We start from the raw sequence: 55,932 nt of genomic DNA on the forward strand, positions 1-55,932 counted from the left end.
CTGCCCAGCATCAGAACCCAGGACACGGCAGACTAGAAACCACGAACCGGTGGCCTCGATTTAGAACGTCGGATCGGCCTCATTTTCGAGCGTTGTCGACACCATCCCACTCTCGTCGGCCGACGGGGGGACCCGACGGTGTCGAGCCTTGGGCCGGAACGGTATCGGGACTCCCGAGCGGCACAGGTCTCGGGCCGCATACCGACGCGCTCCATCAGCCGGCATGAGGCGGTGTTGTCCGCGAAGGCGTTGGCCAACACCCGGCGTACGCCAAGATCCTCGAACGCCAGGCGCAGGAGCGCGCAGACCGCCTCGGTCGCGTACCCATGGCCCGTGCGCGCCGGATCGAGAACCTAGCCGATCTCCGCCTGCTGCCCGCGCGCCCGATCGGGAACGTCCTCCTCCTGCACCCGGGCATCGTCGACCCGGAGCATGTAGTCCCGATGAACGGGCCGTGCAGCTCCACGATGATCGTGCCGCGAGGCGGATCGGCCCGGGGAAGGTGGCTCGGTGCTGGTCCTCGTCGGTCGGCAGGTCGGTCAGCCACTGACCAGACGCCCTCCAGCCGGCGGGACGCGGAGGTCGGCTGCGCGTCCTGAGCCGTGCCACCGAGAAGGGTGAGCCGCCCCGTGCGCAACGATGCGCTAGGGCCGGTGTAGGGCTCGACGGCCGGGGATCGCCGGCCAGCTGGACAGGCAAGTATCTACTTGCCTATCTTGGGGTGGTGGGAGATGTGTACCGGGCGCTGGCAGATGCCACGCGACGTCAGATCCTCGATGAGCTGTTCGACCGCGATGGCCTGACGCTGTTCGACATCTGCGCACGCCTGGCCATGAAGCACGGAAACTCATCAACGCGACAGGCGATCTCCCAGCACCTCGCGGTCCTCGAGGACGTGGACCTCATCCGGTCGCATCGCGAGGGTCGAACGAAGATCCATCACCTGAACACCCGGCCGCTACTCGAGATCTCGCAGCGGTGGCCGACAACCCGATAGGAGCGGCATCGTGCACGCACGCCTGCATGTCACCAGTGTCCTGGTCGACGACCAGGACAAGGCCCTCGCCTTCTACACCGACCGGCTCGGCTTCGTCCCGAAGACCGACGTGCCCCTCGGACGGCATCGCTGGCTTACGGTTGCCGAGCCCGACGCCCCTCACGGTGTCGAGCTGCTTCTTGAGCCGGACGAGCACCCGGCCGCGAAGTCCTTCAAGGATGCGCTGGTCACCGACGGCATCCCCTACACCTCCTTCGCGGTGGACGACGTCGGAGCCGCACACCGCGAGCTCGAACAGCACGGCGTCCGATTCATTCAACCCCCGACCGCGATGGGCGACATGGTCACGGCGATCCTGGATGACACCTGCGGCAACCTGATCCAACTCATCAGCCCCGCATGAGCTCGGATGACCGCCCCAACTCCTTCGACGCCGCAGGACGTAAGTCAGGGCGATGGTCCGAACCTGACCCCCATGGCGGAACCATGACCGGGGAGTATCTCGACGGCGAACGGGTCGGGCGCTGGTGCCACTTCGCCGGCGATGGTCGTCTCCGCTCGGAAGGCGGATACGACCGCGGCGAGCTGCACGGAGTCTGGACCTGGTACCGAGCCAGCGGGGTGCTCCTCCAGAAGGGCGCCTTCGACCAGGGCTCCAAGGACGGCGCCTGGGAACGATGGGACGCAAAGGGCCACCACCTGGACACCACCTGGTGGAAGCAGGGACGCAAACACAAGCCGAACGGCTGAATGCCATCCCGCACCGGTCGCGCGGGCCTTGAAGTGACGGCCAGGCACGATGAGGTCGCGTTCGGGCGCGAGTGTCGTGGTCGTGACAGCACCCGGGGTCGCGGGTGCGCGCCAGACGTGCAGCCCGAGAGACCGAGCCCGAGTGCCAGAACGGCCACGGCGGCCAACCGGCCCGGCTCGCGTCCGCCGACCCGGAAGCTGGCGTCGTGGCCACCACCGACCCTGACTGATGTGCGCTGGCCAAGCATCACGGTCGCCTTTGAAACGGAGCCTCAATGGCGGGTGCTGATCCGTCCAGTGTCGCACCGGGCCAGGCCGCTGGTCGGTCGATCGGCGACATCCCCCTCTCGTCGGTGCGCCCGTCCGTTCGGCTATGGCGAACGGGGAGGGGCGTGCCCGCGGGCACTGACTCGGACGGAGCCGGCCCGTGCGGAGCCGGGAACAGACTTGGCCTTGCCGGCGCGCGGCAACTGCCGATGGCCCGGGCGTCACCACACGCGGATGCGGGAGGTGCCTGACGACAAGGTGGCGATCGGGCCGGCCGGGTAGGACGCGTTCGGGTCCTTGCGCGCCCCGAGGAGATCTCGGTCGATCGTCACCGGCGAGCCGTCACGCTCCTCGAAGTCCGCGTCGACGAACCGGACCCTGGGCAGGTCCGCACCGGTGACGACGCCGACCTGGAGCCCGTCGAACGACTCGGGGAGGACGGCGTCGAGGGAGACGGTGTCGCCCTCCTCGACGACGGTGAAGGATGCCGAGTCGAGTCGCAGCGGAGTGTCCTCAGCGGCATACGGGGTGGCTGCTCCGGCGTACGCGTTGTGGTGGATGTAGACGGGCTGTGGCACGTCGGGGAAGCGGTTGTGGTCGCCCGGGGGCTGGGCGTCGACGAGCGCGAGGTAGTCCGCGAAGGTGGACGGGTGGCCTTCGTAGCCGGCGGTCCCCACCCAGGCGCCGTCGAAGGTGTGGGCGTCCGTGTTGTAGGCCGCGTCGATCTCACCGCCGGCGAACACGTTGCCGATCCAGCGGTCGTCGGCGCCGTAGATCACGGCGTAGCCGGCGACGTGAGTGCTGTGGGGACGGTGGTAGGGGGTGGCGCGGTCCATCACCCGGATCAGGCCGAGGGTGCCGCACACGAGGTTGCCGACGTAGGCGCCGCCCTGGCTGAAGGACTCGATCGAGACCGGGGAGGCGAGCACGTTGTGGTCCACGACGTAGGGTCCGTGGCTCACCTCGACGAAGAGGTCGCGCGAGTTGCCGTAGAGGACGTTGCGCGCGACCCGAGTCCCCTGGGTCTGCCAGTCGAGCCAGATCCCGAGCGAGCAGGAGTGGATGCGGTTGTGCGTGATCTCCACGTCGATGGCCGCGTGCAGCTTGATGCCGGCGATCTCGTGCCCGTAGAACTCCCGCTTCAGGGCGATGCGGTGGATGTGGTTGTCCTCGATCGTGGAGAAGACACAGCCGAGATGGCCTGCGATGGCGCACTGCCCGCAGTCGTAGATCGTGTTGCGGCGGATGACGTGGGAGCCGATGTGCTCCTTGTCCCAGCCGATCTCTCTGGCGGAGAAGACGGACTCGAGCTGGTACTGGTAGCCGGGCTTGTCGCCGCGGTTCGTGTAGTTGTTGTCGCCCGTCGAGGCCTCCTTGCCGATGGAGATGGCGACGCACTTGGCGTCGTGGATGACGTTGTCCTCGATGACCCAGCCCTTGGCCCAGTTCGGCCCGATGAGTCCCGGCTGGTCCGCCGTCGGCGGGGCCCACGGTGTCGCCGCCTGGCACAGCTCGAAGCCTCGGACGGTGATGTAGTCGACGTGGTGCTCGGTGGGGTAGAACACGGACCGTCGGACGTTGATCTCGACGAGTCGCTCGTTCGGGTCGGCGTCGTGGAAGTTCGCCCAGATGATGGTCGCGTCGGGGTCGACCTGTGCGTGCCACACGTACCGCGTCTGGTCGGCGTCGGGGACGGGGACCGTCTTTCTCGTCCAGTCGTCGGTGACCTCGTCGCGGCGGGCTGGGTGTGACACCTCATCGGGGCTGCCCACCTCGTAGAAGCTGCGGCCGTCGAGGTACACGTCACCGAGGTGCTTGCGCTGACCGGCCTCGATGGGGCGGACCACCCAGTCGCCGACGACTTCCTCCGCGAAGGGGTTGAAGGAGCCGAACAGCTCGTTGGGCACGCGCACCGTCCAGACCCCACCGCCCACCTGCTGCCAGTCGGTCACCCGCTCGGAGCCCTTGAGGACGACGTGCTCGCCCGGCGCCGCCTCGTAGGTGATGCGACGCGCGTCGCTCAGCCCCCCCCGAGGTGGCGCGACCCACTCGCGGTACTCGCCCTCGTGGACGACGACCCGGTCGCCGGGCCGCGCCAGCTCTGCGGCGCGTCCGATCGTGCGGAAGGGACGGGACTCAGACCCGTCCGCCTGGTCGGAGCCGGCGGGGGCGACATGCAGCACGCTGGTCACGGCGGTGTGTCCTCTATCTCGAGCGGTGGCAGGAGGCGCCCGTCCGGTGGTCCTGCGCCATTCATGGCACGAACAGAGCGTGCGACCGACACTACGCAAGTTGCACTCGGGCATGAGGATTTCGCGGTTCTCCATGGCGACCGCTTGCCCCTCGGAAGGACAGGTCGCCGGGCCTCACCCACCTGGCCGAACGAGGTCGGCCACGACCGTGAGCCGCAGGCACGACCGTCGTCAGCTGTGACCCGTGGATCCCGTCCGTCGTCCTGTCATTCGAAGAACGACTCCACCGGTTGGTGTCGCCGTTCGTGGACCCACATCGATCTCACAGCGCATGCGGGACCTGCTGACAGTTTCGTGACTCCACACTGTGCCACCGGCCGCTGTGGCCGGCCTGATCACGGTGAGGGTGCCACATGTCGGTCCAAGGCGATGCAGGTCAGAGTGGCGGCTCGACGTCCGGGTCGTCATCGGGCGCGCCGGACCCGTGGACCTCCACGTTGTGGGCCCGTCCCGAGACGGTTGGTGGCTACGCCCCATCGACAGCCGTGATGCCCCCCGGGCCTCCGCCACCGCCGCCCCCGCTGCAGCGGCAGCCCCGCCGAGGGCTGCTCGTGATCGCGGTCGTTCTCTTGGTGGCTCTGCTGGCCGGCGGCGCAGCGCTGGCCGGCACGCTGCGGTCCGGGGGTGACACCTCGGCGGCACCGCCGACGCCGTCCGCGACCGTCGTCCTGCCCCCTGCGCCCACGCCTTCGAGCTCACCGTCACAGCCCACCCCGAGCGCTCCGCAGAGGTCCGCGCCGGCCTCGCCCCCCGGGGTCGTGCCGGGGTCGCCGCCGAACGCGGCTCAGCAGCCCGAGACGCTGACACCGCAGCAGGAGGCGGCCGCTGCAGCGGTGTCCAAAGGCCTCGTCGACGTCAACACGAGCATCGGGTCCGACGGCTCGCAGGGCGCCGGTACGGGAATCGTGCTTTCCGCCGACGGTCTGGTGCTCACCAACCATCACGTCGTGGCCGGCGCCACAGCCATCAGGGCGACCGACGCAGGTAATGGGCAGACGTACGACGCGACCGTGCTCGGCTACGACAGCACGCACGACGTTGCGGTCTTGCGTCTGAAGGGTGCGTCGGGGCTGACGGTTGCGCCGCTGGGCTCGTCATCGACCGTGCACGTGGGCGATGCCGTCGTCGCCGTCGGAAACGCCGGTGGGGCCGGTGGGACGCCCAGCTCGGTCGCCGGAACCGTCAGTGCGGTCGGTCAGCCGATCACCGTGCGGGACGAGACGGACGGCTCGGACCACACGCTCACGGACCTGATCCAGTTCGAGGCAGCAATCCAACCGGGGGACTCCGGCGGCGCGTTGGTCGACGCCGCGAGCAAGGTCGTCGGTGTCGTCACCGCGGGATCCGCCGCCGCTGCATCGACGGACGTCAGCGCGGCGACCGACGGCTTTGCCATCCCGATCGACCAGGCGCGCTCCATAGCCCAGCAGATCATCGAGGGGAAGGGGTCGGAGACCGTCCACATCGGTGCAACCGGGTACCTGGGCATACAGGTCACTCCCGGCGGTCGGAACGGCTCGTCACGGCCAGGTGTGCCGGTGGGGGCTGTCGTGCCCGGGTCTCCTGCAGCACAGGCAGGCATCCGACGAGGAGACGTCATCACCGCCGTGGGCGGCCGAACGGTGACATCCACCGGCGAACTGCACGCCGCCGTGTCCGCGCACCGCCCTGGCGACACCGTGTCGGTCTCATGGACAGACGCAGCCGGCCAGAACCACACCGCCTCGATCGGCTTGGGCACCGGCCCGGTCGGATGACCCACCCCACGCACGAGAGGACACCCCAGTGACCCAGTCTTTCCAGTCCCCGGAACCGACACCCGCAACCATCCCCGCCGCCGACCATGCGGCCGTGCTCGCCGACGCGCTCTTCCAGGTCAAGAAGGTCATCGTGGGCCAGGACCGCCTCATCGAGCGGGTCATGGTGTGCCTCCTCGCCGACGGCCACTGCCTCATCGAGGGCTTCCCCGGTCTGGCCAAGACGCTGACGGTGTCGACCATGGCGCAGGCGGTGGGCGGCGACTTCACCCGGCTCCAGTTCACTCCGGACCTGGTGCCCGCCGACCTCGTCGGGACCCGGACCTGGCGGCCGTCGCAGGAGGACTTCGCGATCGAGTGGGGCCCGCTCTTCGCGAACGTCGTGCTCGCGGACGAGATCAACCGTGCACCCGCCAAGGTGCAGTCCGCCCTGCTCGAGGCGATGGCCGAGCGGCACGTGACGATCGCCGGCCAGACCCGGCCCCTCCCGAGGCCCTTCCTCGTCCTCGCCACGCAGAACCCGATCGAGTCCGAGGGCGTGTACGCCCTGCCGGAGGCCCAGCGCGACCGTTTCCTCATGCACGTCATGGTCACTCACCCGACCTACGAGGAGGAGGTCGCGATCGCGCACCGAATGTCCGGTCCGCCGCCCCGAGCCGAGCAGGTGCTGAGGAGCGGACAGCTCGTCGAGCTTCAGGGCATCGTCCGTGACGTCTTCGTGCACCACGCCGTGCAGGACTACGCCGTCCGCCTCGTCATGACGACCCGCGAGCCCGCCCGCTGGGGCCAGGAGGACCTGTCGCGGCTCATCGCCCTCGGTGCGAGTCCCCGCGGCACGCTGGGCCTGCTGATCTCGGCTCGGGCCCTCGCCCTGCTCCGTGGCCGCCGGTACGTGGTCCCACAGGACGTGTACGACATCGCGCCGGATGTCCTGCGTCACCGGATCACGCTCACCTACGACGCGCTCGCGGAGGGTGTGCACCCCGAGGCCGTGGTCGAGAGACTGCTGCGTTGCGTGCCCGCGCCGAGCATCTCCCCGCAGCAGGCGGTCTACCCGAACTTCGACGTGACGCTCCCGATGGAGGCGACCGGATGAGCGCCCCACTGCTGTCGATGGCCGCACCCGACGCGGCGGCCAGGGCGCAGGTCCTGCGGCGCCTCGAGCTGGCCATCACGCGCCGGCTCGACGGCCGCGACACCGGCGACCACGCGAGCTTCGCCTATGGCCCGGGCAGCGAGAGGGCCGGGGCGCGACTGTATGCACCCGGGGACGATGCGAGGCTCGTGGACTGGAACCTGACGGCACGCTCGGGGCAGGTGTGGGTGCGGCAGACAGAGGCCGACCGCGAGCTCGAGACGTGGGTCGTCGCGGACCGATCGGCCAGCCTCGACTTCGGGACAGCAGCATGCGAGAAGCGCGACGTCGCCCTCGGCGCGGCCGCGGCATTCGGGATGCTGACCTTGCGTGGCGGCAACAGGTTCGGCGTCCTGGTCGCCGGCGCCGACCGTCTGGGCCACATCCCCGCGCGACGCGGGCGGAGCGCGTTCCTGGCGGCGCTCGCTGCCGTCCACGACTCCGCACGTCGGGAGAGCGCGCCCGGCGGCGGCGCCACCCTGGCCGCGGCACTGCGGCGGCTGCCCCTCGTGCAGCCGCGTCGCTGCCAGGTCGTGGTCATCTCGGACTTCCTCGACGACGACGGCTGGGCGAGCGCGCTGCGCCGCGTGGTCCGTCACCACGACGTGGTGGCCGTCCACGTGACCGATCCGCGCGAGCTGGCTCTCCCGGCGGTCGGCGTGCTGGCGGTGGTGGACACGGAGAGCGGTCGGCAGCGCTACATCCAGTCGTCCTCACCTGGGCTTCGCGCCAGGTACGCAGCGGCTGCGGCCGAGCGCCATCGTGACATCAGGTCCCGGATCGACGGCTCGGGCGCGGCATATCTGCACCTGTCCACCGACCGGGACTGGCTGACCGACACGGTCCGGTTCGCCGCAGAGCTGCACCGGGCCAAGCGCGCCCGCCCGTCCGACGAGGTGCTCGCACGGTTCGGCTCGGCGGCGACCCCATGACCTTCCTGTCCGCCTGGCGGTTGCTGCTCCTGGCCGTGCCCGTCGCTCTGCTCGTCGCGTACGTGCTCGTCCAGCGACGCCGCCACGTCCAGGTGTTGCGGTTCACCAGCGTGGACCTGCTCGACTCGGTTGCACCACGCCGACAGGGATGGAAACGGCACCTCCCAGCGGCGGCCATGCTCCTCACCCTCGTGGTGCTCACCCTTGCGTTCGCCCAGCCGGCCATGGCGATGCGCACGCCCAAGGACCGCGCGACGATCATGCTCACCCTCGACACCTCGGCGTCCATGACCTCGACCGATGTCGCACCGAGCCGGCTGGATGCGGCGCAGGCCCAGGCGACCACGTTCGTCCAGGACCTACCGCCAGGGATCCAGGTCGGCCTGGTCAGCTTCGACAGCACCGCTCGGCTGCTCGTGCCGCCCACCACCGACCGAGCACAGCTCATCGCGTCGATCGAGTCGTTGTCCGTGGGCAGTGGCACCGCCACGGCGCCCGGGCTGCGCGAGTCGCTCGCTGCAATCGCGGCCGTGCCCAGCGGCACCAACGGGAAGCCGGCGCCGGCGGCGATCGTGTTGATGAGCGACGGCTCACCGACGATCGGCGACGGTCAGCTGTCTCCATCGGAGGCCGCCGACGCGGCGGCGCAGGACGCACAGGCGCGGGGGGTGCCGGTCGACACGATCGCCTTCGGTACGTCGTCCGGCGTGGTGAGCGTACAAGGCCAGGACGTGCCCGTCCCGTACGACCCCCAGTCCATGGCTCGCATCGCGCAGGAGAGCGGCGGGCGGTCCTTCTCAGCGCAGAACTCTGACGAGCTCGGCTCGATCTACGCCCAGATCGGCCGGGACATCGCCTACACCGTGCAGACCCGGGACCTGACCGCAGCTTTCGCAGGCATCGCCCTCCTGGCCGCAGCCCTCGCGGCCGCCGGGGCGCTTCGGTGGACCCAACGTCTGGTCTGAGCTGTCCCACGGGCCCTGTCGATGCCGCGCATGGCCGGCGTGTTCGGACCTCGACAAGCCTCCCCTCAACGGCCAGGCAGATCCAGTCCGAATGCCGTGGCCATCGAGGGAGCGGCCGCGGCCTCGCCGAGCGGCTGTGCCGCCTCTGAACAGCGGAGACGGTGGTCGGAGACCACTGCGGTTCATCTTGTCTTGACGTCGAGATGTCGTGCGACAACTCGTGCGACAACTCGTGCGACAACTCGTGCGATAACTCCGGCGATAACTCCGGCCGACAGCGGCGTGTCGCGGTCATGACGGTCACTCGGCGGCGGCAACAGACGAGGGAGTGCGGCCACCAAAGAACGACGAAACCGCAGGTCAGAGGCTTCTGACCTGCGGTTTCGGGTGGTGGCCAGGGGCGGGGTCGAACCGCCGACCTTCCGATTTTCAGTCGGACGCTCGTACCAACTGAGCTACCTGGCCGCGACAACGAGTGGAACTATAGCCGACCCCTCGGGGCATCAGGCAAACCGCCCGCGGCCGGCGCATCGCGCACGTGTGCGGGATCGTCGGGGGGATGGAGAGGACGGCCGGCGGGGGCTGTGGGCCGGGACTCCGTGCACCGCACGTGCCAACGAACGAGGCGACAGTGAAAGCTTCAAGCACCCTGGGTCGTGAGAAGATGCCGCGACTCATCCATCGACCCGCAGGGGAGAGACCATGACCGACCACGGATCCGCCTTGAGCGGGGACTGGGACTTCGACCCGGCCCACACCCGTATCGGCTTCTCGGCCCGGCACGCGATGGTGACGACGGTGCGCGGCTCCTTCAACGACGTGACCGGCCGCCTCTACGCCGACCTCGACGACATGGCCAAGTCCTACGCCGAGGTCGTCCTCAAGGCCTCGAGCGTCGACACCCGCAACCAGCAGCGGGACGACCACCTGCGCAGCGCCGACTTCTTCGACGTCGAGAAGTGGCCCGACATCCGCTTCGAGAGCACGCAGATCGAGGAGGTCGAGGAGAACGCCTACATGGTCTCCGGCAACCTGACGATCCGCGACGTCACCAAGTCCGTCACGATCCCGATCGAGCTCATCGGCGTGCAGACCGACGCCATGGGTGCCCTGCGGGCCGGCTTCGAGGGCTCGCGCCGGATCAACCGTCGCGACTTCGGCCTCGAGTGGAACATGCCGCTCGACGCCGGCGGCGTCCTCGTCTCCGAGAAGATCTCGCTCGAGTTCGAGATCTCCGCCGTCAAGCGCGGCACCGACCAGCAGGGCTGATCAGGCCCCCGGACCCTTCGTGCGCACGTCCGCGACGTGCGACATCGCCTCGCGCAGCTCGCCGAGCCAGTCGCTCTCGTGCTGCGCGACGAGCTTGACGCACCAAGCCAGCGCCTCGGCGCGGGACCTGGCGACGCCGGCGTCGACGAGCGTGTCGAGGACGCGTCGCTCCGGCTGACGCAGCCGGGTCATCGCCGGCGCGGCGACGTGGGTGAACAGCTCCGTGCGGTCGCCGACGCGGACGGCCCACGACACCTTGCGCTCGAAGCGGTGCTCGGCCTCTCGGGCGATCTCGATACGACGACCGCGGGTGTCCTCGCGGAACGCCTTGGCGCGCCCGGCGCGGGCCTCGTCACGCTCGGCATCGCTCGACCCGTCGGGCAGGTCGACGTCGGTGACGGTGAGGACGACGGTGATCTCCTCGCGGTCGACGGTGATCTCGGGCGGCGTGCTGCGCCACTCCTCGGGCAGGCGGCCGACGAACCAGCCGCGCACCCGCTCCAGTGCTTCATTAGTAATCATGTAATCAGGATTACTCGATTACCAACGATCGTCAACGCCTTACGCCTGGGGCAGAGCGCGAGGACGTATGCCGCTGGGCGGCGTGCGGACGGCATACGGCCTCGGTGGAGGGGCGTGGCCTGGCCCGAAGGGGCCGTAGTGGCGGAGTGGCGCGAGCCGGCTCAGCGCCGGCGGACCCGGATCGAGTAGGCGCCGGTCCCGCTCGGCCGGTAGTGGCGCACCTGGGCCACGTAGCGGCCGGGGGTCAGCCCGGCACGCACGCGCGCGTTGACCCCGTAGCCGCTGTCGTCGTCCTCGCCGACGAGGTCGGTGTCGCTGGTCGGTCCGAAGAGCGAGAGGTAGACGTCGGTCGATCCGCGGGTCGTCACCTCGTAGAGGCCGTCGCTCGCGACGTCGAAGGCGTAGAGGTCCTCCTCGCCTGCGGCGCCGATCGAGCCCTCGACCTTCGGGCCGTCGACCGTCAGCGTCGCGGCGTCGGTGACGACGGGAGCACCCTTGGGATACATGGCTGCTCCCGCGACGAAGGCCTTGTCGAGAGACGACAGGACGTCGTTCGCGTGCGTCGCGACACCGTTGAGGGTCCACGTCGCCGGGAACGCGTAGAGCATGATCGAGTCGGGGTCGAACTGCGTCCCCTTGATCTGGTCGAGGGCGTACTTCATGAAGACGTTGTGGCGCACCTTCGCCTCGTCCCAGCGGTTCGGCGGGCCCGCGAGGGCCGCGATGACGACCGGCTCGTTCCACCGGATGCCGCCCTGCGGGTTCGAGTGCTCGTGGGCGAGCCCGATGGCGTGGCCGAACTCGTGTCCAGCCGTGCCACCGTCGAGGAAGCCGAGGTTCATCGTCGCCTCGTTGCTCGGGATGCCCTTGTTGTCGGTGCCGACGTAGGACCACGCGCCGTCATTCGGGTCGAAGGACACCCGGAGGTCGGCGTTCGGGTGGTCACCGAAGTCGAAGGAGATGTTGCACGCGGCCTGCCACCACGCGGCCTGCTCGCGCGCCTTCGCCTGCTGCGCGGGCGTGCCCTCGAGGAAGCGGACGGTGAGCGTCGTGCCGTTCATCCACGCCTTGCCGATGGGCGAGATCGCGCGGTCCGCGCCGTCCGGGCCGCGCTCGCGCCGGTGAGGGCGCATCAGGTCCTTGGGAAGGATCCGGTCGAAGCACACGTGCGGTGCATCCGTCATGGCGTTCCCCCAATCGGTCCGGGGCGCAGTCGCGTCCACCGTCCATCGTCCTCCCGCGCGCGCTCGCGCACAGCCGAACGGGCGTATGCCGTGTGGTTGCCCTCGTGGGCCGCTGCGGGCCGGTTGACTCCTGCACGAGCGACAGCCCAGGATGGATGATTTGGGGCACCCCGAAGCAGAGGAGAGCGCCGTGGGCACGGTGGTCATGTACGGCTCGGTGTCGGTGGACGGCTTCGTCGCGGACGAGAACGACCAGCCCGGACCGCTGTTCGACTGGTTGTCCGACGGTGACGTCCCGTTGGACGAGAGTGGCGAGCTGCAGGTGTCGCCGAGCGGGTGGCACCGGATCGGGCCCCCGGCTGCGCCTGCGCGTCGCTGCCCCGTGCCCGACGCGCCACCCGACATCCAGCTGGCGACGACCTCTCAACCCTGAAGAGCCGGTTCGGCGGCGGGCTCGGGACGCTCGGCTGCTGCGGTGGTCGCGGCATCGGTGCGGGCGAGCCGGCTCGGCCACCACATCCGTGCCCCGATGTCGAGGTTGAGGGCGGTGACGAGGACCGAGCGGACGATCAGCGTGTCGAGCAGGACGCCGAGTGCCACGGCGAAGCCGATCTCGGCGAACGCGACGATCGGCATCGTCGCGAGCACCGCGAAGGTGCCGGCCAGCACGAGCCCCGCCGACGTGATGACCCCGCCCGTCGCAGCGAGCCCCACGAGCGACCCGCGCCACGTCCCGACCTTCTTCGCCTCCTCGTGGACACGGGTCATGAGGAAGATGTTGTAGTCGATGCCGAGGGCGACGAGGAAGACGAAGACGAAGAGTGGGAACGAGGAGTCGGCGCCGGCGAACCCCAGCACGTGCCGGAAGACCAACGCGGACAGGCCGATTGCCGCTCCGAAGGAGAGCAGGACCGTCCCGATGAGGACGATCGGTGCGGTGAGGGCGCGTAGCAGGAGCACGAGGATGAGCAGGACGACGCCGAGGATGACGGGGATGATCCGCTCGTTGTCGTCGGAGCTGGCCCGGAGCGTGTCGACGCGGGTCGCCGTGTCGCCACCCGCGATGGCGTTCGCACCCGGCACGGCCGCGATGGCCGTCCTGATCCGGTCGAGCGTCGCGGTCGCCGCGTCGGAGTCCGGGGCCGAGGCGAGGGTGGCCTGGATGAGCGACCGGCCGTCCCGAGTCACCGGGTCGGCGACCGTGTCGACGCCGTCGACCGCCTCGAGCGACGACCGCACCCGGGCGGCGGCGGCCTCGTTCGCGAGGACGAGGACCGGGGACCCCCCGCCGGCAGGGAAGTGCTTCGCGACGATCTGCTCGCCGATCACCGACGGCGGCGTCGTGTAGTAGGAGTCCTTGTTCTGCAGCCCGACCGCGTTGAGCTGGAGCACCCCGAGCGACGCGATCGCGAGCAGGAGCGACGTCACCACCCAGGTGCGTCGCGGTGCCCGGGCGATCCGGGCGCCGATGCGGGCCCAGACCCCGTCGCGGGTGCCGTCGACGGAGCCCGGGGTCGGGCGGACGGGCCAGAAGACCCAGCGGCCCAGGACGACGAGCAGGGCCGGCAGCAGCGTCAGCATGACGAGCAGGGCGACGGCGATGCCGATCGCGGCGACGGGGCCCAGTCCCTTCGTCGAGCTCATCGACGCGAAGAGGAGGCAGAGCATGCCGGCGACGACCGTGGCACCCGAGGCGAGGATCGCCGGGCCGGCGCGGTGCAGGGCAACCGCCATGGCCTCGTGCCGGTCGGCGTGACGGCGCAGCTCCTCGCGGTAGCGCGCCACGAGGAGCAGCGCGTAGTCGGTACCGGCGCCGAAGACGATGACCGTGAGGATGCCGGAGCTCTGTGCGTTGACCGTGAGGGTGTCGCCATCGGCGAGGAAGTAGATGACGCCCTGCGCGACGAACAGGGCGGTGCCCGCCGAGACGACGGGAAGGAGCCAGAGGATCGGGCTTCGGTAGGTGATGAGCAGGATGAGGATCACGACGGCCATCGCGCTGTAGAGCAGCTTGCCGTCGATGCCGGAGAACGCCTCCGACGAGTCCGCGCCGTAGCCGACCGGCCCGGTGACGTGCATCGAGAGACCAGCGGGCCCGTTGGCGGCGATGTCGCGCATCTGCGTCGCCGTGGTGCTGAGGGAGTCCCAGCCGGCTTCCCCGGCGTCGACCGGGACGATGACCTGGAGCGCCTGGCCGTCGGCGGACGGGATCGGGCCGACCGAGTCGCGCTTGACCGGCTCGAGGGCGTTGAAGCGCGCGACCTGCGCGGTCACGGCGGCGAGGTCGGCCGGCGTGACGCCGCTCGGCCGCTCGTAGACGATGACGGCGGGGAACTCGTTGGTGCTCTGGAACGCCGAGATCTGGTCGACGACCTGGGTCGACTGGGCGTCCGCGGGAAGCCAGGACGCGGCCTCGTTGTTGAGGACCGACTGCAGCTTCGACGACGGGCCGGCGAGGAAGGCGACCACGACGATCCAGAAGCCGACGACGAGCCACTTCGTCACCCGGGAGGACGGGATTCGCGCAAGCCGCCCGACATCGCCGATCCTGTTGTCATTCATGGCATTTGCCCCCTACCGGAGTCTGCCGCGCAGTCGCGGCCCCATCAACGCTAGGGCCGCCGACGGCCGCGCGAACAGGGGTTGGGGCCAGGTTGGTGGTCCACTTCAGGGTCAGGTGGGGGAGGACCCTGACCTCGGGGCCCCGTCAGGGCCGGGTGCTGACCGCTGCTCGCCCCGGAACCGCCTACCATGGGTTCCCGTGCAGTTCCTCAACGGTCTCCAGCCCCAGCTCGACCTCACCTACGACGACGTCTTCATGGTGCCCAGCCGCTCGTCGGTCACGAGCCGCCTCGACGTCGACCTGTCGTCGGTCGACGGCTCGGGCACGACGATCCCGCTCGTCGTCGCCAACATGACCGCCATCGCCGGTCGGCGCATGGCCGAGACCGTCGCCCGACGTGGCGGCATCGCCGTCATCCCGCAGGACATCCCCGTCGAGGTGGTCCGCGACGTCGTCGGCTGGGTCAAGCAGCGCCACCTCGTCCACGACACGGCGATCACCCTCGAGCGGCACATGACCGCCGGGGAGGCGCTCGTCCTCATCGGCAAGCGGGCCCACGGTGCCGCAGTCGTCGTCGACGGTCCGAAGCCCGTGGGCATCGTCACCGAGAAGGACCTGACCGGCGTCGACCGCTACACACAGGTGCACGACGTCATGCACGAGGACATGGTCGTGCTGCCCGACTCCATCGACCCGCAGGAGGCCTTCGAGCGGCTCTCGGCTGCGCGGCGCAAGGTCGCCCCCGTCGTCTCCGAGCACGGCGAGCTCGTCGGCATCCTGACCCGGGGTGGTGCGATCCGAGCCGGTCTCTACCAGCCGGCCGTCGACGCCAGGCAGCGCCTGCGCGTGGCCGCCGCGGTCGGCATCAACGGAGACGTCGCGGCCAAGGCCGCCGAGGTGCTCGACACCGGCGCCGACGTCCTCGTCATCGACACCGCCCACGGGCACCAGGACAAGATGATCGACGCGTTGCGTGCGGTGCGCGCGCTCGACCCGCAAGTGCCGGTCGTCGCCGGCAACGTCGTGTCTGCTGCCGGCACGCGTGAGCTGATCGAGGCCGGTGCCGACGTCGTCAAGGTCGGGGTGGGCCCGGGGGCGATGTGCACGACCCGGATGATGACTGCGGTCGGTCGGCCACAGTTCTCGGCCGTGCTCGAATGTGCCGCGGCCGCAAGGGAGCTCGGCAAGCACGTCTGGGCTGACGGTGGAGTGCGGCACCCGCGCGACGTCGCCCTCGCGCTCGCGGCAGGCGCGTCCAACGTCATGATCGGTTCGTGGTTCGCAGGCACGCTCGAGTCGCCCGGGGACCTCTACACCGACAACGACGGGCGCCAGTACAAGGAGTCGTTCGGCATGGCGAGCAGCCGGGCCGTGCGCAACCGCACCGCGACCGACACGGACTACGACCGCGCCCGCAAGTCCCTCTTCGAGGAGGGCATCAGCACGGCCCGGATGTACATCGACCCCGCACGCCCCTCCGTCGAGGACGTCATCGACGAGATCGTCGCCGGGCTGCGCAGCAGCTGCACGTATGCCGGTGCGCGCACGCTCGAGGAGTTCCACGAGCGGGCCGTCGTCGGGCTCCAGAGCACGGCCGGGTTCGCCGAGGGGCGCCCGCTCCACACCTCCTGGTGACGACGGCGCCCGACGGCGCCCGACGGCGCCCGACGGCGCCCGACGGCGCCCGACGGCGCCCCGTGTCAGCGGCGGACGTTCGGCGCGGGACCTGCCGCATGAGCCGCCGTCCAGTGCGGTGATCACCCCACCGAAGCGCGGATCTTCACGCGGTCACCGCTCGGGAGGCGACGGCATACACGATCAGTGGCGCTTGCGGCCGACCTCGACGATGCGCCAGCCGCGCTCACGGGCGAGCTCTCGCAGCTCACGATCGGGGTTGACCGCGACGGCCTCGCCGACGCGCTCCATCATCGGCAGGTCGCTGACCGAGTCGCTGTAGGCAACGGACCGCGCGAGGTCGTAGCCGCGCTCGGCGGCCAGCTTCTCGATCTCGATGACCTTGCCTGCGCCGTAACAGAACTCGCCGGTGAGGTGCCCGGTGTAGCGACCCTCCTCGTCGAGCTCGCTGCGCGTGGCGACGGCGCCCTCGAGCCCGAGCGCGGCCGCGATGCGACTGACGAGCTCGATGGGGGAGGCCGACACGACGATGCGGTCGTGGCCGGTGGCGCGCGCCTCGGCGAGCAGGCCCATCGAGGCCGGGATGGCCTTGCGCACGATGCCCGGCGTGATGGCGTCGGTGAGGTGGATGATGTCGGACTGCGGGATGCCGGCCACCGCCCGGAGGATGCGCTCGCGCAGGGCCTCGGAGCCCTCGTCGGTGGATCCCCTGCGGTGGAAGGAGATCGCGTTGACGGTGTCCTTGACGAGGTCCTTCCAGGGCACGTGACCGCCACGGAAGGCCGCGATCGCCAGCGGGTAGTTGGCGGAGCCTCTGATCAGGGTGCGGTCGAGGTCGAAGAAGGCGGCCGTCGGCACCGGTCGTGCAGACGACATGGCCGCCTCAGCCGACACCGGCCACCATCGGCAGGGCGGAAGGCCGCGGCGGGACCGGGGCGTTGACGGCGCGGGCGGCGTTCTTGGGCAGCGGTCGCGGCCGGTTCGGCAGGGCGAGGCGGAAGACCTTGGCCCACGCCTGGTAGACCTGCTTGGGCAGCGGGCCGGTCGTGTAGGGCAGGCCGTAGCGCTCGCAGATCTCGCGCACCTCGACGGCGACCTCGTGGTAGCGGTTGCTCGGCAGGTCGGGGAAGCAGTGGTGCTCGATCTGGTGGCTGAGGTTGCCGGTCATGAGGTGCATGAGCTTGCTGCCCGAGATGTTGGCCGAGCCGAGCATCTGTCGGATGTACCAGTCGCCGCGGGTCTCGCCCTCGATCTCCTCCTCGGTGAACGTGTCGACGCCGTCGGGGAAGTGGCCGCAGAAGATGACCGAGTGCGCCCAGACGTTGCGGATGGCGTTGGCCGTGAAGGTGCCGATGAGCGCCTGCTTGCCCGACCCGAAGGGGACGGCGGCGAGCGGGGTCGCCGCGTAGTCCTTCGTGAACTGGCGAACGACCTTGCGGCCCATGGCCTTGAGGTCCTTCTTGAGGTCATCCTTGGACTTCTCGCCGTCCTTGACGGCCTCGAGCTCGAGGTCGTAGATCGCGATGCCCCACTCGAAGAAGGGCGCGAGGATCATGTTGTAGAGCGGGTTGCCGAGGTTGCCCGGGTGCCAGGGCTGGCCCTCGTCCATGCGCAGGATGGAGTAGCCGACGTCCTTGTCCTTGCCCAGCACGTTGGTCCACGTGTGGTGCAGGTCGTTGTGCGTGTGCTTCCAGGCCGCCGCCGGGGTGACGAAGTCCCACTCCCACGTCGTGGAGTGGATGTCGGGGTCGCGCATCCAGTCCCACTGGCCGTGCAGGACGTTGTGGCCGATCTCCATGTTCTCGAGGATCTTCGCGACGCTCAGCATCGCGGTGCCGGCGACGAACGCCGTCCGCTTCTTCGAGAAGAGCAGCGTCGCGCGCCCGGCGACCTCCAGGGTGCGCTGGACGCGGATGACGCGGCGGATGTAGGCCGCGTCGGCAGCACCGCGCGACGCGATGACGCGGTCGCGCAGGGCGTCGAGCTCCGTGCCGAGCTGCTCGACGTCGGCATCGCTGAGGTGCGCGGCGGCGCTCGGCCGCTTGGCCGGGCCGCCGGACGCTGCGAGGACCGGCTTCCGGTTCCGGGTCGTCGGGGCAGTGCCCTCGGCGACACCGGTGGCGGCGGCCTCGAGAGGCGTCGTCGTCGGTCGGTTCGTGGTGGCTGTCATGGTGGTTCCCTTCTCAGATGTCCAGGTGGACGGGTCCGGCGGCCGCGTTGACACAGGTCTGGATGAGCTCGCCCTCGTCGCCGTGGACCTCGCCGGTGCGCAGGTCGCGGACCTTGCCCGCGACGAGCGGGACGAGGCAGCTGCGGCAGATGCCCATGCGGCATCCGCTCGGCATGACGACGCCGCAGTCCTCGCCGGCTTCGAGGAGGGGGACGTCGCCGCCCGCCTCCACCTCCTTGTCGGACTTCTCGAACGTCAGCAGTCCGCCCTCGCCGCCGGAGCCCTCGAGCAGGACGGGCGCGAAGCGCTCGATCGTGAGACCTGCGTGCGTCGCGTCGTCGCCGTCGCGCTCCCACAGCTCGGTGGCCGCGTCGAGGAAGTCGGTGGGTCCGCAGGCGTATGCCGCCCGCTCGCGCCAGTCGGGACAGAGCGTCTCGAGGTCGGTGACGTCCGACAGGTCGAGCCGGCGGCCGCCCTCCTCGCGCGTGAACCAGTGACGGACCGTGAGGCCGGGGAACTGGTCGGCGAGCTCGAGCAGCTCGTCGTGGAAGAGCGCGTCGTCGCGGGTGCGCGCCGAGTGGACGAGGACGACGTCGGCGTCGGGTCGGCGGGGCACGAGCGTGCGGATCATCGACATGACGGGCGTCAGGCCGCTGCCGGCCGTCAGCATGAGGAGCGGGCGGGGGTGCTCGGGGAGCACGAAGTCGCCCTGCGGGGTGTCGAGGAAGAGGATGTCGCCGACCTTGGTGCTGCGGGCCAGGGCCGTCGAGACGAAGCCGATCGCGGTGACGGTGATGGCGGGGTCGTGGCCGACGGCGGCCGACAGCGAGTAGCTGCGCCACTGGCGCACGCCGTCGATCTCGACGCCGATGCGGGCCCACTGGCCGGCGGCGTGGGGGTTCCAGCCGCGGCCGGGCCGGAAGTGGATGGTCGTCGAGTCGGGGGTCTCACGGACCACCTTCGTGACGACCCCGCGCAGCTGCCGGGCCGAGGCCAGCGGGTTGACCAGATTGATGATGTCCTCGGGGGCGAGAGGGGTCGTCAAGAGCGACGCCACACGCCGGAGAGCTCTGATCTGGGCCATGGTCCCATCGTCCTCGTCCCAGGGCCTCCGGATCTTGGGGTGGCGCGTACTCTTTGCGAGAGGAAACTGTTGCGTGACGACAAAAGGCAGGAGGTCCAAGTGGCGCACGCCACGTCCGATCCGCCGTGGTTGTCTCTGCCCGCCGAAGTGACGACCGTGCTGCGTCCCGTCGTGACCGACATCGTCGAGGCGATCATCGAGGGCATCCCGCGCGACGTCCCCGTCTACGCCATGCCCATGGAGGGCCGCTTCGGGCAGGGCGTCCGCCGCGGAGTCACGGTCGCGCTCAACCGTTTCCTCGACCTGCCGGGCACCCGCCTGCCGGCGCTGTCCGAGGACGGCAAGTGGGTCTACGAGAACCTCGGTCGGGGGGAGGTGCGCTCCGGGCGGAGCCTCGAGTCCCTCCTCGCCGCCTACCGCTACGGCGCGCGGGTCACCTTCCGGGCGATCTCGCGCACCGTCGACGTGTCGCAGCTGGCGCCCGACGTGCTCCTCTCGCTCGGGGAGTCGCTCTTCGCCTACATCGACGAGCTGTCCGCGGCCAGCGCGCAGGGCTACGCCCAGGAGCAGTCCGAACGCGCCGGCGAGCAGCTGCGGCTGCGCGGCGAGCTGCTCGAGATGATCCTGCGCGGCGACTCGAGCGACGGCGGCGTGGCGCGTCTCGCGGCGGCCGTCGGCTGGACCCTGCCCGAGGTCGTCGTCGTCGCCCTCGTGCCCTTCCCGCACGTCGACGGGCTGCGCGGCGCGCTCGGTCCCGACGGCCTCGTCGCCGAGCGGGGCACGGACGTCCTCATCGTCTTCCCGTTCGTCAGCCGCAAGGCGCGTCGTCGCGACCTCGAGCGCGCCCTGCGTGGGCGGCGGGCCATCGTCGGGCCGGCGCGCCCGTGGCAGCAGGCAGGTGAGTCGCTGCACCTCGCCACGTCGGCGGGAGCCCACGGCGTCGCGCCCGGGCCGGACGGGCCGGACGGGCCGGACGGGCCGGACGCCGCCCCCGTGTGGGTCGAGGACCACCTCGCCGAGCTCGTCGTCCTCGCCGAGCCGCTGGCCACCGACGACCTCGCCCGCACCCGCCTCGCGCCTCTCGACGGCCTGCGCCCGGCCGTGCGCGAGCGCCTCACCGAGACCCTCCTGTCCTGGCTGCGCCACCAGGGCCAGCGGGCCCCGATCGCGGCCGAGCTCTTCGTCCACCAGCAGACCGTCGGCTACCGCGTGGCTCAGCTCAAGGAGCTCTTCGGCGAGGCGCTCGACGACCCCGAGGTCCGCTTCGAGCTCGAGCTCGTGCTGCGCGCCGGCCACCGCTGAGGTCACCGGCGCCCTGGGCCGGCCGGACGGCATACGCCCGCGGGCCGGTCCTGCGCGACAGCGCGCGGCTCGGTCGCCGGGGCGCAGCGGTGCCGCGCGCTCGCGGGCCGCGCGGTCAGAGCGTTCGGATCGGGGAACCTTCGAGGTATGCGGTGACGTCCTCGACGACGCCGGCCCAGAACGTCGCATAGACGTCACGCGTCACGTAGCCGAGGTGCGGCGTCAGGAGCGTGCGCGGCGCGGTGCGCAGCGGGTGGTCGACGGGGAGAGGCTCCTCGTCGTAGACGTCGAGGCCGACGCCCCCGAGGTGACCGCGCCGGAGGGCCGCGAGCAGGGCTCTCTCGTCGACGATCGGGCCACGGGAGGTGTTGACGAGCAGCGCGTCGGGGCGCATGAGCGCCAGTTCGCGCTCGCCGACGAGTCCGCGGGTCTCCTCGGCGAGGACGAGGTGGATCGAGACCACGTCGGACCCGGACAGGACGTCGTCGAGCGAGGCCGCCCGGACGCCCGTCTGCGCGGCCCGTTCCGGCGTGAGGCTGCGGCTCCACGCGACGACCTCCATCCCGAAGGCCCGTCCCACCGCGGCGACCTGCGTGCCGATGCGCCCGAGCCCGAGCAGGCCGAGCGTGTGGCCTGCGAGGTCCCGACCGATGGTCGTCTGCCAGCCGCCGTCGCGCACGGCCGTGGACTCGGGGACGAGCTGTCGCGCCAGCCCGAGGATGAGGGCCCAGGTGAGCTCGGCCGGTGCCGTCGCCAGGCTCTCGGTGCCGCAGACGGTGATGCCGGCCGCGGTGGCAGCCGCGACGTCGATGCTCGGGTTGCGGCGACCGGTCGTCACGACGAGCCGCAGCCGGGGGAGGGAGGCGAGGACCGCGGCCGGCAGCGGCGTGCGCTCGCGCATGACGACGACAGCGTCGTAGGGCGCGAGCCGGTCGACGAGCGCTCCTGCCTCGCTGACGTGGTCACGGAACACCTCGACCGAGCACGGGGAGGCCGGGTGGTCGGTGACCCGCGACCAGTCGGCGCTGGACAGGGCCACGCCCTGGTAGTCGTCGAGCACCGCGATCCGCACGCGCCCCAGCCTACGAGGACCCCACATGCAAGAAGCGCCGCTCTCTGATGAGAGCGGCGCTTCTGGTGTCTTGCGACCCCGACCGGGCTCGAACCGGCGACCTCCGCCGTGACAGGGCGGCGCGCTAACCAACTGCGCTACGGGGCCTTACTGGGTGGTGCGTGTCGAACTGTACTGCGTATCCCCAACGGGATTCGAACCCGTGCTGCCGCCGTGAAAGGGCGGAGTCCTAGGCCGCTAGACGATGGGGACCTGCCCGACCTATCCGTTGGGACGTCGAAACTATATGGGAGATTCCGGCACCGTCCAAATCGCCTCCGAACGGCCGTCCGGAGCCCCTCCGGTCACCCCTTCGCCCAGGCCCGGACCTCGTCGACGGGCCATGTCGTGACGATGCGTTCGGCGGGGATGCCGAGGCGCTCGGCGCGCTCGCAGCCGAGCGACTTCATGTCGAGCTGCCCCGGGGCGTGGGCGTCGGAGTCGATGGTGAAGAGGCAGCCGAGGTCGCGTGCCAGCTCGATGAGCTCGTCGGGCGGGTCGCACCGCTCGGGACGCGAGTTGATCTCGACGGCCACGTCGTGCTCGAGGCAGGCGCGGAAGACCTTCTCGGCGTCGAACTGCGACGGCGGACGCTTGCCCCGGTTGCCCGTCACGAGCTGGCCCGTGCAGTGTGCGAGGACGTTGGTGTGCGGGTTGCGCACGGCCGCCACCATGCGGGGCGTCATCTCGAACGAGGGCTGCCGCAGCTTGGAGTGGATCGAGGCGGTGACGACGTCGAGCTCGTCGAGCATGTCGTCGTCCTGGTCGAGCGTGCCGTCGAGGTGGATGTCGACCTCGATGCCCTTGAGGAGCGTGAACGCCTCGCCGAGGCTCGCGTTGATGGCGTCGACACGCTTCAGCTGGTCGGTGAGGCGGGCCCGGCTCAGGCCGTTGGCGACGGTGAGGCGTGGCGAGTGGTCGGTCAGCGCCATCCATTCCTGCCCGAGCTCGACGGCCGCGAGCACCATCTCCTCGATCGGGCTGCCCCCGTCGCTCCAGTTGGAGTGCGCGTGGAGGTCTCCGCGGAGCGCGGCGTAGAGCTCGGCGCCCCCGGTCGTCAGCGGCGCGCCGTGCTTCTCCTCCGCCGAGACGAGGTAGTCCGGCAGGACTCCGCGCACCGCCTGTCCGATGATCGCCGCGCTCGAGTCGCCGATTCCCTTGATCTGCTTGAGGGTTCCGGCCTCGACGCGCTCCTTCAGCTCCTCGTCGCCGACGAGCGTGATCGCCTCGATGGTCTTGCGGAAGGCGTCGACGCGGTAGCTGCTCTCGCGGCCGCGCTCGAGGAGGAAGCAGATGCGGCGCAGGGCGTCGAGCGGGCTGATCGGTGCCTGCGGAGGGGTCGGCTGCTCCATGTCGAGCAGCCTAACCGCGGTGGCCGACGCCGCGCCCTCCTACTGCTGCAGGGGCGGCAGCGTGCTCCCGTCGGGGAACTTGCCCGGGGGGGTCCGGGTCGAAGGGACGACCCGGACGATGTCGCCGTACTGCTGCGCGATGAGCCCGGTCGAGGAGCCCTCGTCGGCCATCACGAGCACGTGGTCGCTGCGAGCGTCCTGGGTGACGGCGATGATCTCGATCCCCTTGGAGCGCCAGAGCATTCGCTGGTCGACGATCTCCTTGGCGACCTTCTCCTTCTCAGCGAGGGTGTGCTTCATGACGACGAACTCCACATCGGTCGGTGATGGCATCGCGGCAGCCACGAAGGCCTCGAGGTCGGGGTCGTGCCGGGTGACGACGACGGCCACATGGGCACCTGTGGCATCGGCGGCATACGCCCCCGAGAAGACGTCGGGCCAGCGGGCGGTCACGGTGGGCTCGACGGCGGTGAAGGCGTTGGTCTGCGGCGTCGAGAGCGTGCCGAACCACCGGGTCGTGTCGCGAACGGGTGGGGCGGACGGGACGAGGTTGACGCCCGTGGGCGCCTCGCTGCCGGTGAGGGTCTGGGACGACCGGGCGCCGTTGTCCGCGCCGGCGCTGCCGGTCGCGTCCTTCATGGCCTCGGGCGCCGAGCCCGCGCTGGCGCTGCTCGACGAACCGCCGTGGTCGCCGAGCGCCCAGGTGCCGCCGACGGCGCCGACCACGACGACGGCGGCTGCGGCGCCGAGCAGCGTCGAGCGTCGGCGCGAGGTGCGCGCCCGCCCGCGCATCAGGGCGCGCTGGGCGAAGAGGTCGTCGCGGGGTGGTTCGAGGTCGTTCATCGTGGACAGCGCCTTTCGCAGCTGCAGCTCGCCCTCCTCCGCCGCGGTGCCGGGTCCGCCCGTCGTGTCGTCGCTCATGGAAACGCTCCCGCCCCGGTCAGTGGTGGTTCGGCGAGCCGGTCACGCAGGGCGGCGAGCCCGCGCGAGATCTGGCTCTTGATGGTGCCCTCGGCCACGCCCGTGCACTCGGCGATCTGGGGCACCGTGAGGTCCTCCCAGAAGCGGAGGACGAGGACGGCACGCTGCTTCTCCGGGAGGTCGCGCAGCAGGTCGGTGAGGGTCATCGCGAGCTCGCGGTCGTGGTCGGTCGTCGCCGGCTCGGGAGCCTCGTCGGTGAGGACCTCGCGGCGTCGTTTGCGCTGGTCGTTGAGGTAGAGGTTCATCATCGTGCGTCTCGTGTAGGCGGTCTCGGCTCCGGTGGCGATGCGTGGCCAGGCGACGTAGACCCGCGCCAGGGCCTCCTGGACGAGCTCGTCGCCGTCGGCCCAGTTGCCGCAGAGCAGGTAGGCGCGTCGGCGCAGCATCGTCTGCCGCTCCTCCACGAAGCTGCGGAACGCCGCCTCGTCCCTCCGTCTCATGTGCTCCCGCCGGTCCCGGTCGTCATCGGTGGTGCCGATCCTCTGGCTGTCAGTGTCGTACACCCCCTAGACACGGGGGCGCGGCGAACCGTTGCACTGGGGTCTCGATCCGCTTCGATGGCGTATGCCGGGTGGCCCGGTCGTCGGGGCGTCGCGGGCTCCCGGGGTCAGCAGACCCGCCCGAGGGCGACGAGCGCGAGCATGAGCGCGGCGATCGTCTCGCCGTCGGCGATGGCGCCGTCCCGAACGAGACCGATGACCTCGTGGACCGGGACGCGGCGGACGTCGCGGATGCCCTCCTCGGTGCGGGCCTCGGTGTCACCTGCGGCCTGGGCCGGCGCGAGCCCGGTCGCGAGGAAGACGACCTCGGGCGCGCGGCACACGCCGTTGAGGGCGTTCATCGTGCCGACCTCGCGCCAGTCCCGGGCGACGAGCCCGGTCTCCTCGGCAAGCTCCCGCCGGGCGGCCACGAGCGGTTCCTCCCCGTCGGTGCCACCGGCCGGGACCTCGATGGAGGTGCCGACCGTGTGCCGGTCGACCGTGACGAGGACGACCTCGTCGGCGTCGGTGAGGGCGACGACGAAGACGGCAGGGCGTTGCAGCTCGACGACCCCGTAGGTGCCGTCGGTGCCGTCGGGCCGGGTCACCGCGTCCTCCCGGACCCGGATCCACGGGTTCTCGTAGACGACCCTCGTCGCTCGCACGGGCCAGCTCACGAGGGGTCTCCGGGGTGCATGTCCCGATCGTGCCACCCGCGCATCGAACGAGCGCCCCGTCCCAGCCGGTGGGAGCCGCGATCAGTCGACGAGCGTGATCAACACGACGGCGCGGCCGGCCGTGCCGGCGCGCACCTCGTCGAGCGTCGGAGGCCGATCGACGTTGACCTTGAGCGCCACGCGGTTGGCGCGCTTGGGTCCGAGCTCCTCGAGGAGCCGGTCGAAGATCTCCGCGACACGGTCGGGGTCCTCCTCGAGGACGGCGTGCGCGCGGCGTCGACGACCGTCGATCGTCACGTCGAGGTCGGCGCCACCGCGCAGGTTGGCGCGCCACGCGCCGCCCCCGTAGGTCATGAGCTGCCCGTCGAGCTCGTGCCGGCCGACGGGGATGTCGTAGACGCGGCCGGAACGTCGTCCGGTCACGTGCAGCACCAGAAGGCCCTTGCTCGCGATGCCGTGCAGCGGCGACGACAGGAGCCAGCGCAGCACCGGGTTGACGATCTTGACCATCGCGGCGGGGGCCAGGGCCTCCTCGACCGCGTGCTTCGACGGGTCGGTCACGACCTCAGCATGGCACCAGTGCAGAACGCTGGAGGCGGATCACCGAACCGGCCCCGTCCCACTCGAGTGCCCCCGTCGCATCTCAGCCGGCGCTCTCGAGGGCGAGAAGCCGCTCCTTGGTAGGCAGGCCCCCGAGGTAGCCGCCGAGCGAGCCGTCCGAACGAACGACGCGGTGGCACGGCACGACGATGGGCAGCGGGTTCGTCGCGCACGCTGACCCGACGGCACGCACGGCCCGCGGGCTGCCGGACGCCACGGCGACCTCACCGTAGCTCTCGGTCGAGCCGTACGGGATCGCGCTCAGGTGCCGCAGCACGGTGAGCCGGAACCCGCGCGCCAGCCGCAGGTCGATCGGCACGTCAAAGCCGTACCGACGCCCGGCGAAGTAGTCGTCGAGCTCGCGCGCCAGCGGGTCCAGGCGGTCGCCGCCGCGGAGGACCCGCGAGCCGACCGACGAGGCAAGCGACTCGAGGACCCGGTCGTGGCCCTCGATCTCGAAGGCCACGCGCACGACCCCGAGCTCGGTCGCGGCGAGCAGGAGCGGGCCGACCGGCGAGTCGACGAGGCGGTAGGTCACGTCGACGGCTGACTCCGCCGACGCGCGGGCGACGAGAACGGCATGGAGGGCGGCGAGGCGCTCCTCGTCGCGGGGAGTGGTCTCCGTCAGGAGCTGGATCGGGTCGTCAGACATGGGCGCTCACCCTTCCGTCGGTGGCGTACGTGGACCGGAGCCGCGCGATGCCGTCGGCAGCCGCGCGGCGAGCTGCCGCGGGCGTGCCGCCGACGATGCGAGCGACCTCGGGGTGGGGCAGGCCGGCGACGTGGTGGTAGGCCACGCACAGGCGCTGCTTCTCGGGGAGTGCGGCGACGGCCGTCCAGAGCTCCCCGTCGGGCAGGGCCTCCTCCGGCTCGTCGGCGCGTGGGGCGGTGGCATCGGGCACGACCGCGACCGGGACCGCGTGACGGGCGCCCGCCCGGGCGACGTCGACGGCCTTGCGGTGCGCGATGGTGACGAGCCACGCCCGGACGTTCGCGTCGTCGGGGAGGCCGGGCCAGGCACGCAGAGCCGAGAGGAACGTCTCGGACCACGCGTCGTCGGCCTCGGTCGGGCCGAGCACGGCGCGGCAGACGCGCAGCACGACGGCCCCGTGCTCGGTGACGGCCTGCTCGAACGGTCGCTTCATGCCCTGTAGACGCTCCAGCCCGCGGAAGTGTGAGGTCTCAGTGTGACGGATGGGACGACGAGCCCACCCCGAGTGGCGCTGGGCGCTCACCCGAGTGGGACGAGGCGCTCACTCGCGGAGAGCGCGGTCAGAAGAGGCGGCCGGAGTCGGCCGCCGGGGGTTCCTCGAGCGCGAGGAGGAAGCGCTTGCGACCCAGCCCACCGGCATACCCCACGAGGGAGCCGTCGGCGCCGATGACGCGGTGGCACGGCACGACGACGGCGATCGGGTTGCGGCCGTTGGCCGTGCCGACGGCCTGGGCGAGGTTGCGGTCGCCGAGCGCCCGGGCGAGGTCGCCGTAGCTGCGCGTCTCGCCGTAGGGGATCTCGCGGAGCAGCCCCCACACCTTCTGGTGGAAGACGTCCCCGCGCGGCGCCAGCGGCAGGTCGAACTCGGTCAGGGCGCCGGAGAAGTACGCCGCGAGCTGGACCGCTGCGGCCGCGAACGGCTCGTGGGCAGGGTCACCGACCTCGCCGAGGACCTCGGGATCGTCGGGGTGGTACTTCGCGGCGTCCATGAGCAGGTGCGTGATGGCGCCGTCCTCGGCGACGACGGTGAGCTCGCCGATGGGCGAGGGCAGGACGACGTGCGCACGGCTCATGCGTGGTCGTCGCCTCGCGTCGCCGCCCCGTGGGACGCGACGATGTCGTCGTGGGTCGGGATGGGGAACTCGGCCGGGTAGTCGCCGTAGGCACGGGGGTCCTCGGACGGCTCGAGGTGACAGGTCAGCGCGATCTCGCCGAACTCGCGGTGGACGGCCTCCTCGACCTCCTCGACGAGGTCGTGCCCCTGCTGCACCGTCCACGCGCCGGGCACGAGCACGTGCACCTCGGCGAAGCGGTGGTGGCCCGAGACGCGGGTGCGCAGCGCGTGGAAGTGGACCTCGCGCGTCACGAACCGGGCGAGGATCTCGGCGATCGCGCTGTTGTCCGCCTTGGGCATCGAGATGTCCATGAGGCCCTCGGTGGACTCGCGGATGAGCTTCCAGCCCGTCCAGACGATGTTGACGCCGACGAGGAACGCGATGACGGGGTCGAGGCGTGCGATGCCGGTGAGGGCGACGAGGACGACACCGATGACGACCCCCGCGGACGTCCAGACGTCGGTCATGAGGTGCTTGCCGTCGGCCGTGAGCGTCATCGAGCGGTAGCGGCGACCGGCGCGCAGCAGCACCACGGCCACCGCGCCGTTGACCGCCGAGGCGACGACCGAGATGGCGAGACCGAGACCGACGTTCTCGATCGGCTGCGGGTGCAGGAAGCGCTCGACCGCGGTGTACATGATGACGAGAGCCGCGACGAAGATCATCATCCCCTCGACGGCCGCCGAGAAGTACTCGGCCTTGGTGTGGCCGAAGTGGTGGTTCTTGTCGGCCGGCATCGCCGCGACCTTGAGCGCGATGAGCACGGCGACGGCGGCGACGAGGTTGACGACCGACTCGGCCGCGTCGGACAGCAGGCCCACCGAGCCGGTGATGCGCCATGCGATCACCTTGAGGGTGATGGTGACGATCGCAGCCGCGATGGAGAGGTAGGCGAACCGGCTCAGGTCGCGGGTCTGGGGCGCGCGTCCGGACGGCGCGGGCGCTTGGGGCGGGTCCGACGTGGGACCGACGTTCGCTGACACGACCCCAGTGTCGCAAAGGGCACCGACGATCGGCGACGTGGCGCTCATCCCTGGACGTCGGGCCGGGTCTGGTGGCGATCGACGGAGACCGGGTAGGGGGAGTGGTATCCGACTGACGGCGAAAGGAGCCCTGACATGGGTACCGAAGACAAGGCCAAGAACATGGGTGAAGACCTGAAGGGCAAGGCCAAGGAAGCCACCGGAAAGGTCACCGACAACGAGCGACTCGAGGCCGAAGGCAAGACTGATCAGGCCTCGGCGGACCTCAAGCAGCGGGGCGAGCAGCTCAAGGACGCGGGCGAAGACGTCAAGGACGCCTTCAACCGCTGACCTTCCGGAGCGGGGTGGGCCGGTCCCGACGGGGACCGGCCCACTGCTCTGTCCGGCCGCGCCTGTCGACGAGGGCGTATGCCGTCCGGCCCGGTCGCGGGGGCCAGGGACCTTCGACCCCTTGTCAGCAGGGCGCCCGTCGGTGAGGCTCGTGGGGACGCACGATCGCCGACCCCTCGAGAGGCCCCGCCGTGACGACGACCCAGACCCAGACCCCGACGACTGCCACCGTGCCGGCCCCGACCGCCGACGAGATCGCCTCGATGGACGCGTGGTGGCGGGCCAGCAACTACCTGACGATCGGGCAGATCTACCTCAAGGACAACGCGCTGCTCCGTCGGCCCCTCGTGCCGGACGACATCAAGCCCCGGCTGCTCGGCCACTGGGGCACGAGCCCCGGGCTCTCCTTCGTCTACACCCACATGTCGCGGGTCATCCGGCACACCGGTCAGCAGACGATCTACCTCACCGGTCCCGGCCACGGTGGCCCCGCGCTCGTCGCGGCCGGCTACCTCGAGGGCACGTACTCGGAGATCTACCCGAAGGTGACGTGCGACGAGGACGGCGTGCGTCGCCTCTTCCGCCAGTTCTCGGCGCCCGGTGGCATCCCGAGCCACGTGTCCGTGACGACGCCCGGGTCGATCCACGAGGGTGGCGAGCTCGGCTATGTCCTCGTCCACGCGTTCGGTGCCGTCATGGACAACCCCGACCTGCTGGCGCTCGCCGTCGTCGGTGACGGGGAGGCCGAGACGGGGCCCCTCGAGGGCTCGTGGAAGGGCATCTCGTTCCTCAACCCGCGGCGCGACGGCGCGGTGCTGCCGGTCCTGCACCTCAACGGCTACAAGATCGCCGGGCCGACGGTGCTCGGACGCAAGGACCCGGCGGAGGTGCGCAGCCTCCTCGAAGGGCACGGTTACGACGTGCTCGAGGTCGAGGGTGACGACCTCCCGGGCATGCACGAGCGCTTCGCGGAGACGCTGGCGACGGCATACGGTCGGATCCGCGCCATCCAGCAGGAGGCACGGGCGGACGGCTGGACGATGGGGGAGCGGCCGCGGTGGCCGCTCATCGTGCTCCGCACGCCGAAGGGGTGGACCGGGCCGGCGGAGGTCGACGGCATCGCCGTCACCGGCTCGTGGCACTCCCACCAGGTGCCGCTCTCGGGTGTCAAGGACAACCCAGAGCACCTCGCGGTCCTCGAGACGTGGCTGCGCTCCTACCGGCCCGAGGAGCTCTTCGAGAAGTCGGGAAGGCCGAACGATGTCGTGCTGCGAGCGAACCCGGAGGGCGACCTGCGAATGAGCGCCTCGCCGCACGCGAACGGTGGCGCGCTGACGACCGACCTCGACATGCCCGACTTCCGCGACTTCGCGCGGGACGTGCCGTCGCCCGCTGCAGCCCGGGAGGAGTCGACGCGCGCCCTCGGTGAGCTGATGCGCGAGCTCTACGTGCGCAACCCGACGACCTTCCGGCTCTTCAGCCCCGACGAGACCAACAGCAACCGGGTCGGCGCCGTCTTCGACGTGTCCGACCGGATGACGGCCGAGCGGGTGCTCGAGCAGGACGAGAAGCTCTCGCACGACGGGCGCGTCATGGAGGTGCTCTCGGAGCACTCGTGCCACGGCTGGCTCGAGGGCTACACGCTGACCGGCCGCCACGGCCTCTTCGCGACGTACGAGGCGTTCGCGATGGTGAGCGCGTCGATGACGGTGCAGCACAGCAAGTGGCTGCAGGAGGCCAACAAGCTCGACTGGCGCGCGAAGGTGCCGAGCCTCAACATCCTCCTGACGTCGACCGCGTGGCGCAACGACCACAACGGCTTCTCGCACCAGGGTCCCGGACTCATCCAGACGGTGCTCAACGCGCGCGGCGAGGTGTCCCGAATCTACCTCCCGCCGGACGCGAACTGCCTTCTCTCCGTGGCTGATCACTGCTTCCGGTCGAAGAACTACGTCAACCTCCTCGTCATCGACAAGCAGCCGCAGCCGCAGTGGCTGACCATGGACGAGGCCATCGCGCACTGTGCGGCCGGCGCCGGGATCTGGGACTGGGCCGGCACCGACGACGGCGACCGCGACCCCGACGTCGTGCTCGCCTGCGCGGGCGACGTCGTGACCATGGAGGTCGTCGCCGCGGCCCAGATCCTCCGGGAGAAGCTGCCGCAGCTGCGGGTCCGGGTCGTCAACGTCGTCGACCTCATGACACTGCCCCGAGCCCGAAGCCACCCACACGGCATGGACGACGTGCGTTTCGGTGAGCTCTTCACCGACCACGTCGACGTCGTCTTCGCCTTCCACGGCTACCACGGCGCCATCCACCAGCTCGTCCACGGACGGCCCGACGCCGACCGCTTCCACGTGCGTGGCTTCAGCGAGGAGGGCACGACGACGACGCCGTTCGACATGGTCGTGCGCAACGGCGTCGACCGCTACTCACTCGTCGTGGACGCCATCAACAACGCCGGTCGGCAGGTGCGCGGGTCGAGCGAGGTCAAGGCCTGGTGCGAGGCTCAGCTCGCGAAGCACCACGCCTACATCGTCGAGCACCTCGAGGACATGCCCGAGGTGCGTGACTGGGTCATGACGACGGTCGTCGAGGACTGACCGCCCGCCCCGACGACAGCCGGCGTATGCCGTCGACCCGGCCGGATGGCATACGTGGTCTCGTCAGTCGCGCCGGGGCGCGATGACGACCTCGATGCCGTTGTCGCGGAAGGCTTGCAACGCAACGGGATCGGCGGACTCGTCGGTGACGAGGGTCCAGGAGCGTGGCATGACGGCCCAGGCGTGGAAGGGCGACTGGCCGAGCTTGTCGGCGTGCGCGAGGACGTAGGTGTGCTCGGCCCGGCTCATCATCAGCTCCTTGAGCCGGGTCTGCTCGAGGTCGGCCTCGCAGATGCCGCGCTCGGCGTGCACGCTGTCGGCCCCCATGAACGCCCGGTCGAAGCTGAGGCGCTGGACGGCGGCCTCGGCGAGTGGCCCGACGAACGCCTGGCTCAGTGGCCGCAGCCGACCGCCCAGGGCGATGACGTCGATGCCGACGCTGTCGGCGAGGGTGCCCATGGCGCTGATGCCGGCCGTGACGACGGTCAGCTCGGTCAGCTCCGGCGTCTTGGTGATGGCGTCGGCGAGCGCGCCCATCGTCGACCCGGCATCGAGGAGCACCGTCTCGCCGGGCTCGATCTGGTCGGCGGCCCAGCGGGCGATGTCGCGCTTAGCGGCGTGCGCCTCGCCGAGACGCTGGCGCAGCGAGGCCTCGGGATGGTGGGCCAGGCTCATGACCCCGCCGTAGGTCCGAGCCAGCTTGCCCTGGGCGGTCAGCTTGGCGAGGTCGCGCCGGATCGTCGACGCGGTGACGCCGAGCTGGTCGGAGAGCTCCTCCACGCTCGCGAGCCCACTCGTGGTGGCGAGGCGGACGATCTCGCCCCGACGCGTCTGTGCGGTGTGCTTCGCCACGCTGGGCACCTTAGGCGTCCGCGGGCCGTGGCGCCATCTCCGCGCCGAGGCGCAGCGCCTCGATCATCGAGCGGTGGTCGGCGATGCCGGTGCCGGCGATGTCGAAGGCCGTGCCGTGGTCGACCGACGTGCGGATGACGGGCAGGCCGATCGTCACGTTGACGCCTGCCTCGAGGCCGAGCACCTTGACCGGCCCGTGGCCCTGGTCGTGGTACATCGCGACGACGAGGTCGTAGTCGCCGCGACCGGCGAGGAAGAAGAGGGTGTCGGCCGGCAGGGCGCCGTGCACGTCGATGCCGTCGGCGCGGCAGACCTCCACGGCGGGGTCGATCTTCTCGGCCTCCTCGCCGTAGCCGAAGAGACCGTTCTCGCCGGCGTGCGGGTTGATGCCGCAGACGCCGATCTTCGGGGCCGGGTTGCCGGCGTCGACGAGGGCCTGGTGGCCGCGGCGGATGACGCGCTCGACGAGACCGGGCTCGATCCGGTTGACGGCGTCGATGAGGCCGATGTGGGTCGTCACGTGGATGACCTTGACCTTCTCGGTCGAGAGCATCATCGAGACCTCGGGCGTGCCGGTGAGGTGGGCGAGCAGCTCGGTGTGGCCGGGGAAGACGTGTCCGCCGGCATGCAACGCCTCCTTGTTGAGCGGAGCGGTGCAGATGGCCTGGACCTTGCCGGCCATCGCGAGCTCGGAGGCGACGCGGATGTAGTGGTAGGCGGCGTCGCCGGCGACGGCCGACAGCTGCCCGAAGGGGAGGTCCTCGGGCAGCAGCGCCAGGTCGATGACGTTGATGCGCCCGGGGATCTCGCTCGCCTCCTCGACGTCGTCGACGGTGACGATGTCGACGGGGACGTCCGCGATGGCGGCGGCCTGCTTGAGCCGCAGGGCGTCACCGACGACGACGACGCGCGCCATCGTGGCCACGTGCGGGTCGGCCAGGGCCTTGACGATGATCTCCGGGCCGATGCCGGCGCCGTCTCCCATGGTCACGGCGATGCGGGGAAGGGCGACGCTCATGAGTTCTCCTCGGTGGTCGCGCCGGGGGTGGCGCGGGGTGCGGTGGTGGTCGATGAGGTGTGGCGGGACGAGGCCGGCGGCGGCACGGTGGTGGGCCCCAGCAGGTGCTCGACGACGCGGACGAGCGAGGTCGGGTCGCCGAAGCTGCCCGGGCGCGTGACGACGAGCCGGCCACCAGGGCGGCGGCTCACGACGGTGCCGGTCTCGACCTCGGCGACGACCTCGAGGTCGTGCACGTCGAGGCGGTCGAGGACGGCGCGGGCGGTCTCACCGCCGGAGAGGAACGCCGCGTCGAAGCGGTCGAGCACGGGCGAGACCGCGGCGGACAGGGCCTCCGTCAGGGCACGCGATCGGGTCAGGTCGGCGGGGGCATCGGGGTCGAGCGCCACCACGACGACACCCTCACGGGCGTGCTCGGCGAGCTGGACGCCTACGGCACCCGGGTCGGTCAGGAGGCGGTCGGGCTGCAGCAGGACCGTGTGCGCGGAGCGCGTGGTCGAGAGCCGCTCGAGCTGGGCCGGGAGTCCCGGCGCGCGCGAGCCGAGCACGAACAGCACGGATCGGACGGACCCGATGGGCTGGGCGAACCGCACCGCCCCCGCGGTTTCGGCGCCGCGGCCCTCAGATGGTGCGTTGTCGGTGGCCGGGCCCGCCGTTCGGGGGCCGCGGCGCTGGTCTGGCGGGAGGGCACGGACAGCGGCGTCGGCCAGGGCTCCGGACCCGACGAGGAGCGTGCGGCCGTCCTGCCCGGCGCTCGCGGCCACGGCGGCGGCGTGGACGACATCGAGGTCGGCGTCCGTCACGGCGTCGCAGACCGGGACGAACCCGGTGCGGGCGGCCTCGTGGAGGGCCGCGGTGACCGCCTCGACGCCGCGCAGCACGGTGGTGTGCGGGACGAGCACCGTGGCCAACGGGTGCAGCGCCGCCGCCACCCGGTCCGGCGCCGGGGTCGGCTCGACGGCCCAGAGGGCGGTGTGGTGCAGCGGGGTGCCTCCGACGTGGAGCACGCCGTCGACGACGACGCGCTCGAGCGCGGGGTTGGCGACGGCGACGACCGGTGTGCGCTGCAGCTCTTCGGCGAGGGCGGCGACCTCCGCGGCGACGTGACCGCGGAGCAGCGAGTCGACCTTCTTGACGACGACCGGTGCGGTCGTGACGAGGGCTGCGGCTGCGCGAACCGCGCGCACGGCCTCTGCGTGGGTCAGACGGCGCGAGTCGGTGTCGACGGTGAGGACGGCGAGCGGGTGCGCCGCGCCGCCGCTGCCGCCGCTGCCGCCCGAGCTGCTCGCGTCGGGCCGGTGGCCGGATGCTGGGGCGATGTCCGGCGGCGAGCTCGAGAGAACGACCGTGCTGCGCGAAACACGCACAAGAGCGTGAGAGGCGCACTCTGCGGCGCCGCTCAGGTCATCGGCGACGATGCCCAGGGCGAGTGCAGTCACGGTTTCCTCCTCACGGTACTCGTTGCGCGTGTCATGCTGTGCGACAAGGAGATTGGCGACCCTGCCGATGGGGGAGAAGGGCGCCGTGGTGCTCTCCGGGAGTGCGCCGGACGGCATGCGATCAACCGTCCCTTCACAAAAAACGCTACAGGTATTGCGCGAATCGCGCAATGGTGCCAAGGTGGTTCAACCCGAGGGGCGCAGCGTGCGCCGCCGACGGGGAGGCCACCGCTCAACGAGGAGTCCCGATGCCCCAGCAGCCCGCTCTGCTTCCCACGTCTGACCAGCCGACGCGGGAGGTCTCGCGTCGCTCGATCCTCAAGCTCGCCTCGCTGGCCGGCGCCGGAGCGCTCTTCGCTCCCGCGCTCGCCGCCTGCGCCGGGCCCAAGTCCGCCACCACCGCGAGCACTGCCGGGGCAGGGGCTGCGGGGGGCACGATGAGCATCGTGCTCAACCGCAACCTGGTCAGCCTCGACAACAAGCTGAACCAGTACGACGCGGCCGTCACCGTCCAGCGCGCCGTGCGCGAGGCCCTGACGAAGATCGGCGACAAGCTCACGCCCGAGCTCATGCTCGCCGAGTCGTTCGAGCAGACCAAGCCGACCGTGTGGACCGTCAAGCTGCGTGACGACATCCACTACTCCGACAAGTCGAAGGTCACGGTCGAGGACGTCGAGACGGCGCTCCGGCTCTACTTCGAGGTCAAGGCCGGCTACGTCGCCTCGCAGTTCCCCGAGCAGCCCACCTTCGCCAAGATCGACGACCGGACCTTCACCCTGACGACGAAGAGCCCCGTCGTCTCGCTCAACTCGCTGATGTCCAACATCCTGATCACCCCCGCCAAGGACAACAAGGCGGAGGAGCTCGACTCCGGGCTCGGCACGGGACCCTTCACCGTCGCGAGCTCCGACTCCGGCACCGGCACCTACCGCTTGGTGCGCAACGACAACTACTGGGGCACCCCCGCCAAGCTCGAGACGGTCAACGTCAGCTACCAGGAGGAGGAGGGCGCGCGGGTCATCGCGATCACCTCGGGCCAGACCGACGTCATCGACACGATCACCCCCGAGTCCGCGACGTCCCTCAAGACCAACTCCGACATCGACGTCATCGAGACGCCCGGCACGCGCCTGATCCACCTCTTCTACAACTTCCGCAAGCCGGCCGGCAGCCCGCTCGCCAACCCGAAGGTGCGCGAGGCCCTCACCTACGCGATCGACCACGAGTCGCTCATCAAGGCGCTCATGAACGGCCAGGTCACCTCGGCCGAAGGCGTCGTCCCGACGACCCTCGCCGGGTTCGCCAAGACGGGTGAGTACACCTACGACGTGGCCAAGGCCAAGCAGATGCTCGCCGACAACGGCGGCTCCGGCCTCAAGGTGCGGATCATCTGGGAGGACTCCGAGTTCGCCGGTGCCTCGCGCGTGCTCGAGGCCGTCTCGCAGATGTTCGCCGCCGTCGGTGTCACCGCCGAGCTGAAGATGATCCCCAAGGGCGGCGAGATCAACGCCTGGCGTCGCGGTGAGGCCGGCGACTGGGACATCCTCGCCAACGGCTACGGCAACCAGACGGGGCTCGCGCTGACGAACCTCCAGGGCCAGTACGGCGGCACGGCGGAGAAGGAGAAGACGCGCGACACCTACCACGGCTTCGTCGTCCCCGAGATCACCGCGCTGCTCGACCAGGCCGCCGCCGAGTCCGACGAGGCCAAGCGCAACGACCTGCTCAAGCAGGCTCAGGACAAGATCTGGGCGGAGTGGCCGGCCGTGTGGGCCTGGACGCCGAACAACGTCCTCGCCAAGCGCAAGCGGGTGCAGAACCTCAACCTCCGGGCGACGAACTCCTACGACCTCGCCGCCGTGACCGTCTCCGCCTGACTCACAGGCGACCAGACCAAGGTGATCCCATGCTCAAGTACGTCCTCAAACGGGTCGGCCAGACGATCCTGACGGCCTTCCTGGCCGTGGCGACCGTGTTCGTCCTGCTCCGGATGGCCCCGGGCGACCCTGCCGCCAACTACGCGCCGCCGAACCCGAGCTCGGAGCAGCTCGAGGCGATCCGGCAGCAGTTCGGGCTCGACCAGCCGGTCCCCGTGCAGTTCTGGACGTTCCTGCAGCACCTGTTCCAGGGCGACGTCGGCACGTCGTTCTTCTTCAAGCGCCCCGCGCTCGACGTCGTCCTGGAACGCCTGCCCTACACGATCACCCTCGCCGTCGCGGCGATCATCGTCACCTCGGCCGTCGCGATCCCGCTCGGTGTGTGGATGGCCCGTCGCAGCAACACGGCTCCGGAGCTGGGGGCCAACATCGGCACCATCGCCGGTCAGTCGATGCCCGACTTCTGGATCGGCTTCGTCCTGCTCATCCTCTTTGCCGTGAACCTCCACTGGTTCGCGCCCTCGGGGTTCGACTCGGCGGCCTCGATCATCCTGCCCACGGTGACCATCGCGATCCTGCAGATCGCGCTCATCTCTCGGCTCGTGCGGCGCGAGATGGTCGTCAACCTCGCGTCGCCCTACCTGACGGTCGCGCGGTCGCGCGGGGTGTCGGAGCGTGCGCTGACCTGGCGCTACGCCTTCTCCAACGCCGCGCTGCCCGTCGTGACCGCGCTGGGCACCCGATTCGCGGCCATGCTCAACGGCGTCGTCATCGTCGAGGTCGTCTTCAACTGGCCCGGCGTCGGTGAGCTCGTCGTCAACGCGCTCAAGCAGCGCGACTTCCCGCTCATCCAGGCGACCGTCCTCGTCACCGTGCTGCTGGCGCTCGTCGTCCAGCTGATCGTCGACCTGCTCTACCCGCTCATGGACCCGCGGGTCCGACTCGGAGAGGCCAGCTCATGACCACCTCGACGAACCTCCCCGGCCACCCGCAGGTGCCGAACCTCGCCGAGGTGCCCGGTTCCATCCTCGGCCGCGAGTCGGCCGTGACGAAGGTGCTGCTGCGCCGCTCGGCCGCCGCGCGACGGGCCCGCTACAGCACCATCAAGATCTGGGTCGGTGCGATCTGCGCCGGTGTCGTCGTCATCCCGGTCGTGCTGGCGGGAGTCCTCCCGCTGCCCGACCCGATCGTCGGCGCCCTGTCCGAGTCGTCGCTGCCGCCGTTCAGCGCGGGCCACCTGCTCGGCACCGACCCCAACGGACGCGACCTGCTCTCGCGCATCCTCCACGGCGGCCAGACGTCACTCGTGATCGGCTTCCTCGCGATCTTCGTCTCGGGCCTCTTCGGCATCGTCGCGGGCGCCGCCGCCGGCTACTTCGGAGGCTGGGTCGACACGATCATCTCCCGCCTGCTCGAGGCGCAGATGGCCCTACCGCTGCTGCTCATGTTGCTGCTCGTCGTGGCCCTCTTCGGCCCGTCGATCCCCGTCATCACGCTCGTCATCGCCTTCGCCCAGTGGCCCGAGCCGGCGCGCATCACCCGCGCGCTCGTGCTCGTCGAGCGGGAGAAGCCGTACGTCGCGGCGGCGCGGGTGCTCGGACTGCCGAAGTTCTCGATCCTCAGCCGGCACGTCGTCCCCAACATCCTCCAGCAGGTGCTCGTCGTCGTGCTCCTGCTGCTGGCCCAGGCCGTGCTGCTCGAGAGCGCCCTGTCGTTCCTCGGAGCCGGCGTCCAGCGCCCCTACCCCACGTGGGGCGGCATCATCTCGGACGGACGCGAGCTCTTCGTCACCGGCAAGCCCTGGCTCGTCACCGTGCCGGGCCTGGCCATCGCGCTGCTCGTCGTCGGCGTCAACCTCGTCGGAGACGGCCTGCGCGACCGGGTGCGCCGCGCGAAGGGAGACCAGACATGAGAGTCCTCGAGGTCACGGACCTGCAGGTCGAGCTGCTGACCGGCACCAGCGTCGTGCGCGCCGTCGACGGCGTCAGCTTCCACATCGACGAGGGCGAGACGGTGACGATCATCGGCGAGTCCGGCTCGGGCAAGTCGACGACGGCGATGGCCATCCTGCGCCTGCTGCCAGACGACCTCGCGGTCATCTCCGGCGAGGCGCGCATCGCGGGCCAGGACGTCACGGGCACCCGCACCGTCATCGACAAGCTGCGCGGACGCGCGGTCGCCCTCATCCCGCAGGACCCGATGACGGCCCTCAACCCCATCCGCACCATCGGCCGGCAGATGACCGAGGCCGTGCGCATCAAGCACCCCGACCTCAACAAGGCTGAGGCGAAGGCGCGCGCCCTCTCCCTCATGGAGCAGGTCCACATCCGCAACCCCGCGAAGCAGTTCGACGCCTACCCGCACCAGCTCTCGGGGGGCATGCTCCAGCGCGTGCTCATCGCGATGGCGGTCTCGACCGACGCCGACCTCATCATCGCCGACGAGCCGACGAGCGCGCTCGACGTCACGGTGCAGGCCGGCATCCTCGACCTGCTCCTCGAGCTGCAGGAGCAGACCGGGATCGCGATCCTGCTCATCACGCACGACCTCGGCGTCGCCCGGCTGATGAGCGACCGCGTCCACGTCATGAAGTCGGGCGCGTTCGTCGAGGGCGGCCCGGTCACCGACGTCGTCGACCACCCCCAGCACCCCTACACCCAGAAGCTGCTCGGTGCGATCCCCGAACTGGGCCCTTGGGAGGACCCGGGCGTCACGGCGCCGCTCGTCAAGGAGGCCAGCCATGGCTGAGGACCTGCTCACCGTCAGCAACCTCGTCGTCGAGTACGGCACCGGCAAGGACGTCTTCCGCGCCGTCGACGACGTGTCGTTCAGCGTGCCGCGGGGCGGCACCCTCGCCATCGTCGGTGAGTCGGGCTGCGGCAAGTCGACGATCGCGAAGGCCCTCGTGCGGCTGCTGACGCCGACGTCGGGCGTCATCGACCTCGACGGCACGGATCTCGCCCAGCTGTCCGAGAAGCAGCTGCGCCCGATGCGTCACCGCGTGCAGATGGTCTTCCAGGACCCGTACGGCTCGCTCGACCCGCACCTGACGGCCCAGGAGATCGTCGCCGAGCCGATCCGGGTGCGCGGGGAGAAGTCGCGCAAGGCCCAGCGCGACCAGGCGGCCGCGCTCATCGAGCGGGTCGGGCTGCCGCGCACAGCCCTCGAACGCAAGCCCCCCGAGTTCTCCGGTGGGCAGCGCCAGCGCATCGGCATCGCCCGGGCGCTCGCGTCCGGTCCGGAGCTGCTCGTCTGCGACGAGGCGACGAGTGCGCTCGACGTCTCCGTCCAGGCGCAGGTCCTCGAGCTGCTCGCCGACATCCAGGCCGAGACGGGCCTGACCTACCTCTTCATCTCGCACAACCTCGGCGTCGTCCGCGCCATCTCGCAGGACACGGTCGTCATGCGTGCCGGCCGGATCGTCGAGAGCGGGCGCACCGACGACCTCCTCTCGCGACCGCAGGAGGAGTACACCCAGCGCCTGCGCCGCTCCGCGCTCGAGCCGGGGCTCATGACCGGCATCAAGCCGCGTCACCTCATCCGCCACATCGCCGCCTCCCGCACGGCCGAGACCGAGAAGGCCTCATGACCACTGCCGCCCTCCCGACCACCGACCTGCCGCGTCTCGACCGACCGCTCTCGCGGCTCGTCCTCGGGACCATGACGTTCGGTGACACCGTCGACGTCGACACCGCTCGCGCCATGGTCGACACCGCGCTCGACGCGGGCATCACCTCGATCGACACGGCGAACGGGTATGCCGCCGGGCGCAGCGAGGAGATGCTCGCCGAGATCCTTGCCGGACGGCGTGACGCCGCGACGATCGCGACCAAGGCCGGCATCTACCCCGGTGACGCGGGCGACGCCCCGCTCCTGTCGGCCTCCGGTCTGCGCTCGTCGCTCGAGGCGAGCCTTCGCCGGCTGCAGACCGACCACGTCGACGTCTACTACCTCCACCAGCCAGACCGCTCGGTCCCGATCGACGAGACCGTCGCTGCCCTCGGCGAGTTCGTCAAGGAGGGCACGGTGCGCGCCATCGGCGTCTCGAACTTCTCAGCGTGGCAGATCGGCGACGTCTTCGCTGCATGTGACGCGCTCGGCACGCCGCGCCCGATCCTCGCCCAGCAGCTCTACAACCTCGTGGCGCGTCGCATCGAGGCGGAGTACTCCGAGTTCGCCACGACGAAGGGCCTCGCGACGATCGTCTACAACCCGCTCGGCGGCGGACTGCTCACCGGGCGCCACTCCTTCACCGAGTCGCCGGGAGAGGGCCGTTTCGGCTCGTCGGCACTCGCGTCGATGTACAAGGACCGCTACTGGAACGCCGAGACGTTCGCGGTCATCGAGGCCCTCGGCGCCATCGCGTCGGAGGCCGGCATCACTCTCCCCGAGCTGTCGCTGCGCTGGCTGCTGAGCAAGCCGGTCGTGTCGTCGGTGCTGCTCGGGGGATCCAAACCACACCAGCTGGAGGCCAACATCACTGCTGCACAAGCCGGTCCGCTTCCCGACGACGTCGTCGCCGCGTGTGACGAGGCGGGCCTGGCGATCGCCGGGTCCATGCCGGGGTACAACCGATGACCGGCGGAGGCACGGCGATGGAGCGCAGCCGTGAGCGGGTGCTCGACTACGCCCGCCGCGTCCGGGCGCGCGAGACGATCCTCGGCTACTGGGTCATCATCGACTCCCCGGTGTCGACGGAGCGGCTCGCCCGTCTCGGCTACGACTACGTCTGCTTCGACGCCCAGCACGGTCTGCTCGACTACAAGGGCATCCTGTCCGGAATGCAGGCGATCGACGCCGGGGGCGAGTCCGTCGGCATGGTCCGGGTCGGCGCCAACGACCCCTTCCTCATCGGGCAGGCGCTCGACGCCGGTGCCGCCGGCGTCATCGTGCCGCTCGTCAACACCGCTGAGGACGCCGCCCGCGCCGTGTCGTACGCGAAGTACGGTCCCGAGGGCGTCCGCTCGTACGGCCCGATGCGCTCACAGCTGCGCGTCGGCCCCAACCCGGCTGACTCCAACGCCGCGACCGTCGTCCTCGCCATGATCGAGACGCCACAGGGCCTCGAGAACGTCGAGTCCATCGCCGCGACCCCCGGCATCGACGGGCTCTACATCGGCCCGTCCGACCTCCGTCTCGCCGTCGGTGGTGCCACCTCGACCGACCCGGCCGTCGATGACGTCTTCGAGCAGGCGGTCGACCGGATCCTGCGCGCCGCCAAGGCTGCCGGCATCGCCGCAGGCTTTCACACGCCGAGCGGAGAGGTCGCCGCCAACCGCCTCGGCCAGGGCTTCACCCTCGCCACCGTCTCGTCCGACCTCATCCACCTCGAGCAGGCCGCGACGGCCCACCTCAAGGCGGCGCGGGGCGAGTCGTGAGCGTCGCCGGGGCCTCCGCCCAGGTGCTCCCGACCGACGGCGTGCTGCGCCCGCGCGACGGAGGTGGGCACACGGCATACCTCCCCACCCCGACGGTGCAGTGCCACGCCGCCAACCTCGCGTGGCTGCCGAACGGCGACCTCGCGTGCGTCTGGTTCGGCGGCACCCAGGAGGGGGTCAGTGACATCACCGCCTACCTCAGTCGTATGCCGGCCGGTGCGGACACGTGGCTCGCCCCCGTGCCGCTCAGCGACGACCCGACGCGGTCGGAGCAGAACCCGGTCCTCTTCACGGCCCCGGACGGCGACGTCTGGCTGCTCTACACGGCTCAGCTCGCCGGCAACCAGGACACGTCCGAGGTGCGGCGACGGGTCTCGCACGACGGTGGTGACACGTGGGAGCCGCCGACGGTGCTGCTCCCCGCGACGGGGGCCGGTGGCGTCTTCGTGCGCCAGCCGCCCGTGGTGACCGCTGGCGGCCGCATCCTGCTGCCCGTCTTCAACTGCGTCACCGTGCCCGGCGAGAAGTGGGTCGGCAACGAGGACACGTCGAGCGTGTGGTGGAGCGACGACGGCGGCGACTCGTGGACCGAGGCGCCGGTGCCGGGGTCGCTCGGCTGCGTGCACATGAACGTCGTTGCACGACAGGACGGTTCGCTCTGGGCCTGCTTCCGGAGCCGCTGGGCCGACCACATCTGGGAGACGACGTCGACCGACGACGGCCTGAGGTGGGCCGAGCCGACCCCGGCCGCGCTGCCCAACAACAACTCCTCGATCCAGGCCGTCGCCACGGGGGACGGCCAGGTCGCGCTGGTCTTCAACCGGAGCTCGGCGCTCGACGCCACCGAACGCCGTGTGTCCCTCTACGACGAGATCGACGACGAGGGCGTCGTCGACGGTCTCGACGGTCCGGTCGTCGCGGAGCCGTCGCCCGAGGCGGCCGAGGCAGCGGGTCGACGGACGGCGTTCTGGGGTGCACCGCGGGCGCCCATGACGCTCGGCCTCAGCCCTGACGACGGCCACAGCTGGCCCGTGCAGGTGGACCTCGAGACCGGCGACGGCTACTGCATGTCCAACAACTCACGCGACGGTCTCAACCGCGAGCTGTCCTACCCCTCGGTGCTGCCCGGCCCGGACGGCGACCTGCACGTCGCGTACACCTACCACCGGCGGGCCATCAAGCACGTGCACCTGCCCGCCGACGTCGTCGACCGCCTCCGCCGGAGCCCATCCCGGTGACGGCACCGACGCGGCCCGAGCCGGCCCCCGCCCCACCTGACGAGCGTGCGACACGCACCGCGGTCGTCACGGGGACCAGCTCGGGCATCGGTCTCGCCATCGCCCACGACCTCGTCGGTGCCGGGTGGCACGTCCTCGGGCTCAGCCGCTCACGCGGTGCGCTGTCGGACGCCGCCACGTGGGTGCCGTGCGACCTGGCCGACGTGATCTCGGCCGACGGGGCCGTGCGCGCGGTGCGTGAGACCGCGACCGGCGGCGTGGACGCCATCGTCCACGCCGCCGGTCTGCAGTACTCCGCCGGCGTCGGCGACCTCCGGCCCGAGCAGGGCGAGCGGATGTGGGCCGTGCACGTGCGCGGCGCCGAGCTCGTCGTCGGCGGGCTCGTTGGCGTCCTCGCCGACGGCGGCCGCGTCGTCCTCGTCGGCAGCCGCACCATGACGGGGGTGCCCGGCAAGAGCCAGTACGCCGCCACGAAGGCCGCGCTCGCCGCGATGGCCCGCGCGTGGGCGTCGGAGCTCGCGCCGCGACGGATCACCGTCAACGTCCTCGCGCCGGGACCGACGCGCACGGCGATGCTCGACGATCCCAACCGCGCGTCGGTGCCACCCGTCGTGCCGCCCCTCGGCAGGCTCGTCGAGCCGTCGGAGGTCGCCGCCCTGACCCGCTTCCTGGTCGAGCCGACCGGCGCGATGGTGACCGGTCAGACCATCGTCGTGTGCGGCGGCGCGTCCCTGCCCTGAGTCGCGTCGACGCGACGGTCGGAGGTGCGCGGTCTCAGCTCGGGTGCGCGTTCCCCGCAGGGGTGCGCGATGCAACCCGCACCACGGACGTGAGGGCGCGCTTCTGGGGAGAGGCCGCACTCGGCGCGCGTCCGTCGGATGGCGCCGCAGGCGGCGTATGCCGGGTGGCTGTGCCTCGCTGGAGGGTCCGGCAGGACGGCGGTCGGCTCAGGCGGTGACGTTCTCGAGGACGACGGCGAGGCCCTGACCGACGCCGATGCAGATGCACGCGACGCCCCAACGACCCCCGGAGCGCTGCAGGTCGCGCGCCAGCGTGCCGAGGATGCGGCCGCCCGAGGCTCCGAGGGGGTGGCCGATGGCGATGGCCCCACCGTGCCGGTTGACGATGTGTGGGTCGATGTCACACGCGTCGATGCAGGCGAGCGACTGCGCGGCGAAGGCCTCGTTGAGCTCGACGACCGACACGTCGGACCACGTGATGCCGGCTCGGGAGAGGGCTCGGTCGGCGGCCTCGACCGGCGCGAAGCCGAAGTACTGCGGGTCGAGCGCGGTTGCGCCGCGACCCGCGATGCGCGCGATCGGGGCGAGCCCGAGGCGCTCCTGGGCGCGGGCACTCCCGAGCAGCACCGCGGAGGCGCCGTCGTTGAGCGGCGAGGCGTTGCCGGCGGTGACGGTGCCGTCGTCCGTGCGGAACGACGTGCGCAGGCCGGCGAGACGCTCGGCCGTCGTGTCGGCGCGGATCGACTCGTCGCGGGCGAGCTCGACACCGGGGACCGGCACGACGAGGTCGTCGTAGAAGCCCTCGGTCCACGCTGCGTCCGCGAGTCGGTGCGACCGCGCGGCGAACTCGTCCTGGCGCTCTCGGGTCACCCCGTGCCGCTCGCGCAGCTGCTCGGTGGCCTCACCGAGCGAGACCGTCCACTGCGACGGCATCCTCGGGTTGACGAGACGCCAGCCGAGCGTCGTCGACGAGAGCTCGAGATTGCCCACGGGATAGGGCTTCTCGGTCTTCGGCATGACCCAGGGCGCTCGCGTCATGGACTCGACGCCGCCGACGAGCACGACGTCGGCGTCGCCCGTCTCGATCTGCCGCGACGCGATGATCGCTGCGTCGAGGCTCGAGCCGCAGAGGCGGTTGACCGTCGTGCCCGGGATGCTCGTCGGCAGGCCGGCGAGCAGGGTCGCCATCCGCGCGACGTTGCGGTTCTCCTCGCCGGCGCCGTTCGCGTTGCCGAAGACGACCTCCTCGACGAGACCCGCGTCGGCGGCGAGGCCGGGGGACCGGTCGACGACCGCGCGCACGACGAGCGCCCCGAGGTCATCGGGCCGGATCGCGGCGAGAGCGCCCCCGAAGCGGCCGAACGGGGTGCGGACGGCGTCGTAGACGAACGCGTCGTTCACGGTCGTGACCTCCTGTCGGAGCGGACGGCACACAGCAGGCGCACGCCTGGCGCATGCCGTGGCGTCACGCTCGTGGGCCCCGTCGGGCTCGAACCGACGACCGGCGGATTAAAAGTCCGATGCTCTACCGACTGAGCTAGAGGCCCGTGGTCCGACTCGGCGCGTCCGCACCGTTCCGAACCCGCCGTCAGTATGCCCGACCTCCCGACCCCGGCCGAACCCGCGACCCGCCGAGGCGCGATCGTCCGGCCCACGTGTCGGGTGCGGGTGTCAGGTGTGGCGCCCGCGCACCCAGTCCTCGAGGGTGCCGTCGACGTGGCCGCGCATCACGAGGGACCACACGAGCACCGAGGCTGCGAACTCCCCGACGGGCGCGGCGGCAGCGACGTCGTCACGCAGGGCTGCGAAGCCCGGACCGTCGGCAGGCCGACGGAAGCGCAGACGCGGGGAGTCGAGCACGACCGCGCGTGCGCTCTCGGGGAGGCTCTCGACGGTGGCTGGTCGCGCCGCGGCCACGGCCCGCCGGGCGCGGATCGCCCTCACCCGGAGCAGGCCGCCGATCGCCATGCCCACGGCCGCGGCGGCCAGCACGACCACGAGACCGAGCCCGAGGTCGGACTCGTCGACCGGCCAGCGCCACGCGACGGCGGCAGCCGCAGCCGCGAGCACGAGCGCGACCGCGAAGGGCCAGGAGAGGCGCACCCAGGCGGCGTCCCGTTCGAGCCGCTCCTGCTCGTAGTAGCGGGAAGCCCACTCGCGCACGGCAAAGACCGGGAAGCCGGACGCGCTCTGCGGCGCGGCCTGGCCCGTGGCTGGCGGAGCCCCCGGCCCTGTCATCCGGCGCGTGGGCCCACGAGGCACCGCCTCGGTGCTGTGCGCTTCTCGCTGCTCGCGCATCGGACCCCTGTCTGCTTTGTCACTTTTCGTGACCTTCAGACTAACGAGGGATGGCCCCGGACGAGGGACGCCCACGCCCAGTCGACCCGCTGCCAGTGTCGCTGCGCCGCCCGGGGCGTCAGACGCCGGTGTCGGGTCCGCCGGTGTCCGCAGCGGCAGCCGGACTCTCGACGGGGCCGAGGGTTGCCCGCAGCTCGCGTCTGGCGGAGTCGATGTTGGCCCGACGGGCCCGGAACTGGTCGGGGTCGGCCGTGGGGGCGGTCGCGAGGTCGGCTCCGACGGACTCCACGAGGCCGCGCAGGAGCCCCCGGATGTCGGTGGCTCGTTCGGCGCGGGGTCCGTCCGGCGCCTCGGTGGCCAGGGTGTGGAAGGCCTCGTCGATCTCCAGCAGTCGGGGCTGCGCGGCCGTCCAGATCGGCAGCGCCTCGGCGGCACTCGGCCGCTCGAGGACCTGCGTCGTGAGCGAGTCCTCCACCCAGGACGCCTCCTTCTCCGCGGCGGCCAGTCGGTCGTCCCAGGCCTGGAGCTCCGCCTGTGCCTGGCGCCGGCGGATCAGGAACCAAGCGAGGCCGCCGAGCAGCACGAGCAGCAGCAGCCACGGCCACCACGTCGTCCCCTGCTCCGAGGTGGGCGCTGCCGGCGCGGCCTCGGTCGGGGCCGGCGTCGGTGTGGGGGACTCGCTCTCCGACGGAGTCTCGGTCACCGTGGCCGTCTCGGTCTGGGTCACCGTGGCCGTCTGGGTCCTCGTCTCCGTCTGGACCTGCGTCTGGGTCTGGGTCCGTGTCTCCGTCTGCGTCTGCGTCTGGGTCACGGTCTGGGTCTCGGTCGGGACGGTCCGGGTCGGCAGCTCCGGGAGCGTGACCGCGGGCTCGCTGCTCGCCGGTGTACTGGCTGCCGGTGTGCTGGCTGCCGGCTCGCTCGCGGACGGCACGGCCGAGCGACTGATGCTCGGCAGCGTCGTCGGCAAGGTGACCGAGCCGTTGCCGGAGCACGCGGCGAGGACCGCGACCACGACCAGGGTGGCCAGCATGCCGACCAGGGCAGGAATGCGTCTCATGGCCGATTGTCCGCGCACGACACCGGGCACGGGCGTCACCCGCGCGGGGTGAGATGGCGGCAGCCCGCCGCGGTCGGGGGCGCGCGCTGCGACCGGGACGGCATACGGACTCGGTGGGTATGGTGCAGACGTCAACGACTGAGCAGGAGGACCGCATGAGCCTGGACCGACCGGTCGCCCCGAATCCCTACGACCTGCTGCCGCAGGTGCCCTCCTTCACGGTGACGAGCGCCGACGTCACCGACGGGGAGGCGCTCAAGGACGACCAGGTGGCCGCCGAGGGCAACACGTCCCCGCAGCTGTCGTGGAGCGGTGCGCCCGAGGGGACGCAGAGCTACGTCGTGACGTGCTTCGACCCCGATGCCCCGACGCCGTCGGGATTCTGGCACTGGGTGCTGGTCGACGTGCCCGCCGACGTCAGTTCCCTGGACACGGGTGCGGCCTCGGCAGCCTTGCCGGGCAAGGCTTTCCACGTGCGCAATGACGGTGGTGAGTCGGGTTTCATGGGTGCGGCCCCGCCCGAGGGAGACATGCCGCACCGCTACTTCTTCGTCGTCCACGCCGTCTCTGAGCGGACGCTCGGCGTCGACGACTCGGCGTCGCCGGCCGTCGTCTCGTTCAACCTCGCCTTCAAGACGCTCGCCCGCGCCGTCATCCACGGCACCTACCAGCACTGACGCCTGACGGCGCCGGACGATGGCGTATGCCGGGTCGCTCGCCGGGCGGCCCGGCTGACGTCACGCGAAGGTGAAGTGACCCGAGGTCGGGGTCCAGCCGTCCGGGGGATCCTCGCCGGTGCGCCCGTCGACGGCCTCGCGCAGGAGGTCGGCGTGGCCGGTGTGACGGCCGTACTCCTCGAGCAGGTCGCACAGCAGCCGGCGCAGGTTCGCGTGCCGTCCGTCCGGCATGGACGCGTGGATGGACTGGGCGAGGCCTCCCGTGTCGAGGACTGCCCGCAGCCGGCGCCGTGACCGCTCCACGGCCCCGTCGTAGAGGTCGTAGAGGTCATCCGGGGAGTCGCCTGCGGCCGACTCGAACTCCCAGTCGTTGCTGCCGTCCCAGCCCGTCGCGTCCCAGGGGGCGCCGATCGGTTCGCCGCGGAGCTTGTGCGTGAACGCGTAGTCCTCGCAGGCCGCGAGGTGCTTGAGGAGCCCGGCCAGCGTCAGGCTCGAGGCTCCGACGCGCGCCCGGAGCGCGGTGCTGTCGAGGTCGTCGCTCTTCCAGCGGAAGGTGGCGCGCAGCCGCTCCAGGGACCCGATGAGCTGCTCGGCCTCGGAGCCTGCGATCGGTGGCTCCCAGGGTGTGGGACTCGTCGTCTGTTGGATGCTCATGGGACGACGGTAGGAGCTGTCCCGGACGGTCTGCGTCCGAGGTCGGAGGCCGGTCCTCGGGCGGATGGTGCGTCTGCGGCAGTGTGTCTGTCCGTCAGGCGCTCATGAGCTCCGCGGACTCGAGGTGGCCGCGGAGCTCGGCGAGGACCCGCCGCAGCAGTCGGCTCACCTGCATGGCGCTGAGGCCCATCGTCTGGGCGATCTCGGCCTGCGTCATGTCGTGCGCGAAGCGCAGCTCGACGATCTCCTGCTCGCGCGGGGGCAGCCGCTTGAGCGCCGTCCGCACCACGATGCCGTCGTCGAGGCCCGGGTCCGAGTGGTGCTCAGCACGGGCGTCGACGAGGTCGAGAACCGGTCGGCCACCCTCCGTCGTGGTGGCGTCGAGCGAGGCCGGTCGAAGGTTCGTCGAGGCGACCTGTGCCTCCTTGACCTGCTCGAGGGTCAGCTCGAGAGCCGTGGCCAGGTCGTCCTGGGTGGGCTCGTGGCCGAGCGTCTGCTCGAGGCGCGTGCGGGCGTCGGTGACGAGCTGGCGTCGCTCCTGCAGGCCGCGCGGGGGGCGGACGAGCCAGCCGTGGTCGCGGAAGTGGCGGCGCAGCTCGCCGGTGATGGTGGGTGTCGCGTAGGCGCCGAACTCGGTGTCCTGGGAGAGGTCGAAACGCTGGATCGCCTTGAGCAGAGCGAGGAACGCGACCTGCTCGAGGTCGTCCCGGTCGAGACCCTTGCCGGCGTAGCGGTGGGCGAGGGACCGGGCCAGTGGCATGTGCAGCCGGGTCACCGTCTCGAGGGCCCGCGCCTTCTCGGTCTCGGAGTCCGAGGTGCGGACGGTGGCGATGAGCTCACGGGTGCGGGCGTCCTTGCGGGGACCGCGCGAAGGGTCGGTCATGACTGCTCCATCCAGGGAGGTGGGTGGCGGCGCCTTCTTGACCGACGAGAGGAACCCTAGACAAAGTCTCAACATTGCACAAGGGCTGGACAGGCCGGTCGGTTCGGACCGGGCCGGTCGACCCTCAGGCCGGCCGGTGGAGCACGGCTCCTTCGGGTCTCACGACGAGCTCTCCGTCTCCGATCTCGACGACGGTGCCGTCGACGAGGAGCGACCGGTCGCCGGCCTCCCGCGGCGGGAAGACGAGCGTGACGCCGCGGTGCTCGTCGACGAGGCGCGTGGCCGTCGAGCCGATGCGGTCGACGAGCAGACGATCGCCGTCGAGGCGGGGCCGCACTCCGAGCACGTGCGGCCGCTCCTCGCCGAGACACACGAGGAACGCGTAGTCGTGGCGCCCCATCGCCTCACCCAGCTCCGACAGCTCGACCTTGACGCTCATGACGACCTCCACCGTCGGGGTCCGCACCCGGGTGGCACGGACGCCTCGACTCATCGTCCACCTGCGCCGTGTCCCGGACGACGGGGACGAGCGACTCCGAGCTGAGCCGCGTCGAGGGCATCCACGGCCCGCGCACCCTCCACGTCGTCCCCGTCGGCCGCGCCGACGACTACCCCCGGCTGACGGCGTCTGTCGGGGGTAGGCCTGTAGCGCAAGCGATCCGCAGTGGCTGACCACCTCCGCAGCTCGTGGTCGGTGCGGACAACGCCCTCGCCGTCGACGTGGGCGCGGAGGCGCTCGTGGACGGGCGCCCGCGTCCGGTCGTGCGCCAGAACGTGCCGGTGACCCGGTCGAGGCGCGGCATGAGTGAGCTCGCGAGCGCAGCGTGCCAGCGCAGCGGCGTGGGTGCCGGGGGTTAGCCTGCTGGAATGAGTGAGAGCGACCACCGCGCCCACCGGCGGCCCGCCTTCTTCAGCGAGGCGGCCCTCGAGGCGCACGGTCCTGCCTACGACCCCACCGAGCAGATCCACGTCGCCCACGAGACGGCGCTGGCGCTCGTCCACGCCGGCCGCGCGGCGTCCGACCCGGTCGTGACGCAGAAGCTCGTCGCGCTCGTCGACGACATCGGTCTGTCGACGCTCGCCGAGCTGTGGTCCCAGCGCCCTGCCCGCTCCCTCCCGGGCGCCCTGTGGCGCCTCTACGTGCTCCGTGAGTGGGTGCAGCGGGCACCCGACGAGGCGAGCCGGGAGTATGCCGCCGGCATCCGTTTCACCGGCCCCAACCACGCCGTGGCCGGTGCCGCCGAGCCGCCCGGACCCCAGGAGATGGGGCGCGTCATCGACGAGGTGCTGCGCGGCGTCTTCGAGGGTGACCTCGCCGTCGCCCTCGAGCGGGCCTCGGCCTTCTGCCGCGTCGTCTCGGCCGGCCGCGCCGACACCTCCTCGGGCGACGAGTCCGCCGAGCAGGCGGCGAACGTCCTCGTCATGGCCGAGGATCTCACCGTCTGCGCTCGCCTGTGGCGCGCGGACGCGCTCGACTGACCAGGCGACCGACGGGTCTTGCGCCGATGCATCTTTGGTGATCCGTTCGGGCGGCTTTATCCTTGACGCGCGTCGGGTCGTGGTAGCCCCGGGTCCCAAATTCAGCCGCTACGAGCGGCCCAGTGCCGAGAGGCGCTCCCGACCCGACGCAACCTCTTCGGCCAGCAGGCTCGGTGTCGGCCCCTTGCACGGGGTCCACGTCCCATCTCGTTCGGGCCTTCGGCCCACCGACCACCAGGCAGCCGCCTAGATTGGACCCATGACGCCCGAGGAGGAGCGGTCCGGTGACCTGCTCGATGTCGCACTCGCCGACGAGATCGAGCTCGTGAGCGACCTCGTGGTGGCTGCCTCCTCAAGCCCGCGCCATTTCACTCCCGACGAGGTCGACGAGCTTCTCGGCATCGCGGAGGGCGGCTCCGGCACCCCGTCGGACGCCCCGGCGACGCCGCCGGCGGAGTGACCGTTCCCGTCCGCACGCACGACCGGATGCTGCGGCATGCTCCCCGCTCGTCGCCCCGGAAGCAGCCAGGCATGTCCGGATGAACGCCGGATCGACGCCGGGTTGCGCCGGAGTGACTTCTACGCCGTAGCATCTTCCCCGGACCAGACCTCGATCGACCGGAGCGCCCCCGTGGGTTTTCGCCTCACACCCCAGGACACGAGCTTTTTCTCCCTCTTCACCTCCTCCGCCCAACTCCTCGTCGAGGCGACCCGGGAGCTGACCCGGTTCCTCGAGGTCGAGCCCTCCCAGCGGCAGGCGGTGGCCGACCGGCTCAAGGAGCTCGAGCACGCTGCCGACGACGCGACGCACGAGGTCATCAACAAGGTCAACAGCTCGTTCATCACGCCCTTCGACCGCGAGGACATCCACAACCTCGCCGCGTCGCTCGACGACTGCATGGACTACATCGAGGAGACCGCTGACCTCATCGTGCTCTACCGCATGGGTGAGATCCCCGAGGGCCTCGCGGAGCAGTTCGAGATCCTGGCCCGGATGGCCGAGGTGACGGCAGAGGCGATGCCGCGCCTCCGTTCGATGAAGGACCTCAAGAGCTACTGGATCGAGATCAACCGTCTCGAGAACCAGGCCGACTCCCTCCACCGCAAGATGGTGGCCGCTCTCTTCGTCAACACGCCCGACCCGATCAACGTGATCAAGGTCAAGGCCATCGTGGACGGCTTCGAGGACGCCGCCGACGCGTTCGAGAAGGTCGCCCACGTGGTCGAGGGCATCGCGGTCAAGGAGTCCTGACCCGCTGATGGACACCACCATCCCCGTCCTCGGGGTCGCTGCGGTCATCGCACTGGCCATGGGCTTCAACTACACCAACGGCTTCCACGACGCCGCCAACGCGATCGCGACCTCGGTCTCGACCCGGGCCCTGACGCCTCGCGTGGCGCTGGCCATGGCGGCCATCGCCAACCTCTTCGGAGCCTTCTTCGGCTCCAAGGTGGCGGCGACCATCGGCTCGGGCATCATCGAGCAGCCCGAGGGCGTCGACGGGCTCTGGCTCGTCGCGGCCGCCCTCATCGGTGCCATCGGCTGGAACCTGCTGACCTGGTGGTTCGGCCTGCCATCGTCCTCGTCTCACGCCCTCATCGGCGGTCTCGCGGGCGCCGCGCTCGTGGCCGGCGTCGCCGTGAAGTGGGCCGTCATCTGGGAGAAGGTCATCATCCCGATGATCGCCTCACCACTCATCGGGCTCGTCGTCGGCTACCTCTTCATGACGGCGATCTTCTGGATCTTCCGCAACGCCAACCCGGGCCGGGTCACGCGCGGCTTCCGCCTGGCGCAGACCGCGTCCGCGGCCGCGATGGCCTTCGGCCACGGCCTCCAGGACGCCGCCAAGACCGCGGGTGTCGTGCTGCTCGCCCTCAACATCTCCGGCTACCACAACAGCACGACCGTCCCGATCTGGGTCCTCGTGCTGTCGGCCCTCGTGATCTCCGCCGGCACGTATGCCGGTGGCTGGCGCATCATGCGCACGCTGGGGCGGCGCATCATCGACCTCACGCCGCCCCAGGGGTTCGCGGCCGAGACGACGGCGGCCTCGATCCTCTACGTCGCGGGTCTCGCGCTCGGTGCCCCGATCTCGACGACGCACACGATCACCTCGGCGATCATGGGCGTCGGAGCGACCAAGCGGCTCTCGGCCGTGCGGTGGAGCGTGGCGGGCAACATCGTCGGCGCGTGGGTGCTCACCTTCCCGGGCGCCGGTCTCGTCGCCGTCCTCGCCTGGTACGCCAGCTCGATCTTCCGCTGACCGCCGCGCGACCGCGCCCACGGCACACGACCCCGCACACGGCATACGACCGTGCCCACCGACCTCGAGGGTCAGCTGGGCACGGTCGTGCGTGGACGGGTCCGGCGGAAGCGGGCCGGTGGTCCGGCGGCTCAGCCGAAGCGGCCGGAGATGTAGTCCTCCGTGGCCTGCTCGGTCGGGTTGTTGAAGATCCGCGTCGTGTCGTCGATCTCGACGAGCCGACCCGGCTCCCCGGTGGCCTTGAGGTTGAAGAAGGCCGTCCGGTCGGACACGCGCGCCGCCTGCTGCATGTTGTGCGTGACGATGACGATGGTGAAGTCGTTCTTCAGCTCGTTGACGAGGTCCTCGATGGCGAGCGTCGAGATCGGGTCGAGCGCCGAGCACGGCTCGTCCATGAGGAGCACCTGCGGCTGCACGGCGATCGCCCGGGCGATGCACAGACGCTGCTGCTGGCCACCGGAGAGGCCGGCACCCGGCTTGCTCAGGCGGTCCTTGACCTCGGTCCAGAGGTTGGCTCCCTTGAGCGACTGCTCGACGATGCCGTCGAGGGTCTTCTTGTTCTTGACACCGTTGAGCCGCAGGCCAGCCGCGACGTTGTCGTAGATCGACATCGTCGGGAAGGGGTTCGGCCGCTGGAAGACCATGCCGACCGTGCGCCGCACGGTCACGGGGTCCATCGAGCTGGCGTAGAGGTCCTGGTCGTCGAGCATGACCTTGCCCTCGACGCGACCGCCGGGGATCACCTCGTGCATGCGGTTGAGCGTGCGCAGGAAGGTCGACTTGCCGCAGCCGGACGGCCCGATGAAGGCCGTGACGGAACGGGGCTCGACCGTCATCGAGACGCCCTCGACGGCCTTGAAGGAGCCGTAGTAGACGTTGAGGTCGGTGACGTCGATTCGCTTTGCCATCGTTCAGATATCGCTTTCTCTTACTTCTTGACGGCGCCGAAGTGCGCAATGACACGGCCGATGACGTTGAGGAGGAGCACGAGCAGGATGAGCGTGAGGGCTGCGCCCCACATCCGCTCGGCCGCGGTGGCGAGCGCGAAGTCGCCGCGGTCCTGGTTGATCATCATCGGCAGCGTCGGGAAGTTGCCGTTGAACAGGTCGCGCTGGAAGTTCTTCGTGTACGGGGCGAGGATCAGCAGGGGCGCCGTTTCACCCATGACGCGGGCGATGCCGAGAAGGACTCCGGTGACGATGCCGGAGAACGCCGTCCGCAGCACGATCTTGACGACCGTGGCCCACTTGGGCACGCCGAGGGCGTACGCCGCCTCCCGCAGCTCGTTGGGCACGAGCTTGAGCATCTCCTCGGTGGAGCGCACGATGACCGGGATCATGAGCAGCACGAGCGCGAGCGCGGCGGCGAATCCCGAGCGGCTGAAGCCGAAGGCCGTCACCCACACCGCGTAGATGAACAGCGCTGCGACGATCGACGGGACGCCCGAGAGGATGTCCACGGTGAAGCTGATCGTCCTGGCGAGGTGCCCGCGGCCGTACTCGACGAGGTAGACGGCGGTGAGGATCCCGATGGGCACCGCGATGAGGGCGGTGAAGCCGACCATCTGGAGGGTGCCCTCGATCGCGTGCCGCGCCCCACCACCGAAGTCGTCGGAGTTGATGTTGCGCTGGTTGCCGGTCCACCACGTCGCCGTCGTGAGCATGTGGAAGCCCTTGGCGACGACCGTGCCGAGGATCCACACGAGAGGGACCACGGCGAGGACGAAGGCAGCCCACATGACGACCTTGGCGACGACGTCCTTGACGGCGCGAGCCCGGTGGGGGTTGCTCATCTCGGACAGGGCGTCGCGGCCCGAACGGCCGCCCGGTGGCGTCGACGTCTCGCCGGGGACGACCTTGTCGTCGGGCGCGCGGCGGTCGGTGGCGGTGCTCATTCGGTGAAGGCCTTCCTGCGCTCGATGACCACGCGGGCGATGCTGTTGACGACGAAGGTCAGCACGAAGAGGACGAGCCCGGCGGCGATGTAGGCGCCGGTCTTGTTCGGGTTGCTGAACTCCGAGGCGTTGTTCGCGATCTTCGACGCGAAGGTCTCGCCGCCGTTGAAGAGCGACCACGACCACGGGTTGCCGTCGGCGAGGGCCGAGACGAGGAACGTGACGGCGATCGTCTCGCCGAGGGCTCGGCCCAGGGCAAGCATCGAGGCGGAGATGACACCGGGTCGGCCGAAGGGCAGCACGGCCGTGCGGATCATCTCCCACTGGGTCGCGCCCAGCGCGAGAGCGCCCTCCTTGTGGGCCGTGGGCGTCTGGTCGAAGACCTCGCGCGAGAGCGCCGTGACGATGGGCAGGACCATGATCGCGAGGACGACGCCGATGAAGCAGATCGTCCCGC

55 protein-coding genes, 4 tRNA genes and 2 pseudogenes (1 of these 61 only partly in view) are annotated in these 55,932 nt (G+C 70.9%); 27 read left to right on the top strand and 34 right to left on the bottom strand.

Features of this window, described 5'->3' with window-relative positions:
• Positions 1-32 precede the first annotated feature (32 nt).
• Positions 33-338: pseudogene (locus NR112_RS20245) on the bottom strand (GNAT family N-acetyltransferase); the annotation flags it as partial.
• A gap of 386 nt (positions 339-724) precedes the next feature.
• Here NR112_RS20245 and NR112_RS20250 point away from each other — a divergent pair.
• Genes NR112_RS20250 through NR112_RS20260 form a run of 3 tightly spaced genes read left to right on the top strand, consistent with a single transcriptional unit; the run spans position 725 to position 1,747 of the window.
• Positions 725-997, top strand: a complete 273-nt coding sequence (locus NR112_RS20250) for a metalloregulator ArsR/SmtB family transcription factor (RefSeq protein WP_256796097.1) — start codon at positions 725-727, stop codon at positions 995-997.
• A gap of 10 nt (positions 998-1,007) precedes the next feature.
• Positions 1,008-1,400, top strand: a complete 393-nt coding sequence (locus tag NR112_RS20255; protein WP_256796098.1) for a VOC family protein — start codon at positions 1,008-1,010, stop codon at positions 1,398-1,400.
• A complete protein-coding gene (locus NR112_RS20260; protein WP_256796099.1) occupies positions 1,397-1,747 on the top strand; it encodes a toxin-antitoxin system YwqK family antitoxin in 351 nt (116 codons plus the stop codon). Before NR112_RS20255 ends, NR112_RS20260 begins: the two co-directional genes overlap by 4 nt.
• Before the next feature lie 488 nt (positions 1,748-2,235).
• Here the strand turns inward: NR112_RS20260 and NR112_RS20265 are convergent, their stop codons facing one another.
• A complete protein-coding gene (locus tag NR112_RS20265; RefSeq protein ID WP_256796100.1) occupies positions 2,236-4,206 on the bottom strand; it encodes a right-handed parallel beta-helix repeat-containing protein in 1,971 nt (656 codons plus the stop codon).
• Positions 4,207-4,817: 611 nt separating this feature from the next.
• On the opposite strand from NR112_RS20265, the gene NR112_RS20270 reads away from it, so the two are divergent.
• The 4 genes from NR112_RS20270 (at position 4,818) to NR112_RS20285 (ending at position 9,055) form a co-directional block, all read left to right on the top strand.
• A complete protein-coding gene (locus NR112_RS20270) occupies positions 4,818-6,023 on the top strand; it encodes a S1C family serine protease (RefSeq protein WP_256796101.1) in 1,206 nt (401 codons plus the stop codon).
• 94 nt (positions 6,024-6,117) lie between these two features.
• A complete protein-coding gene (locus tag NR112_RS20275; RefSeq protein ID WP_374513430.1) occupies positions 6,118-7,119 on the top strand; it encodes an AAA family ATPase in 1,002 nt (333 codons plus the stop codon).
• Positions 7,116-8,090, top strand: a complete 975-nt coding sequence (locus NR112_RS20280; protein WP_256796103.1) for a DUF58 domain-containing protein — start codon at positions 7,116-7,118, stop codon at positions 8,088-8,090. Before NR112_RS20275 ends, NR112_RS20280 begins: the two co-directional genes overlap by 4 nt.
• Entirely contained in the window at positions 8,087-9,055 is a 969-nt protein-coding gene (locus tag NR112_RS20285) for a VWA domain-containing protein (RefSeq protein WP_256796104.1), read from the top strand. Before NR112_RS20280 ends, NR112_RS20285 begins: the two co-directional genes overlap by 4 nt.
• A 388-nt stretch (positions 9,056-9,443) precedes the next feature.
• On the opposite strand, the gene NR112_RS20290 is transcribed toward NR112_RS20285, so the two are convergent.
• Positions 9,444-9,520, bottom strand: a tRNA-Phe gene (locus NR112_RS20290).
• A gap of 237 nt (positions 9,521-9,757) precedes the next feature.
• Here NR112_RS20290 and NR112_RS20295 point away from each other — a divergent pair.
• Positions 9,758-10,324, top strand: a complete 567-nt coding sequence (locus tag NR112_RS20295; protein WP_256796105.1) for a YceI family protein — start codon at positions 9,758-9,760, stop codon at positions 10,322-10,324.
• On the opposite strand, the gene NR112_RS20300 is transcribed toward NR112_RS20295, so the two are convergent.
• A complete protein-coding gene (locus tag NR112_RS20300) occupies positions 10,325-10,846 on the bottom strand; it encodes a hypothetical protein (protein ID WP_256796106.1) in 522 nt (173 codons plus the stop codon).
• Positions 10,847-11,007: 161 nt separating this feature from the next.
• Positions 11,008-12,030 (bottom strand): M12 family metallopeptidase, encoded by a 1,023-nt coding sequence (locus tag NR112_RS20305; protein WP_256796107.1) that lies wholly within the window; start codon positions 12,028-12,030, stop codon positions 11,008-11,010.
• Positions 12,031-12,220: 190 nt separating this feature from the next.
• On the opposite strand from NR112_RS20305, the pseudogene NR112_RS20310 reads away from it, so the two are divergent.
• Positions 12,221-12,382, top strand: a pseudogene (locus NR112_RS20310) (dihydrofolate reductase); the annotation flags it as partial.
• Positions 12,383-12,453: 71 nt separating this feature from the next.
• Here NR112_RS20310 and NR112_RS20315 read toward each other — a convergent pair.
• The gene (locus NR112_RS20315; RefSeq protein ID WP_256796108.1) at positions 12,454-14,592 is read right to left on the bottom strand and encodes an MMPL family transporter; all 2,139 of its coding nucleotides are present in this window, start codon (positions 14,590-14,592) and stop codon (positions 12,454-12,456) included.
• A gap of 199 nt (positions 14,593-14,791) precedes the next feature.
• On the opposite strand from NR112_RS20315, the gene NR112_RS20320 reads away from it, so the two are divergent.
• On the top strand, positions 14,792-16,228 hold the full coding sequence (locus tag NR112_RS20320) for a GuaB1 family IMP dehydrogenase-related protein (RefSeq protein WP_256796109.1): 1,437 nt from the start codon (positions 14,792-14,794) through the stop codon (positions 16,226-16,228).
• Between the two features lie 183 nt (positions 16,229-16,411).
• On the opposite strand, the gene NR112_RS20325 is transcribed toward NR112_RS20320, so the two are convergent.
• From NR112_RS20325 to NR112_RS20335, 3 genes are read right to left on the bottom strand one after another with little or no spacing between them, the layout of a single operon-like run.
• Positions 16,412-17,104, bottom strand: a complete 693-nt coding sequence (locus NR112_RS20325; protein ID WP_256796110.1) for an HAD family phosphatase — start codon at positions 17,102-17,104, stop codon at positions 16,412-16,414.
• Positions 17,105-17,111: 7 nt separating this feature from the next.
• Positions 17,112-18,398, bottom strand: coding sequence for an acyl-CoA desaturase (locus NR112_RS20330; protein WP_256796111.1), 1,287 nt, complete (start codon positions 18,396-18,398; stop codon positions 17,112-17,114).
• A 13-nt stretch (positions 18,399-18,411) separates the two neighbouring features.
• Complete coding sequence (locus NR112_RS20335) at positions 18,412-19,482, bottom strand: ferredoxin reductase (RefSeq protein ID WP_256796112.1); 1,071 nt, start codon at positions 19,480-19,482, stop codon at positions 18,412-18,414.
• 99 nt (positions 19,483-19,581) lie between these two features.
• Here NR112_RS20335 and NR112_RS20340 point away from each other — a divergent pair, with 99 nt between their 5' ends.
• On the top strand, positions 19,582-20,784 hold the full coding sequence (locus NR112_RS20340) for a helix-turn-helix domain-containing protein (RefSeq protein WP_256796113.1): 1,203 nt from the start codon (positions 19,582-19,584) through the stop codon (positions 20,782-20,784).
• 115 nt (positions 20,785-20,899) lie between these two features.
• Here the strand turns inward: NR112_RS20340 and NR112_RS20345 are convergent, their stop codons facing one another.
• From NR112_RS20345 to NR112_RS20400, 12 genes are all read right to left on the bottom strand, one after another.
• Entirely contained in the window at positions 20,900-21,856 is a 957-nt protein-coding gene (locus NR112_RS20345; protein ID WP_256796114.1) for a D-2-hydroxyacid dehydrogenase family protein, read from the bottom strand.
• A gap of 73 nt (positions 21,857-21,929) precedes the next feature.
• Positions 21,930-22,003: transfer RNA gene (locus tag NR112_RS20350), tRNA-Asp, on the bottom strand.
• A 32-nt stretch (positions 22,004-22,035) separates the two neighbouring features.
• A tRNA-Glu gene (locus NR112_RS20355) sits at positions 22,036-22,108 on the bottom strand.
• A gap of 92 nt (positions 22,109-22,200) precedes the next feature.
• On the bottom strand, positions 22,201-23,247 hold the full coding sequence (locus NR112_RS20360; protein ID WP_256796115.1) for a PHP domain-containing protein: 1,047 nt from the start codon (positions 23,245-23,247) through the stop codon (positions 22,201-22,203).
• 39 nt (positions 23,248-23,286) lie between these two features.
• A complete protein-coding gene (locus tag NR112_RS20365) occupies positions 23,287-24,168 on the bottom strand; it encodes a hypothetical protein (RefSeq protein ID WP_256796116.1) in 882 nt (293 codons plus the stop codon).
• Positions 24,165-24,668, bottom strand: a complete 504-nt coding sequence (locus NR112_RS20370; RefSeq protein WP_028785343.1) for a SigE family RNA polymerase sigma factor — start codon at positions 24,666-24,668, stop codon at positions 24,165-24,167. The genes NR112_RS20365 and NR112_RS20370 overlap by 4 nt, the downstream gene beginning before the upstream one ends.
• 167 nt (positions 24,669-24,835) lie before the next feature.
• Positions 24,836-25,384: an NUDIX hydrolase gene (locus NR112_RS20375; protein WP_256796117.1), complete on the bottom strand. Its 549-nt coding sequence runs from the start codon at positions 25,382-25,384 to the stop codon at positions 24,836-24,838.
• Between the two features lie 81 nt (positions 25,385-25,465).
• Positions 25,466-25,945, bottom strand: coding sequence for a nitroreductase family deazaflavin-dependent oxidoreductase (locus NR112_RS20380; protein ID WP_256796118.1), 480 nt, complete (start codon positions 25,943-25,945; stop codon positions 25,466-25,468).
• Positions 25,946-26,027: 82 nt separating this feature from the next.
• Positions 26,028-26,636 (bottom strand): methylated-DNA--[protein]-cysteine S-methyltransferase, encoded by a 609-nt coding sequence (locus NR112_RS20385; protein WP_256796119.1) that lies wholly within the window; start codon positions 26,634-26,636, stop codon positions 26,028-26,030.
• Complete coding sequence (locus NR112_RS20390; RefSeq protein WP_256796120.1) at positions 26,629-27,129, bottom strand: RNA polymerase sigma factor; 501 nt, start codon at positions 27,127-27,129, stop codon at positions 26,629-26,631. Before NR112_RS20390 ends, NR112_RS20385 begins: the two co-directional genes overlap by 8 nt.
• Before the next feature lie 127 nt (positions 27,130-27,256).
• Positions 27,257-27,769 carry a methylated-DNA--[protein]-cysteine S-methyltransferase gene (locus NR112_RS20395; protein WP_256796121.1) on the bottom strand — a complete coding sequence of 171 codons (513 nt, stop codon included), beginning with the start codon at positions 27,767-27,769 and terminating at the stop codon, positions 27,257-27,259.
• Complete coding sequence (locus tag NR112_RS20400; protein WP_256796122.1) at positions 27,766-28,794, bottom strand: cation diffusion facilitator family transporter; 1,029 nt, start codon at positions 28,792-28,794, stop codon at positions 27,766-27,768. The genes NR112_RS20395 and NR112_RS20400 overlap by 4 nt, the downstream gene beginning before the upstream one ends.
• 135 nt (positions 28,795-28,929) lie before the next feature.
• Here NR112_RS20400 and NR112_RS20405 point away from each other — a divergent pair, with 135 nt between their 5' ends.
• The gene (locus NR112_RS20405; RefSeq protein WP_056771749.1) at positions 28,930-29,124 is read left to right on the top strand and encodes a CsbD family protein; all 195 of its coding nucleotides are present in this window, start codon (positions 28,930-28,932) and stop codon (positions 29,122-29,124) included.
• A gap of 191 nt (positions 29,125-29,315) precedes the next feature.
• Positions 29,316-31,727, top strand: a complete 2,412-nt coding sequence (locus NR112_RS20410; protein ID WP_256796123.1) for a phosphoketolase family protein — start codon at positions 29,316-29,318, stop codon at positions 31,725-31,727.
• Positions 31,728-31,790: 63 nt separating this feature from the next.
• Here the strand turns inward: NR112_RS20410 and NR112_RS20415 are convergent, their stop codons facing one another.
• From NR112_RS20415 to NR112_RS20425, 3 genes are read right to left on the bottom strand one after another with little or no spacing between them, the layout of a single operon-like run.
• A complete protein-coding gene (locus tag NR112_RS20415; RefSeq protein ID WP_256796124.1) occupies positions 31,791-32,579 on the bottom strand; it encodes a DeoR/GlpR family DNA-binding transcription regulator in 789 nt (262 codons plus the stop codon).
• Between the two features lie 10 nt (positions 32,580-32,589).
• On the bottom strand, positions 32,590-33,597 hold the full coding sequence (pdxA, locus tag NR112_RS20420) for a 4-hydroxythreonine-4-phosphate dehydrogenase PdxA (RefSeq protein ID WP_256796125.1): 1,008 nt from the start codon (positions 33,595-33,597) through the stop codon (positions 32,590-32,592).
• On the bottom strand, positions 33,594-35,036 hold the full coding sequence (locus NR112_RS20425) for a four-carbon acid sugar kinase family protein (RefSeq protein WP_256796126.1): 1,443 nt from the start codon (positions 35,034-35,036) through the stop codon (positions 33,594-33,596). Before NR112_RS20425 ends, pdxA begins: the two co-directional genes overlap by 4 nt.
• A gap of 248 nt (positions 35,037-35,284) precedes the next feature.
• Here NR112_RS20425 and NR112_RS20430 point away from each other — a divergent pair, with 248 nt between their 5' ends.
• Genes NR112_RS20430 through NR112_RS20470 form a run of 9 tightly spaced genes read left to right on the top strand, consistent with a single transcriptional unit; the run spans position 35,285 to position 44,269 of the window.
• Entirely contained in the window at positions 35,285-36,913 is a 1,629-nt protein-coding gene (locus tag NR112_RS20430; protein WP_256796127.1) for an ABC transporter substrate-binding protein, read from the top strand.
• Positions 36,914-36,942: 29 nt separating this feature from the next.
• Positions 36,943-37,875, top strand: coding sequence for an ABC transporter permease (locus tag NR112_RS20435; protein WP_256796128.1), 933 nt, complete (start codon positions 36,943-36,945; stop codon positions 37,873-37,875).
• Complete coding sequence (locus NR112_RS20440; protein ID WP_256796129.1) at positions 37,872-38,825, top strand: ABC transporter permease; 954 nt, start codon at positions 37,872-37,874, stop codon at positions 38,823-38,825. The genes NR112_RS20435 and NR112_RS20440 overlap by 4 nt, the downstream gene beginning before the upstream one ends.
• Entirely contained in the window at positions 38,822-39,661 is an 840-nt protein-coding gene (locus NR112_RS20445) for an ABC transporter ATP-binding protein (RefSeq protein WP_256796130.1), read from the top strand. The genes NR112_RS20440 and NR112_RS20445 overlap by 4 nt, the downstream gene beginning before the upstream one ends.
• Complete coding sequence (locus NR112_RS20450; protein ID WP_256796131.1) at positions 39,654-40,502, top strand: ATP-binding cassette domain-containing protein; 849 nt, start codon at positions 39,654-39,656, stop codon at positions 40,500-40,502. Before NR112_RS20445 ends, NR112_RS20450 begins: the two co-directional genes overlap by 8 nt.
• On the top strand, positions 40,499-41,491 hold the full coding sequence (locus tag NR112_RS20455; protein ID WP_256796132.1) for an aldo/keto reductase: 993 nt from the start codon (positions 40,499-40,501) through the stop codon (positions 41,489-41,491). Before NR112_RS20450 ends, NR112_RS20455 begins: the two co-directional genes overlap by 4 nt.
• Before the next feature lie 17 nt (positions 41,492-41,508).
• Positions 41,509-42,291, top strand: a complete 783-nt coding sequence (locus NR112_RS20460; RefSeq protein WP_256796133.1) for an HpcH/HpaI aldolase/citrate lyase family protein — start codon at positions 41,509-41,511, stop codon at positions 42,289-42,291.
• Complete coding sequence (locus tag NR112_RS20465; RefSeq protein WP_256796134.1) at positions 42,288-43,529, top strand: exo-alpha-sialidase; 1,242 nt, start codon at positions 42,288-42,290, stop codon at positions 43,527-43,529. Before NR112_RS20460 ends, NR112_RS20465 begins: the two co-directional genes overlap by 4 nt.
• Positions 43,526-44,269: an SDR family oxidoreductase gene (locus tag NR112_RS20470; RefSeq protein WP_256796135.1), complete on the top strand. Its 744-nt coding sequence runs from the start codon at positions 43,526-43,528 to the stop codon at positions 44,267-44,269. The genes NR112_RS20465 and NR112_RS20470 overlap by 4 nt, the downstream gene beginning before the upstream one ends.
• Before the next feature lie 207 nt (positions 44,270-44,476).
• On the opposite strand, the gene NR112_RS20475 is transcribed toward NR112_RS20470, so the two are convergent.
• The 4 genes from NR112_RS20475 to NR112_RS20490 form a co-directional block, all read right to left on the bottom strand.
• Entirely contained in the window at positions 44,477-45,670 is a 1,194-nt protein-coding gene (locus NR112_RS20475; RefSeq protein ID WP_256796136.1) for a thiolase family protein, read from the bottom strand.
• Between the two features lie 73 nt (positions 45,671-45,743).
• Positions 45,744-45,816, bottom strand: a tRNA-Lys gene (locus tag NR112_RS20480).
• Positions 45,817-45,940: 124 nt separating this feature from the next.
• Positions 45,941-46,567: a hypothetical protein gene (locus NR112_RS20485; RefSeq protein WP_256796137.1), complete on the bottom strand. Its 627-nt coding sequence runs from the start codon at positions 46,565-46,567 to the stop codon at positions 45,941-45,943.
• 118 nt (positions 46,568-46,685) lie between these two features.
• On the bottom strand, positions 46,686-47,624 hold the full coding sequence (locus tag NR112_RS20490) for an LPXTG cell wall anchor domain-containing protein (RefSeq protein WP_256796138.1): 939 nt from the start codon (positions 47,622-47,624) through the stop codon (positions 46,686-46,688).
• A gap of 155 nt (positions 47,625-47,779) precedes the next feature.
• On the opposite strand from NR112_RS20490, the gene NR112_RS20495 reads away from it, so the two are divergent.
• Complete coding sequence (locus tag NR112_RS20495; protein WP_256796139.1) at positions 47,780-48,301, top strand: YbhB/YbcL family Raf kinase inhibitor-like protein; 522 nt, start codon at positions 47,780-47,782, stop codon at positions 48,299-48,301.
• Between the two features lie 60 nt (positions 48,302-48,361).
• Here NR112_RS20495 and NR112_RS20500 read toward each other — a convergent pair whose 3' ends face one another.
• From NR112_RS20500 to NR112_RS20510, 3 genes are all read right to left on the bottom strand, one after another.
• A complete protein-coding gene (locus tag NR112_RS20500) occupies positions 48,362-48,955 on the bottom strand; it encodes a DUF664 domain-containing protein (protein WP_256796140.1) in 594 nt (197 codons plus the stop codon).
• Positions 48,956-49,049: 94 nt separating this feature from the next.
• Positions 49,050-49,838: a sigma-70 family RNA polymerase sigma factor gene (locus NR112_RS20505; protein WP_256796141.1), complete on the bottom strand. Its 789-nt coding sequence runs from the start codon at positions 49,836-49,838 to the stop codon at positions 49,050-49,052.
• A 124-nt stretch (positions 49,839-49,962) separates the two neighbouring features.
• Positions 49,963-50,277, bottom strand: coding sequence for a hypothetical protein (locus NR112_RS20510; protein WP_256796142.1), 315 nt, complete (start codon positions 50,275-50,277; stop codon positions 49,963-49,965).
• Between the two features lie 428 nt (positions 50,278-50,705).
• On the opposite strand from NR112_RS20510, the gene NR112_RS20515 reads away from it, so the two are divergent.
• The 4 genes from NR112_RS20515 (at position 50,706) to NR112_RS20530 (ending at position 53,581) form a co-directional block, all read left to right on the top strand.
• Positions 50,706-51,317, top strand: a complete 612-nt coding sequence (locus NR112_RS20515; RefSeq protein ID WP_256796143.1) for a hypothetical protein — start codon at positions 50,706-50,708, stop codon at positions 51,315-51,317.
• 259 nt (positions 51,318-51,576) lie between these two features.
• Positions 51,577-51,777 (top strand): hypothetical protein, encoded by a 201-nt coding sequence (locus NR112_RS20520; protein ID WP_256796144.1) that lies wholly within the window; start codon positions 51,577-51,579, stop codon positions 51,775-51,777.
• 171 nt (positions 51,778-51,948) lie between these two features.
• A complete protein-coding gene (locus tag NR112_RS20525; protein WP_256796145.1) occupies positions 51,949-52,569 on the top strand; it encodes a DUF47 family protein in 621 nt (206 codons plus the stop codon).
• A 7-nt stretch (positions 52,570-52,576) separates the two neighbouring features.
• Positions 52,577-53,581, top strand: coding sequence for an inorganic phosphate transporter (locus NR112_RS20530; protein WP_056771687.1), 1,005 nt, complete (start codon positions 52,577-52,579; stop codon positions 53,579-53,581).
• A 131-nt stretch (positions 53,582-53,712) separates the two neighbouring features.
• On the opposite strand, the gene pstB is transcribed toward NR112_RS20530, so the two are convergent.
• The 3 genes in view from pstB to pstC are tightly spaced (at most 20 nt apart) and all read right to left on the bottom strand, a layout consistent with a single transcriptional unit that may run on beyond the window.
• A complete protein-coding gene (gene pstB / locus NR112_RS20535; RefSeq protein ID WP_020145738.1) occupies positions 53,713-54,489 on the bottom strand; it encodes a phosphate ABC transporter ATP-binding protein PstB in 777 nt (258 codons plus the stop codon).
• Between the two features lie 20 nt (positions 54,490-54,509).
• Positions 54,510-55,475 (bottom strand): phosphate ABC transporter permease PstA, encoded by a 966-nt coding sequence (gene pstA, locus NR112_RS20540; protein ID WP_256796146.1) that lies wholly within the window; start codon positions 55,473-55,475, stop codon positions 54,510-54,512.
• On the bottom strand, positions 55,472-55,932 hold the 3' end of the coding sequence (gene pstC / locus NR112_RS20545; RefSeq protein WP_256796147.1) for a phosphate ABC transporter permease subunit PstC. It continues 547 nt past the right edge of the window; only the last 461 of its 1,008 coding nucleotides appear in the window; the start codon falls outside the window, past its right edge; its stop codon occupies positions 55,472-55,474. The genes pstA and pstC overlap by 4 nt, the downstream gene beginning before the upstream one ends.

This window comes from Terrabacter sp. Ter38 (assembly GCF_024519435.1).
Classification (GTDB): Bacteria; Actinomycetota; Actinomycetes; order Actinomycetales; family Dermatophilaceae; genus Terrabacter.

Bases quoted from the DNA above. Each gene is read 5' to 3' on its own strand.
- NR112_RS20260 (WP_256796099.1), top strand. From the start codon at position 1,397: ATGAGCTCGGATGACCGCCCCAACTCCTTCGACGCCGCAGGACGTAAG.
- NR112_RS20280 (WP_256796103.1), top strand. From the start codon at position 7,116: ATGAGCGCCCCACTGCTGTCGATGGCCGCACCCGACGCGGCGGCCAGG.
- NR112_RS20285 (WP_256796104.1), top strand. From the start codon at position 8,087: ATGACCTTCCTGTCCGCCTGGCGGTTGCTGCTCCTGGCCGTGCCCGTC.
- NR112_RS20295 (WP_256796105.1), top strand. From the start codon at position 9,758: ATGACCGACCACGGATCCGCCTTGAGCGGGGACTGGGACTTCGACCCG.
- NR112_RS20300 (WP_256796106.1), bottom strand. From the start codon at position 10,846: ATGATTACTAATGAAGCACTGGAGCGGGTGCGCGGCTGGTTCGTCGGC.
- NR112_RS20305 (WP_256796107.1), bottom strand. From the start codon at position 12,030: ATGACGGATGCACCGCACGTGTGCTTCGACCGGATCCTTCCCAAGGAC.
- NR112_RS20315 (WP_256796108.1), bottom strand. From the start codon at position 14,592: ATGAATGACAACAGGATCGGCGATGTCGGGCGGCTTGCGCGAATCCCG.
- NR112_RS20325 (WP_256796110.1), bottom strand. From the start codon at position 17,104: ATGTCGTCTGCACGACCGGTGCCGACGGCCGCCTTCTTCGACCTCGAC.
- NR112_RS20330 (WP_256796111.1), bottom strand. From the start codon at position 18,398: ATGACAGCCACCACGAACCGACCGACGACGACGCCTCTCGAGGCCGCC.
- NR112_RS20335 (WP_256796112.1), bottom strand. From the start codon at position 19,482: ATGGCCCAGATCAGAGCTCTCCGGCGTGTGGCGTCGCTCTTGACGACC.
- NR112_RS20360 (WP_256796115.1), bottom strand. From the start codon at position 23,247: ATGGAGCAGCCGACCCCTCCGCAGGCACCGATCAGCCCGCTCGACGCC.
- NR112_RS20365 (WP_256796116.1), bottom strand. From the start codon at position 24,168: ATGAGCGACGACACGACGGGCGGACCCGGCACCGCGGCGGAGGAGGGC.
- NR112_RS20370 (WP_028785343.1), bottom strand. From the start codon at position 24,668: ATGAGACGGAGGGACGAGGCGGCGTTCCGCAGCTTCGTGGAGGAGCGG.
- NR112_RS20385 (WP_256796119.1), bottom strand. From the start codon at position 26,636: ATGTCTGACGACCCGATCCAGCTCCTGACGGAGACCACTCCCCGCGAC.
- NR112_RS20390 (WP_256796120.1), bottom strand. From the start codon at position 27,129: ATGAAGCGACCGTTCGAGCAGGCCGTCACCGAGCACGGGGCCGTCGTG.
- NR112_RS20395 (WP_256796121.1), bottom strand. From the start codon at position 27,769: ATGAGCCGTGCGCACGTCGTCCTGCCCTCGCCCATCGGCGAGCTCACC.
- NR112_RS20405 (WP_056771749.1), top strand. From the start codon at position 28,930: ATGGGTACCGAAGACAAGGCCAAGAACATGGGTGAAGACCTGAAGGGC.
- pdxA (WP_256796125.1), bottom strand. From the start codon at position 33,597: ATGAGCGTCGCCCTTCCCCGCATCGCCGTGACCATGGGAGACGGCGCC.
- NR112_RS20430 (WP_256796127.1), top strand. From the start codon at position 35,285: ATGCCCCAGCAGCCCGCTCTGCTTCCCACGTCTGACCAGCCGACGCGG.
- NR112_RS20435 (WP_256796128.1), top strand. From the start codon at position 36,943: ATGCTCAAGTACGTCCTCAAACGGGTCGGCCAGACGATCCTGACGGCC.
- NR112_RS20440 (WP_256796129.1), top strand. From the start codon at position 37,872: ATGACCACCTCGACGAACCTCCCCGGCCACCCGCAGGTGCCGAACCTC.
- NR112_RS20445 (WP_256796130.1), top strand. From the start codon at position 38,822: ATGAGAGTCCTCGAGGTCACGGACCTGCAGGTCGAGCTGCTGACCGGC.
- NR112_RS20450 (WP_256796131.1), top strand. From the start codon at position 39,654: ATGGCTGAGGACCTGCTCACCGTCAGCAACCTCGTCGTCGAGTACGGC.
- NR112_RS20455 (WP_256796132.1), top strand. From the start codon at position 40,499: ATGACCACTGCCGCCCTCCCGACCACCGACCTGCCGCGTCTCGACCGA.
- NR112_RS20460 (WP_256796133.1), top strand. From the start codon at position 41,509: ATGGAGCGCAGCCGTGAGCGGGTGCTCGACTACGCCCGCCGCGTCCGG.
- NR112_RS20485 (WP_256796137.1), bottom strand. From the start codon at position 46,567: ATGCGCGAGCAGCGAGAAGCGCACAGCACCGAGGCGGTGCCTCGTGGG.
- NR112_RS20490 (WP_256796138.1), bottom strand. From the start codon at position 47,624: ATGAGACGCATTCCTGCCCTGGTCGGCATGCTGGCCACCCTGGTCGTG.
- NR112_RS20495 (WP_256796139.1), top strand. From the start codon at position 47,780: ATGAGCCTGGACCGACCGGTCGCCCCGAATCCCTACGACCTGCTGCCG.
- NR112_RS20500 (WP_256796140.1), bottom strand. From the start codon at position 48,955: ATGAGCATCCAACAGACGACGAGTCCCACACCCTGGGAGCCACCGATC.
- NR112_RS20505 (WP_256796141.1), bottom strand. From the start codon at position 49,838: ATGACCGACCCTTCGCGCGGTCCCCGCAAGGACGCCCGCACCCGTGAG.
- NR112_RS20510 (WP_256796142.1), bottom strand. From the start codon at position 50,277: ATGAGCGTCAAGGTCGAGCTGTCGGAGCTGGGTGAGGCGATGGGGCGC.
- NR112_RS20515 (WP_256796143.1), top strand. From the start codon at position 50,706: ATGAGTGAGAGCGACCACCGCGCCCACCGGCGGCCCGCCTTCTTCAGC.
- NR112_RS20520 (WP_256796144.1), top strand. From the start codon at position 51,577: ATGACGCCCGAGGAGGAGCGGTCCGGTGACCTGCTCGATGTCGCACTC.
- NR112_RS20530 (WP_056771687.1), top strand. From the start codon at position 52,577: ATGGACACCACCATCCCCGTCCTCGGGGTCGCTGCGGTCATCGCACTG.
- pstB (WP_020145738.1), bottom strand. From the start codon at position 54,489: ATGGCAAAGCGAATCGACGTCACCGACCTCAACGTCTACTACGGCTCC.
- pstA (WP_256796146.1), bottom strand. From the start codon at position 55,475: ATGAGCACCGCCACCGACCGCCGCGCGCCCGACGACAAGGTCGTCCCC.